This window comes from Amycolatopsis sp. NPDC049868 (genome assembly GCF_044461365.1).
GTDB lineage: Bacteria > Actinomycetota > Actinomycetes > Mycobacteriales > Pseudonocardiaceae > Amycolatopsis.
In genome coordinates this window covers 281,421-335,297 of sequence record NZ_JBITKV010000003.1, presented here as the reverse complement: position 1 = coordinate 335,297, position 53,877 = coordinate 281,421, and the positions used below count along the sequence as shown (strand labels likewise).

Genomic DNA, 53,877 nt, shown 5'->3' with positions numbered 1-53,877 from the left:
GTCGACGGTTGGTCGGCAGTGACCGGTACGGCGTTGCCCGGTGATCCGGCATTCGTGCCGTTGACCGTGGGCGTACCCATGGTCAGGTGACACGAACACCCGGTGTCGCCGCCGCTGCCGGAGCCCGGTGCCGGAGCAGGCGCCGGTGCGGGTGCGGCGGGGGCGAGGTAGGCGGTGCCAGTGGTGCCGGCCTGCTCCCCGTCCGCCGTGGTGCCGGTGACCGTGACCGTGACCGGAGCCACGGTGGTGTCCGCGGCCGGCGTGAACGGCCCGGTGCACATGGTGCTCTCACTGGCGGTCAGCGTGCTGTCGTAACAGGTCATCGCACCACTGGGGGTAGTGCCACTGACGTTGCTGACCGTGCTCGTGCCGGTGTTGGTGACCGGGACGGTCACCGTCGACGGCTCACCGGCGGGAACCGGCACGGCACCGGCCGCTGATCCGGCATTCGTGCCGTTGACCGTGGGTGTGCCCATGGTCAGGTGACACGAACACCCGGTGTCGCCGCTGTCCTCCGTCGGAGCCGACGTCTCCGGGCTTGTGGTTATCACAGTGGTGCCGGTTCCGGTGGTCGTCGCCTCTGCCGGTGCCGGCAGCGTCGTGACCTCGTCCGTGGCTCCGTTTCGCGCGGGTCCCCCGACGACTGACGAGGTGATCGCGGATACGGGACTGGACGAGCCGGATCGAGTGGTCGAGCCGGTGCTGGTCGTTGTCGCCGATGTGGTGGGTGTCGACGCGGATGCCGAGGTCGTGCCGGCCGATGCCGCGTGCCGCGGCTGCACGAGTCCCGACACCAGCGACGTCACGGTGCTCAGCGGAGCGATGCCCGCCGTTGTCTCGGTCGCCTGGTTACTGGGTTCAGGAGGCTCGGTGTCCCCCTCGGCGTGGGCCACGCCCACGCCGAGGAGCATCAAGCCACCTGCGAGTAACCCGGCCTGGATGGACCGTTTTACCCAGGTACGCATGAGAAACCTTTCCAAGTTCTGCTGGGGCCGATCAGTGATCTCGGCGGTGTCCGGTTGCTGTCAGCCGATGTCTGTCAGTGCGTGATCGCGCCCGTGACCGCGGACAGCGGCGACGTGGCGGACCCGGTCGACGTGGTCGATCCGGTCGTGGCCGGGTCGCAGGTGCACACACCGGTGGTGGTGTAGTTCAGCGAGAACCCGACGGTCGAGGTGTTGCCGGCGGCGTCCTTACCGGTGAAGGTGGCCTTCACCGACTTGGCGCCGGGAGTGGCGGTGAACTCGATCGTGCACTGGGTGCTGGCACCCGGGGCGAGCGTCGTGCTGCCACAGGTGACCCGGCCGTTCTGCGAGGTACCCCGCAGGTTGGTGATCGGCGCGGTGCCGGTGTTGGTCATCTGCACCTTGACGGTGGACTTGCTGCCGGCGGGCACGGTCGCGGTCGAGTTCGGGCCGATCACGGCGCCGTTGACCGAGGGCTTGCCGGTGATCGTCAGCTTGCCGGCGCCCGCGGGCGTACCGGTGTAGAAGATCCGGCAGCTCTTGCTCTGCTGGGTTCCGTTCGGACCCGACACGGTGAAGTTGAACTGCGCGGTATTCGAGCCCGGCCGCGCGGTCGTGGTGACCGTGCACCGCGCGGTGCTGCCCGGCGCCAACTGGCCCGAGCCGCAGTTCAACTTGCCGAGCGAGGTGTTGCCACCGAGCCCGGACACCGGGACGGTGCCGTTGTTGGTCACCGGAATCGTGATGGTGACCTGGCTACCCGACGCAACGTTCGGGCCGGGGGCGCTGCCCGCGGCCTTCCCGTTCACCAGCGGGGTACCGACGGAGATGCTCGCCGACGGCTGCGGAACCGGCTGCGGCTGCGGCTGCGGAACCGGAGTCGGCTGCGGCGTCGGCGTCGGCTGCGGCTGCGGCTGCGGCTGCGGCTGCGGCTGCGGCTGCGGCTGCGGCTGCGGCTGCGGCTGCGGCTGCGGCTGCGGGACCGGAACCGGAGTCGGCTGCGGCGTCGGCTGCGGCACCGGAACCGGGGTCGGCTGCGGCTGCGGGTTGCCCAGCAGTCCGGTCACCGGGCCCAAGATCCCACCGAGGGCCGGCAGACCGGGCAGTCCCGGAAGACCGGGCTGGGTCGGCGTACCGGGCTCGCTGGGGGTACCCGGCAGGGGCAGGCTCGGCAGACCCGGAAGAGGCAGCCCGGGAATGGGCGTACCGGGAGCAGGCGTGCCCGGAGCAGGCGTACCGGGAGCGGGCGTGCCGGTGTAGCGGATCGTCGTCACCGAGCTGACGGTCGAGCCGTCCGGCTTGGTACCGGTGACCGTCAGCTGCGCGCTCTGCGAACCCGTCTTCGCCGGGGCCGTGAACGTGAAGGTGACGGTGCCGCCCGGCGCGACCGAGGTCGCGGACGGGGTGACGGTGCCGCCCGGGAACGAGCCGCTCAGGTTGGTGATCGGCCCGGTGCCGGTGTTGGTGAAGGTGACCGAACCCGAGACCGGCGAACCGGCCGGGATGCTCGGGCCCTCACCCGAGATCGGCGTGCCGCCGATGGCCGGGACGCCCGGCCGCAGCGGAGTCGCGCCGGGAGCGCCCGGGGTGACCGGCGAACCGCCGAGAGCGCCTCCGATGATCGGCAGGCCGCCGGTCGGGAGGCCGCCGGTGAGGGTGTCACCACTCGATCCGGGCAGGCCCGGCAGGCCGAGCGACTGGAGCGTCTTGATGTTGTCGGTGATCTTCAGGACGTCCAGCATCGCGGCGGGATCGCCGCTGCTCATCTTGTCGAACGCGGTCTGCCACAGCAGCCGCATGGCGTCGAAGTTGTTGCCCGCGAAGGACAAGTACTCGTCCGGGGTGAACACCGTGTTCGGGCCGAGCCGGTTCATGATCTCGGCGACCTGCAGGGTGTTGTAGAGGTAGTCCGGTGCCAGCACCCTCGCCGGGTCGGGAACGCTCGGCATCCCCTTCTGAACGAAGTTGATCACCTTGTCCGGCGTCGGCAGCCGGGACATGTCGACGGCCATGGTCTTGGTGTCAATGGGCAAGCCCATGCCGCCGCACCCGGTCGCCATCGTGAGGTAGTCGGTGCCGTGGCCCCGCACGTGCGAGGGGTTGAAGATCGGGATCCAGCCCAGCGGCCCGCCGTAGGCGTCGACGACCGGCATCTGCGAGTTCCCGATCGCGCCACTGGCCATGGACAGGATCAGGTTCTTGTACGCCGGATCCGTGTGGTAGGTCAGGGCGTGGGAGTTGCTGCCGAGCAGCGGGATCCCGTCCTCGTTCTTCCACATGTGCTGCAGGAAGAAGTCGCACGCGTCGCCGCCGCCCTCATGGGTGGTGTCGCCGGTCGAGTGGCCACCGCCGGTCTGGTTCGGGTCGACGGACGTCTGCGTCGTCTCGCCGCCGAACAGGCCGCCGGTGAAGATGCCACCGCTGAGCACGTCACCGCTGAGGAACTTGCCGACGGTCGGGATCTGCGCCGTCGGGAGGTCCCCGGTGGCCGAAGTCGCCGAGGGGAACAGGCTGGTCGAGGGCTGGCTGGGTGCGCTGCTCGTTCCGGAAGCACTCACCGACGAGCCGGGCTGAGAGCTCGCGAACAGTGAGGTGGTGTCCGTTCCGGAAAGGCCGAGGCCATCCAGGCCCGGCAGGGAGGCAGCAGCGGTGTTCGTCACCAAGCCGACCAGCGCGAAGGTCGCGGTGACCGACACCGCGGCCGCGCGGGCCGAGCCCCGCAACCGGCGGGAATACCGATTCGCCGACGAAAGACCACACGAGGCCTTTCCGCCGGGGACACCGGCGCGATGACGCCGAGTCCAACGTGAGAATTTCATTTTCAACGCTCCAGTTCATGAGCGCCAGCCGATAAAATCGGCATGGCGGTTGACGTGTCTGCTGTGAAACGGGGTTCTGTTTACCGACAGCCCTGGACACCAGCCGTTTGATGGAGGTAGTGGCAGCGGGAGCTACTGGCTTGCGATATCAGCCCATGAATTCGCGAGCCGGCCGTCGAGCTTGCACCTCGACGGTCCTGCTGTCGCTACCGATCAAGGGATTCGCCGTGCGATTCACGCATTGGCGGCCGACACGTCAGTCGGGCGACACCGGAGGCTGCTGCGCGCGCTTGCGCAGCGGAGCGACGTCATCCGGGGTGGCACTCCAGCAGGCGAGCCGCTGGTCGTTGGCGGCCCTTCCGGGCAGCACGATCGCGCCGTGCGCGTGTCCACCGCCTGAGCCTGCTGACGAAGTGCCATTACCGGACCCGACGGCGCCGATGGGCGCTGCCGGGAAACCAAGGGGAAGCCGGTCGAGCGGGGGCTGCGAGCCGATGCCGGCCGGCGCCGCCGTCGCGGTCGGCCTAGGGAACGAGTCCGGGCCGCGCGATGCGTTCACGCAGAACGGGCAGTCGCCGCCGAGCCGGGTCACCGGGGTGGTCGCCGCCGGAACGGCCGGCAGGTCCATCGCTGGCGTGGTCCGCGGCGCCACGGGAAGTACCGGGGCCGTGTCGGCGGGCTGCAGGCGGGGCGCCGCCGAGCTCGTCGAGGGCGCCGCCAGCGTCGCCGTGACCGTGACCACGCCTGGGGCGGCGATGCGGGATTGCAAGCCGGTGCCGGACACGACCGGCGCGATCGCGGACACCGTGCCGGTGAGCGCGTTCGTGACCGGGTTGTCGAGCGTGCGGTTCACCGTGGTGACGGTCTCGCGCACCACCGTGTCGACGGTTCGGGTGAGCGAGGTGGTCACCGCGGTGGCCGCCTTCACCGACGAGCCGACCTGAGCGATCGCTGGAGCCAGGGTCGGCGCGGCGGAGCCGACCAACGCGGTGGTCTGCCCGACGGCCGCGTCCACAAGGGAGATCCGCGCGGCGGGTTCCGCCTCCTGAACGGTGACGGTCGCGAGTCCGCAGTTCTCCTCGCATCCGGTGTCTGCGGCAGCGGTCTCGAAAGCACTCACAGCGGCGAAGCCGGCGAGGACGAACGCACCGAGCAGGACAGCCCGGCAGACCATGACGAGGCATCTCGGCTCAGGTCCGGCAGGTCCGCGACGACCGCGTGAAACGGACGCCGTGCCCGTTCCACCGTCGGTCGTTCGCAGCCACACCATCGCACTCCACCATTTCCGGCTTACTCGAAGGTTTGCCCCAACAGCAGACAGTAAGGACCCGGCAGGCAATAGGGAACTGCCACTTACGGGACCGGCGGCCGCCACTCCTTACAGTCGCCCCTCTCTCGAACGAACCACTCTCCGTCGGAGCCGCAGCGCGGAAATTCGGCCTCATGTCCACGATCGGGTGAATCGAAAATGCGGAAGTCAACTGCTTGTCGAAATCCGAATCCGAGACCGCTTCGAATCAATGGTCACAGTTCGATAACTCGACATCGGGTGCACAGAATTTCGATCATTCCGCGTAAGAGAATGTGTCAACCGGCGTTCCAGGGACATGGAGGCCGTGTTCGATCCCCGAAACGAACGCGATCGCGATCGATCCCCGGAAATGACGGTCGCGGTGGCGATAGTGGTCTACGCCGACCGGCCGAGTACGCGCCACGGGATCGCGCGATCCCTGCGGGGCGCGCCGGGAATCGGGCGCGTCGAATGCGCGGCGACCGCCGAAGAACTCGTCCGCGGATACATCCGCTCGCCCGCTGACGTGGTGCTCGTCGCGGTCCGGCCGGACGAGCCGACCGGCCCCGCCGCCGCGGCGGCGTTGCTGTCGGTCGCCCCCGGCGCCTCGGTGATCATGTTCGGCTCGTTCAGCACGGCCTCCGCGGCGCCCAGCGCCATGGTGCCCGGCATCGGCGGATTCCTCCGGAAATACGAGGGCCTGTACCCGGAACCGGCCCTCGCCGCCGTGCCGCCCGACGCCGAACGCCCCCGCCTGTCCGAACGCGAACTCCAGATCCTCTGGGGCATGGCCCAGGGGAAACGGAACATCCAGATCGGCGCCGATCTCGCCCTCTCCGAAGACAGCGTCAAAACCCACTGCAAACGGATCTTCCGCAAGCTGGGCGTCCACGACCGGGCCGAAGCGGTCGCCATCGGCTTCCGCGCCGGTTTCCTTTCCTGACCGGCAGGCGTCTATCGGGCGCGCGGCGGTGGCCGGAGTGCCTCGGTGACGGCGCGGGCGACTCGGTGGGTGAGGTCGGGATCGGCGAGTTCGGGCAAGACCCGGTCCACCGGCGTGAGCGTGGCCAGTGCCTGCGCGCAGGCACGGTGCGCGTCGAGGTGCTCCAGCGGATCACCGGCCAGGCTGGCGATCGGCCCCTTCCGCAACGCCAGCAGCAAACCAGGCAGAGCCAGCAGATGCGCCACCGGATCGCCCGCGGTGAGCACCATCGAGGACGGATCCGTCTGGAAGGCGGGCCGCAGGCCGTTGGCCGCGCCGACCAGGTCGATCACGGCGTTCGCGTCCCGCGCGAAGCCGGAGAGCGGGAAGTCCAGCGCGTCGGCCTGGTTCCACGACGCGATGTCGCCGACGCCGACGGCCATCAGCAGCGGGACGAGTAACGGCGCCACCCCGGGACCGGCCACCACGACCCGGGCGTCGCCAGGGGCTATGTCGGCTCGGCGCACTGTCACCAGGACCGTGGCGGCCAAGGCGATGGCGAGTGTGTCCTGTTCGGTGATGACCGGGATCCGCCCGGAGGCGGCGAGGTTCCGCTGGGCGGCGCGAGCGCGGACGGGATCGGTGCGGGCGAGGAAGACCGCGGTGGCCGCGCCGGGCAGCGAGCGCAACGCGGTCGCCAGATCGCCGGCGTCACGGGCGGTGACCGCGACCGGGAACGGATTCAGCGAAGTGTGTCCCCGCAGCAGCCGCGCGTCGATGTCGAGTGCGGCCAGCACCGCTCCCGGGTCGGCCACGGATGCGTCGGGCAGCGCGCTGCCGTCGCCGACGATCGCCAGACCGCCCGCACCCTCGAAGCTCATTGCCCGAGAGCCGTCCGGTCCTCCGCGAGCGCTGTCCGAACTTCGGGCCGCACGAGCCCACTCGTGTCGATGTCATGCCGCGCGGCGAGGTCGAGCAACTCCCCGAGGCGCACGCGGTGCAGATATGCCTCGTACGGGTGCTTGGCCTGCGTCGCCGTGATCGTGGCGTCCTGCGCCTCCTCGATCCCACGCCTCAGCTCACTGGCGAACTGGCTTCCCATCGACACTCTCCCCGTCCTTGCAAGCTTCTTCAAGAAGCTACCATGTTGATAGTTGCGTAATTATGCAACTCTTCAGCGCTCCCGTGCCATGCCACGAAGGAGAGCGGGAAGTCCGGGGCGGTCGCGCTGCCGGGCCGGTGACTGAGTGAGCCCGGCGCGCGACCGCGGCTTCGGCTACCCCGCGCCGGCGTGGGGCGAGATCGGGCTTCGCAGGTCGTCGAGCAGCTCCAGCTGATCCGTGATCACACCGGTGAGGATCCGGCGCGCCACCGCCAGCAGCTCCGCAACATGCGGGCTGGTCAGCGCATAGATCACACTGGAGCCCTCCTTGCGGGTGGTCACCAGTCCGGCGCGACGCAGCACCGCCAGCTGCTGAGACAGGTTCGCCGGCTCGATCCCGACCTCCGGCAGCATCTCGGCCACCGCGTGCTCCCGCTCGGACAGCAGCTCCAGCACCCGGATCCGCGCCGGATGCCCCAGCGTTTTGAAGAACTCCGCCTTCAACTGGTACAGGGGCCTGCTCACGGCACTCCCTCCGGCAGCACATCACTAGGCGCGGCATTCAACAGTTGCTAACCTTAGCAAGTTAGAAAAGAGAGCGATATGTGCGATCAACGAGTAGTCGACGTGATGACCCGCCAGATCGTCACCATCGGCCTCGACACGGCCTTCCAGGAGATCGTGCGCACTCTGCTGGAGCACGCGCTCCCGGCGGTGGCGGTGATCGACCCGGCAGGCCGCCCGGTCGGCGTGGTCACCACGGCCGACGTGATCACCAAATGGGAGTTTCACGGCGGCGCGGACCTGCCACCCTTCCTCGGCAGCCTCCGCCGCTGGCCCCGCTGGCACAAGGCGAGCGCGCTCACCGCCGCGAAGCTGATGACGACCCCGGCCCCCGCCATTGCCGCGGACACACCCCTGCACACGGCCCTGCATCAGCTGGCCGACCACCAGCTCCCTCAGCTGTTCGTGGTGGACGATCAGGGCAGGCTCGCCGGCGTGCTCACCCACCACGACACCCTGCGCGCCTTCCACCGGACGGACGCCGCGATTCACGCCGACGTCGAACGGCGCGTTCCCGGCACCATCACCGTCAGCGTCGCCGATGGCGTCGTCACCCTCGATGGCACCCTGCGGCTGCGCAGCTTCACCGACCACTCCGTCCGCGAAGCCCGGCACGTGCCCGGCGTCATCGCGGTCCGCAACAACCTCGCCTATCTCGTGGACGACCTCACCTCGCACGGTCTCTGACCGGCACCGCCCGAGGTCCATCCATGGGCGGGCCTCGGGAGCTGTCGGATCCCCCAGACGTGGTCGCCAAGGATGAGGGTTCTGGTCCCTTCGAGACTTCAGCCATGGCACGGGCCGGGCACCGCCCGGCCCGTGCGTTCCGTCAGGCCAAGCGAACCTGGAAGACGGCGACCCGGGCGTCATGCCCGTCCACGCGCATGTCCACCGTCTTGGTGTCGATGAACTGCTCCTGGACGACGCCATTGCCCGCCAGCCAGTTGATGCGGTCGATCCCGGTGCCGAAGCACCGGCGCTCCGCGTCCAGGCTGGTGGCCTTGTAGTAGTTCGGGTTGTTGGTATCCGCGGTCCAGAAGACCAGGCGCCCGACGTTGTGGTGCGCGAGCACACGACTGGCGTGGATTCTCTTGTGCTCGTTCCACTCGTCGCGCAGGTCGGTGCGCTGGTCGCCGTTGTAGGCGTTCGCGATGTAGTGCGAGTTGATCAGCGCGAACTGGAGCGTCGGGTGGCTCTGGTGACGCACCACGACCTCGTTGATCCAGCGCGGCGGGGTCACCCCGGTGATGCCGCCGTGCACATACGTGGTCTTCGAGCTCGCCACTTCCCACGGCTGCGGGATCGAGATCGGGATCCGGAACGACGTGCTGTGCCGCAGGAACGCGTTGTTGTACAGGGGCCCGAAGTAGTGGTCGATCATCGCGGGCTCACCGGTGTCGCCCTCGTTGATCTCCTGCCAGCCGACCAAAGGCCGCACCAGGGAGTCACAGTTGCGGACGGCGTCGATCGCGGCCTCGCGCGCCCCGAGGTTGTCGCGGCCGATGTTGGCGGTGACGATCGGCAGCCGGATCCATCCCGTCGCGGCGGAAGCCGTGTCGGCACCGGCGACCAAGGCGCCGAGCGCGGCACCACCACCGAGAGCGAGCGCCTTGCGTCTGTTGAGCATTCCGGACACAGCAGATTCCCTTCTCGCACTGTCACAGCGGGACACATCCCGTCAAAGTGTCACAGAATGCGGCGCGATTGTGACCCCTGCGCACCAAAACTGCCGCTTGCCGGTCAGCGAGGTGAGCATGAGCCCGGCGATGGCACCGTGGTGCCGATCTTGACCGCCTTATGGGGCTACAGCGGGCTTTCCCTTTCTAGGGCGCCGTGATGGCGATGGCTTTTGTCCGGATCGCCACCGCCGCACATCACCGGAACAGCGCGGCAGCGTGTGATACGCCGGCTCGGGCAGCCGCTTCACCGAAGACGATGGTCGATGCCGAAGCGGACACGGCCCGAAAAGACTGACATCCCCGGCTGGCCGACGGGGATGTTGAGTGAGTGGGCCGCCTGGGGCTCGAACCCAGAACCTACGGATTAAAAGTCCGCAGCTCTACCAATTGAGCTAACGGCCCGTGCGGCCGAGTCTAGTAGACCGCCGTCGGCTACCAGGATGGCGGGGCCGCCGCCGGAGCGCCACGGAATTGTCGGGGGTCTCTGCCAAGGTCGTGGCCATGGACACGATCCCCGACGAGAACTACGCGGCGAGCTGGGAGGGCGACCGCCCGGAGCCGCCGCGCGTGGCGAGCGAGCGCGAGATCCTGACGTCCACGCTCGATTGGCATCGCCGCACCTTCGAGCTGAAGTGTCAGGGGCTGACGCCGGAGCAGATGGCCCTGCGGCCGATCGAGCCGTCGGGTTTGTCGCTGCACGGGCTGCTCAGGCACCTCACGGGCGTCGAGCGCTGGTGGTTCCGCCTGCAGTTCGCGGGCGAGGACGTCCCGTTGCTCTATTACTCCGACGAGTGGCCCGAGCAGGACTTCGAGGACCTCGGCGGCGACGTCGAGGCAGCGTGGGTGGCTTGGCGTGAGGAGTGCGCGCGGTCGCGGGAGATCGTGGCGGCCGCGTCGCTCGACGACACGGGCACGAGCCGTCGCGGCGGGGAGCCGTTCTCGTTGCGGTGGCTGCTGACCCGTCACGTCGCCGAGTACGCCCGCCACAACGGCCACGCCGACTTGCTTCGTGAGCGCATCGACGGGAGGACAGGCCACTGAAACCTTGAAATGCGATGCTGGGCCGATGAACGCCGATCCCGATTCCGGCCTCCTGTCCCCGGTCCGCGCAGGCACGCCCGCCGAGGCGGCGACGGGTGATCTCGCCTGGTTGCGGGCCCTGTTGGACACGGAGGCGGCGCTCGCCAGGGCGCAGGCCCGCACCGGGTTGATCCCGCGGGCCGCCGCGGCGGCGATCACCGAGGCGGCCGCGGCCGCCGACATCGACGTGGTCGCGTTGGCGAGGGCGGCCCGGGAGACGGCGAACCCGGTCGTGGGGCTGATCAAGGAGCTGACCGAGGCCGCCGGGACGGAGTACGTCCATCGCGGCTCCACCAGCCAGGACATCTTCGACACCGCGATGATGCTGGTCGCCGCGCGGACACGGGCGCTTCTCGTCGCGGATCTCGAGTCGGCGGCGGAGGCGCTGGCGGGTCTCGCCCGCGCGCATCGCGACACGACCATGGCCGGGCGCACCCTCACCGCGCACGCGGTGCCGACCACGTTCGGGCTCAAGGCGGCGGGCTGGCGTCAGCTGACGCTCGAAGCGCTCGACAGGCTGAACCGTGTCGTCCTGCCGGTCTCGCTCGGGGGCGCCGCGGGCACGAGGGCCGCGTACGCCGAGTACGCGCGCCTCGCCGAGCTGCCCGACGGCTATCCGCAGCGCCTCCAGACAGCCTTCGCCGAGGAAACCGGGCTCGCCGAGACCACGCTCCCTTGGCACACCCTCCGCACGCCGACGGCTGACCTCGCGGCCGCGCTCTCCTTCACCGCGGCCGCGCTCGGGAAGATCGCGGTCGACGTCCAGTTCCTGACGCGGACCGAGGTCGGGGAGGTCGCCGAGCCGGCGGGTGAGGGCCGTGGCGGGTCTTCGGCGATGCCGCACAAACGCAATCCGGTGCTCGCGACGCTGATCCGGTCGGCCGCGCTCCAGGTGCCGGTGCTGGCCACCGGCGTCACCCAGGCCCTGGTCTCCGAGGACGAACGATCCGCGGGGGCGTGGCACGCCGAGTGGCAGCTGCTGCGCGAGTGCCTGCGCCTGACCGGCGGCGCCGCGCACACGGCGGCCGAGCTCGCCCGGGGCCTGGTCGTGAACGACGAGCGCATGCGCGAGAACCTCGGCCTCACGCACGGCCAGATCGTCTCCGAACGGCTTTCGACCGTGCTCGCCCCGCTGCTCGGCAAGACGCGGGCCAAGGAGGTTCTCGGACAGGCGTCCAAGCTCGCCCTCGAACAGGACAAAGCCCTCGGCGAGGTTCTTTCCGGCCTGCCGGAGATAACCGGAGTGCTCCCCGCCGAATCCCTGGCCGACCTGCTGGATCCCGCGAACTACACCGGCTCGGCCGGGGTGCTCGTCGACGCCGCGCTGGAGGCCCGCGAAGAAAATCCGAAAACTCCTTGAACCGGTTCCGAACCGGCTCCGTGTAGGGGGTACAAGCTCACCGCGCCAAGCCGCGGAACCCCTACGAACAAGGAGAAATCCCATGCTTCGCAAGCGTTTCGTCGTCGCAGCGGCGTCCGCGGCCGTGGGCCTGGTGGCGCTGTCGGCCTGCTCCGGCGGCACCGAGGCAGCGGCCCCCGCCGTCGCTCCCGCCGCGGCGGTGGCCGGGGCGGGCGGGAACGCCCCCGCGGCCAAGGGTGAGACCAAGGTGGCCGTGGCCGAAGCCGGGAATCTCGGCCAGGTCCTCGTCGACAAAGACGGCTTCACCTTGTATCGCTTCGACAAGGACAGCGCGAAGCCGCCGAAGTCCAATTGCGACGGTGACTGCGCGAAGGCCTGGCCGCCGGTGCTCGCCGAGGGCGAAGTCCAGATCGAAGGCGTGGATCAGGCCCTGGTCGGCGAAGTGACCCGCGCCGACGGACGCAAGCAGGTCACCGTCGGCGGCTGGGCGCTTTATCGCTACGCCAAGGACACCAAGGCCGGCGAGGCGAAGGGGCAGGGCGTCGGCAGCACCTGGTTCGCCGCGAACGCCAAGGGCGGCAAGGCGGGCCAGGCGGCGAAGGAAGCTCCGGCCGAACAGAAAGACGGTGCCACGAAGCTCGTCGCGAGCAACGTCGACGGCATCGGACCGGCCATTGTGGACAAGGACGGCTTCACCCTTTACATGTTCACCAAGGACAAGAAGAACAAGCAGCCGACCTGCAACGGTGACTGCGCGAAGACCTGGCCGCCGGTGCTCGCCGAGGGCGACGTCCAGCTCGAAGGCATCGACCCGAAGCTGCTCGGCAAGGTGAAGCGCGCGGACGGCACCATGCAGGTCACCGTCGGCGGGTGGGCCGTCTACCGCTACGCCAAGGATGCCAACGCGGGTGAGGCCAACGGTCACGGCGTCGGTGGCACCTGGTTCGTCATCGAGCCCGCCGGCTGCAAGAGCACCGCGCCGGTGAAGGACAAGGCCGCGCAGAGCGGGAACGCCGCCCCCAACAAGGAGGAAGACGCTCCCGCCCAGGGCTCCGGCTACTGAGCTAGCGGGCGAGGCCCGGCGGTCGCTCTTCCCGAGCGACGGCCGGGCCTTTTTCATGCTTCGGCCGTCGCGAATCGTCCGGATGGGGTTCGACGACCGTGGCGCCGTCGGCCCGGTCCTCCTCTTCGTCCTCCGGCACCAGCACCTTGTGCCGCGCGGGCAGGAACGCGATCACCAGTCCGAGCGCGGCGAGGCCGAGATGCAGCCAGTTGTCCGGTCCGTTGAGGTTGAACGGGTTTCCGGCCTGTGAGACCGGGTTCGTCGAAACGGTCCCCGCGATCATGAGCCCCCAGACGAACAGCGCCCCGAAGGCGACGAACGTCAGGAAACCGAAGACCCGGGACCGCCCGGACCCGAAGGTCAGCAGCAGACCGATCGCGCCCAGCACCACGAAACCGAGGTTGTAGAGGGGATTCACCGAGAATCCCAGCACGGTCGCGTCGCTGCGGCCGGCGAAATCGGCGAACCCGGTCCTGGTGAAGCCCACGATCCCGAACACCAGGAAGGCCAGGCTCGACAGCCCGGCGAGGACCTGAGCGGGCTGGAGCCCCGCCGTCCGGATACGAGCGCGTTGTGCACGTGCCATTGCTCCGCCTCCCAGAGTTGGCGACCTGAATTCACGCTGGGCCCCGGATACCCCGGGGCTGTCCCGGGCAAACCGCCTCGTCCGAACGGCCTAACCGTGAACACGAACGAGTGACGCGGTCAACAAGGTCATGTGGGCAAGGTGAGCGGAGTCTTCCTTCTGGTGGGGCTGTGCCTGGGCGCCGTCGTCGCGATGGTGCTGATCCCGCCGTCGCGTTCCGGTCCGGCGGCGGTCGCGGACGCGGCGTCGAGGGTCACGGTGCCGACCGTCGACACCGGACCGGAGGAGCCGGTCGCGTCCCCGCCGCCCTCGTCTTCCGGGGCGCCGGGTCCACCACCGAAGTCCGTCGACATCCAGGCCCTCGCGGACCTCGTCCCCGGCGGACAGGTGAGCGTGGTCGTCCACGACCGCACCACCGGGAAGAACACCGTTTCCCTCAAGCCGGACCGTTCCTACACCTCGGCGTCACTCGTGAAGCTCCTCATCGCACTGGAGGCGCTCCAAGCGGGCACACCGCCGGGCACCGTGCAGCGGATGCTGTCGGCCAGCGACGACGACATCGCCAGCAGGCTGTGGACGGGCCTCGGCGGCCCCCTCATCGTCACCCGTTGGGCGAACAAGATCGGCCTCGCCGGTACGCGTCCGCCCGAAGACCCCGGTCGCTGGGGTGACACCCGGATCACCGCCGCGGACGTCGTGAAGATCTACCGCTACCTGCTGGATCAGGCGGGCGCCGGGACGCGGACGACGATCATGCGGGCGTTGAGCGGCGCGACGGAGAGCGGCTCCGACGGGGTCCGGCAGTACTTCGGCATCCCGGACGCCGTCGGTTCCCTTCCGTGGTCGGTCAAACAGGGCTGGGCGTGCTGCCGCGGCTCGCGGATCCTGCACAGCTCGGGCACGGTCGGCGAAGGCGACCGCTACCTCGTCGTCGTCCTGACCTCGCAGCCGGCGTCGACCACCTACGCCGGTGCCGGCCGACGGGTGACGGAGGTGGTCAAGGCACTGCTCCCCGCTATTGACGGCATGTAAACAAGGTGGGACAGTGGCGTCACGCCACTCTCTCGGGAGGTCGTCATGAGCACCGAAGCCCGCCTGCCCGCCGTGACCCCGCTCGGCCCGGATTCCGTCGCCTGGCAAGTGACCGGCGACCGGAGACTGCTGCTCGGCGCGGGGACGGCGTTGCTGCTGCAGGTCGCGCATCCGGTGGTCGGCGCCGGCGTCCACGACCATTCGAACTACACCCAAGATCCGTGGGGCCGTCTCGACCGGACCATCGATTCCTTGCTGAGCCAGGTTTTCGGCGGCCGGGAGGCGGCCGCGGAGGCCGAGCGGCTCCGCGAGATGCACAAGGCGATCAAGGGCGTCGACCATCACGGCGAGCGCTATCACGCGCTGAACCCCGAGGCGTATTGGTGGGTGCACGGCTCGACGTTCTGGACGATCGTCCGCATGCAGGAAGTCTTCATCCATCCCTTGTCCCGCGAGGAAAAGCGCCGGTTCTACGCGGAATGGCGACAACTCGGCCTGATGCTCGGCCTCCGCGAGCATCACATGCCGGAGGACCTCGAAGGGTTCCAGACCTACTTCGACGACGTCGTCGCGAACCGGCTCGAAGACAACCACACGGTCCGGGAACTGCTCCGCTCGATCACCATGCGGGACACGCCACCACCCCCGTGGTGGTTCCTGCCGGAAGCCCTGTGGCGCCCCGTCCGGCCGGCGGGCGGGAACGTGCTCACCCTGTGCGCGATCGGCTTGCTGCCGCAGGCTCTCCGCGAGCGCTTGAGTCTCAAGTGGACAGACGCCGACGAGCGCCGCCTCCGGCGCCTCGGAACGGTCGCGAGGGCGGCCGGTAACCGGATCCCCGACCGGCTTCGCTTGTATCCCAAGGCTTATCGAGCCAAGCGCGGCTAGCTATTCGACGACGTCCACCAGCGCGCCCTTGGCGCCGGTGTTGGGCAGGGGCCATGGCGTGACCCCGCCATTGGTGATGATCTTCTTGTCCTGCGGCGCGCACGGCGGCACGGTCCGCGCGCCGATCCACGCCAGCACGTCGGGCACCTGCGCCTTGAAGGTGTTCATGTTGTGCCCGGCGTCCGGGATCCGCCACGACGAGAGTGTCGCGGGCGCGCGGACGGCCGCCTGGATCTGGTCGATCGAGAAACTCTCGAAGCTCTCCTTGTCCCCCGCGATCGCGAGGATGTCGACGGGCGACGGATGCTTCTGCAGGTTCACCGTGATCGTGTTCGCGTCGACGATGTCCTGCCTGCCCTTGAACAGGTTTTCCGTCTCCGCGTCCACCGAAGCCTTGTAGTAGCCGCTGACGCTCGCCGCCTGGCCGTACCACTGCGGATGCCGGGTCACCAGGTTCATCGCGCAGTACCCGCCCGACGACCAGCCCGCCATCGTCCACGCCTTCCGCTGCGGGTTGGCGCCGAGTTTCTCGATCGCCCAGTCGCGGATGTCGGCGGTCAGGTAGGTGTCGTTGGCGGTCCCGTTGACCTCGTCGATGCATTCGGTGTCGTGGCCGACCTTCGGTTTCCCGGTCGGGTCCGGGATGATCACCAGGGTCGGCGGGAGCACGTGCTTCGCGATGGCCGCGTCGAGCCTGGCAGGCAGTTCGTAGGGACCGGTGACCACTTCCGGCCCGGACGGATAGTTCGGGATCCATTCGATGACCGGGAACTTGAGCGCCCGGAACGCGGGATCGTAGTACTGGGGCGGGAAGTACACCGAGACGTCGCGCGTGAGGCCGGTGCGCTTGCCGGTCACCGTCATGTGCACGACGGAACCCTTGCCCTCCTTGGCCCGCATCGCCCCGGCGTCGCGCAGTTTGTCGAGGTCCGAACCGTTCTGCCCGGCGACGGCGTCGACGCTCTCCCCCGAGTACACGCCGGTGCCGAACAGGGCGCCGACCGTCGGGAAGAACCCGCCGATCATGTTCCCGCCCATCCCGGTGCTGACCACGATCAGCACCACGGCGACGAGGATCGTGCTGCTGCGGCCGAGAACCTTGCGGCGCCAGCGTTCCCAGAGGAACGGGACGGCGATGATCGCGAGCAGCGTCAGCACCAGGACGATGACGAGGTTCAGTGTCGAATCGAGCCGGATGGCACTCAGTCCCAGTCCCATGGCGATCGTGTCCCTCTCCGGCCGCGGCACGCCCCCGCACCGCACTTCCCACATCTGGATCAAGAGACGTGCGACCACCGGAAAGTGTTGTCCAGGGTGACGCGTGTCACCCTGGACAGAACGGGCTCCGGACTACTCAGCTTTCGAGCGCGGTGCGCAGCACGCCGATCGCCTGCTTTATCGCGGCCTCCGCGGCGTGCGTTTCGCGCAACGTGTTGAGCATGACGAAGTCGTGGACGATTCCCTGGTACCGCACGGCCGTCACCGGCACACCGGCCTGACGCAGCTTCGCGGCGTACGCCTCGCCTTCGTCGCGCAGGACGTCGGCTTCGGCGGTGATCACCAGCGCGGGCGGGAGACCGGCCAGCTCGTCGAGGCTCGCCCGCAGCGGCGACGCGGTGATTTCCGCGCGCTGCGCCGGATCGGTCGTGTACTGGTCCCAGAACCACTTCATGCCGTCGAGGGCGAGGAAGTAGCCCTCGGCGAACCGCCGGTAGGACTCGGTTTCGAAGCTCGCGTCGGTGACCGGGTAGAAGAGCACCTGCTGGCGGAAGGTGACGTCGCCGCGCTGCTTGGCGAGCAAGGTGAGCGCCGCGGTCATGTTCCCGCCGACGGAGTCTCCGGCGATCGCGATCCTCGTGCCGTCGAGCCCGTTTTCGGCGCCGTGCTCGGCGACCCACTTCGCCACGGCGTAGCTCTGCTCGACGGCGACGGGGTAGCGCGCTTCCGGCGAGCGGTCGTACTCGGGGAAGACGACGGCCGCGCCCGCGCCGACGGCGAGCTCGCGGACCAGGCGCTCGTGGGTGTGGAAGTTCCCGAAGACCCAGCCGGCGCCGTGGATGTAGACGATCACGGGCAGCGGGCCGGTCACGCCCTGGGGCCGCACGATGCGGACCTCGACGCCGTCCACGTGCGTGGTCTCGACGTCCGCGATGGGCAGCTCGACGTCGCCGCCCTGGACCTCGTCGACGGCCTTGCGGCCTTCCTCCGGCGGCAGCTGGAAGAGGAACGGCGGCGTGGCGGTGGCCTCGACGAAGGCCTGCGCGGCCGGCTCCAGGGCCAGGTTGTGCGGGTTGGCGGTCATTTCTGCCTCCTGGGTTCGAAGTGACAAGTTGAAGATAGCCCACAACTCAGTTGTGCACAACTAAACTGCGCTCAAGGAGATCTAGCCCACTCAAGTGGCGATCCACGGCATGATCGGCGCACCATGGGGACGAGGAGGACCGATGCCCACGGACAACACCGGGTCGCTGTGCCTGGACGATCAGCTGTGCTTCGGGCTCTACGCGGCTTCGCGGGCCGTGACCGCGCTTTATCGCGTGGTGCTCGACGACCTGGGCCTGACCTATCCGCAGTATCTGGTGATGCTCGCGCTCTGGGAAGAGGACGAGCGGCTGGTCAAGGAACTCGGCACCGTGTTGAACCTCGACTCCGGCACCCTGTCGCCGCTGCTCAAACGACTGGAGAAGTCCGGACTGGTCCAGCGCGTCCGGCAGGCCGACGACGAGCGATCCGTGCGCATCAGCCTGACCGGGGACGGCGCCGGACTCAGGGAACGCGCGAGCGGGATCCCGAAGATCATCGGCGACGCGATGGGCCTCGACGCGGCCGGTCTCGCCCGCACCCGTGCGGAACTCGATCGCTTGACCGAATCCGTGAACGCCTACCGCGAGGCCTACGTCCCGGCCGGTTAGCATGGGATTTCCGGCGCGGACAAAGGGATGACGATGATCGATCACGACGCGGCGCTCAGGGCCGTCGAGAACAGCTTGGACCGGCCGTCCGCGGCCCGCGTTTACGACTACTTCATCGGCGGCGACACGCACTACGCCATCGACCGCAACTTCGCCGAGAAGGTGCGCGAGCGCCTGCCGCTCATCGGCGACTACTGCAAGACCAGCAGGCAGTTCCTCGGCCGGGCCGTCCGGCACTGCGCGGAACAGGGCGTCAAGCAGTTCGTCGACATCGGCTCCGGGCTGCCGACGGCGGGCAACGTGCACGAGGTCGCGGACGAGGCACGGCCGCAGGAGGACACGCACGTCCTCTACATCGACAACGAGCCGATCGCGCTCGCGCATTCGACACTGCTGCTCGCCGACACCGCCGACCCGGACCGCCACCACGCGATCGCGGCGGATCTGTTCGATCCCGAGGACCTCTGGGAGCGGGTGATGGACTCCGGCATCATCGACGTCCGCGAGCCGATCGCGCTGGTGGTCAACGCGGTCATGCACTTCATCAAGGACGAGCAGGACCCGGACAGGCTGCTGGACTTCTACCGCGACCGGCTCGCGCCGGGTTCGCTGCTGGTGCTTTCGCAGATGACCAACGAGAACCCGGCCAACGACGAGGAACGGCAGGCGCTGCTGGACATCCTCGAGTACTACGAGACCACGACGAACCCCGGTTTCCTGCGCACCATGGACGAGTTCCGGCGCTTCTTCGGCGGCTGGCCGCTACTGGAGCCGGGCCTGGTCTACGCGCCGGCGTGGCACCCGGACGAGAAGACGATCTTCGCCGCTTCGCCGTCGGAGTCCCGCGTCATCGGCGGGATCGCCCGCAAGCCGTAGCTTTTTCCCGTGAAGGCCCCCTTCACTCGGCTCAGCCGAGTGAAGGGGGCCTTCACGCGCTTGTGACCCACGTCGCCTTGCAGTGCAACTAGGTGCATATGAAACTAGGTGCATGGCATTGGAGCACGCGATCCTCGTCTCCCTGTCCGAGCGGTCCGGCTCGGGCTACGAGCTGACGCGCCGCTTCGAGAAGTCCATCGGACTGTGGTGGAGCGCCACCCACCAGCAGATCTACCGCGTCCTCAAGCGGATGGAGGACGCGGACTGGGTCACCGTCGACCAGGTCGCCCAGTCCGGGAAACCCGACAAGAAGGTGTACACCGTCGGTGACGCGGGACGGGCCGAACTGGCCCGCTGGCTCGCCGAACCCGATCCGTCGGCCACCGCCAGGGAGCTCGCCGTGAAGATCCGCGGCGCGGCGCTCGGCGATCCGGCCGCCGTCGCCGCCGAGGTCACCCGGCATCGCGACGCGCACGCGGCACAACTCGACGCGTACCTGCTGATCGAGAAGCGCGACTTCCCGAACCCCGACGTCCTCAGTGGACAGTCGTTGCATCAGTTCCTCGTACTGCGCGGAGGAATCCGTACCGAACAGGGCCATGTCGAGTGGCTCGAAGAAGTCCTCCAGGCATTCCACCACGATGCGTAAGGACCGGCGATGAGCCCGTACCCGAACCTGCTGTCCCCCCTCGATCTCGGCTTCACCACCCTGCGCAACAGGGTGATCATGGGCTCGATGCACACCGGCCTCGAGGACAAGGAAGCGCATTTCCCGCAACTGGCCGAGTACTACGCCGAACGCGCCCGCGGCGGCGTCGGGCTGATCGTCACCGGCGGCTTCGCGCCGAACCGGACCGGCTGGCTCCTGCCGCTGGCGTCGAAGCTCTCGACGCGCGCGGAAGCCAAGGCGCACAAGCGACTCACCGATCCGGTGCACGAGGCGGGCGGCAAGATCGCGCTGCAGATCCTGCACGCCGGCCGGTATTCCTACCATCCGCTGAGCGTTTCCGCGTCGGGTATCAAGGCGCCGATCAACCCGTTCAAACCGCGGGCCCTCTCGGGATACGGCGTGCTGCGCCAGATCCGCGCGTTCGCCGATTGTGCCTTCCTGGCCAAGGAAGCGGGCTACGACGGCGTCGAGATCATGGGCTCCGAGGGCTACTTCATCAATCAGTTCCTCGCCGAGCGGACCAACAAACGAACCGACAAATGGGGCGGCAACCCGGAAAACCGGCGCCGGATCGCCGTCGAGATCGTGCGCCGCACGCGGGAAGCGGTCGGCGAGGACTTCATCATCATCTACCGGCTGTCCATGTTGGACCTCGTCGAAGGCGGGCAGAGCTGGGAAGACGTCGTCGCGCTGGCCAAGGAGGTCGAAGAGGCGGGTGCGACGATCATCAACACCGGTATCGGCTGGCACGAGGCGCGGGTGCCGACGATCGTGACGTCCGTGCCGCGCGCGGCCTTCACCTGGGTGACCGGGAAACTCAAGCCGCACGTCGGGATCCCGGTGGTCACGTCGAACCGGATCAACATGCCCGAGGTCGCCGAGGAGGCGCTGGCCGGCGGCGACGCCGACCTGGTGTCGATGGCGCGGCCGTTCCTCGCCGACCCGGAGTGGATCCGGAAGGCCGAGACCGGGCGTGAGGACGAGATCAACACCTGCATCGCGTGCAACCAGGCCTGCCTCGACCATGCTTTCAAGCGGAAACTGGTGTCCTGCATGGTGAATCCGCGCGCGGGCCACGAGACCACGCTGACCCTGTCCCCGACGCGGAAGACCAAACGCGTCGCCGTCGTCGGCGCGGGTCCCGCCGGGCTCGCGGCCGCGACCGGCCTCGCCGAACGGGGGCACGCGGTCGAACTCTTCGAAGCCGACGACGAGATCGGCGGCCAGTTCGGGATCGCGCGCAAGATCCCGGGCAAGGAAGAGTTCGCGGAGACCATCCGGTACTACACGCGGCGGCTGGAAGTCACCGGTGTCAAGGTGCGCCTCGGTACTCGCGCCGCCGCCGCCGATCTGGTCGACGCCGGGTTCGACGAGGTCGTGCTCGCCACCGGCGTGACACCACGGGTGCCGTCGCTCCCCGGCATCGACCATCCCAAGGTTCTGTCCTATGTGGACGTCGTCCGGCACGGGAAACCCGTCGGCGGCAAGGTCGCCGTGATCGGCGCGGGCGGGATCGGCGTGGACGTCAGCGAATTCCTGACGCACACCACCTCCCCCGCGCTCGATCTGGAGGCGTGGATGGCCGAATGGGGCGTCACCGATCCCGAACGGGCCGCGGGCGGGCTGACCGAGCGGAAGGTCGAGCCGTCACCGCGACAGGTCTTCCTGTTGCAGCGCAAGAAGTCCGGTATCGGCGCGGGACTTGGCAAGACCAGCGGCTGGGTCCACCGGGCCGCGCTGAAGGCCAAACGCGTCGAGCAGCTCACCGGTGTCTCCTACGAGCGGATCGACGACGACGGGCTGCACATCACCGTCGGTGACAAGCCACGCGTGCTCGACGTCGACACCGTGGTCGTCTGCGCGGGCCAGGAGCCGGTGCGCGACCTCGTCGACGACCTGCGGGCGGCCGGACTGCCGGTGCACCTGATCGGCGGCGCCGACGTCGCGGCCGAACTGGACGCCAAACGGGCCATCGATCAGGGAACCCGCCTAGCCGCCGTTCTCTGAACGTCTGGTGGCGAACCCGCGTTCGCGATCGACGTCGACAGGGCGCTCCCTGATCAACCACCTCACGAAGCTGGCCAGGGCGCCCCGCCGCCGCGATAGCGAGGCCTTCGGCCAGGGCGGGTTCACGCGTCGTGTGCTTTGGACATGCGGCTCCAGCTCCGCCCACAAGCTCTGACGAGTGGCCAAGTAGATGGCAGGATGACCCTTGTGCGGGACGTATGCGTGATCGGGCTCGGGTTGATCGGTGGTTCGCTGCTGCGCGCGGCGCATTCGATCGGCCGCACCACGTTCGGGGCGACGACCTCCGAAGCTGACGCGGACGCCGCCAGCAGAGCGGGTTTCGACGTCACCACGCAGGTCGAAGCGGCGCTGAGCAAGGCGGCGGAGCGGGACGCGATGATCGTGCTCGCGGTGCCGCTGCCCGCGGTCGAAGAGGTGCTTCGGACCGTTTCGCGGGTCGCCGGGCACTGCGTGCTCACCGACGTGACCAGCGTGAAGGGCCCGGTGCTCGACTCGGTCCGGCGCCGCGCGCCGTACGCGAAGTTCGTCGGCGGGCATCCGATGGCCGGGACGGCGAACTCCGGCTGGAAGGCGAGCGATCCGGCGTTGTTCGGCGGCGCGGCGTGGGTACTGGGCGTCGAGTACGACACCGATCTGACGGCGTGGGCGGAGGTCGCCCAGCTCGTGCTGGACGTCGGCGCGCATGTCGTGCCGCTGCCCGCGGACTCGCACGACGAGACGGTCGCGCGGATCTCGCATCTGCCGCATATCTTCGCGGCCATCCTGGCCACGATCGGCGCGCAGGGCGGGCCGCTGGCGATGTCGCTGGCGGCCGGGTCCTATACGGACGGCACGCGGGTGGCCGGGTCGAGCCCGGCGCTGGTGCGGGCGATGACCGAGGGCAACCGGGACGCGCTGCTGCCGATCGTCGACGAGGCGCTCGGACGGCTGGGTGCCGCACGGGGTTCGCTGGCGTCGACCGGCGGTCTCGCGGTGACGGTCAACGCGGGCCACGAAGGCGCGCAAGCGTTTGCGGCCAGTAAGGACGCGGAACGCGCGGGGGTGCGGGTCAGCCTGACCGCCCCGGACGCGCGGGACGGCTTGATCGCCCTCGGCGAGCGCGGTGGCCGGATCACGGCCATCGAAGGCGACACCGCGATCGGCGAGGTCTCCTGACGCGTTTCGTCCTCTGGATGCGGTCCTTGCACACGCGAGTACCGCGTTCAGAGGACGAAACGCGGGAGGTGGTTACTGACCCTGCGGCGGGTTCTGGGGGTTGTCGGGGGTGTCGTCGAACTTGTTGATGAACCCCTTCGCCTTCTCGACACCCGAGTCGATCTGGGAGTCGTGACCGGAGAACTTCGACTTGGCGAAGTCGGCCGCCTTGTCCAGGCCGCCCTCGATCTTGTCGTTGTGCTCGCGGAGAGCGTCGGTGGCCTTGTTCTTCAATTCATCGAAGTTGATGCCCATGGCTTCATCGTCACACAAGGACCGGCGGACCCGCCTCGACGATCACCCGTCGTGGGGACGCTCAGAACGGCCGGTCGCCCGTGATGGCGACGCGTTCGGCCACCCGCGCGTACGGGTGGTAGTCGTTGACGGCGTAGTGCTGGGTGGCGCGGTTGTCCCAGAAGGCCACTGATCCCGGCCGCCAGCTGAAGCGCACCTGGAACTCCGGGATATGCGCGCGGCTGAACAGGTATCGCAGGAGCCTGTCGCTCTCGTCGCGGTCGATGCCGACGATATGCGTCGTGAAGGCCTGGTTCACGAAGAGGGTGCGGCGCCCGGTTTCCGGGTGCGTGCGGACGACCGGGTGCTCGACCGGCGGGAACGCGTCTTGGTGGCGCAGCAGGAGTTCCGGGTCGGAGAAGCGGTCGAAGCCGGGGATGAAGTCGTGCACCGCGGTCAACCCGTCGACGCGGTCGCGGATGTCGTCGGGCAGGTTGTCGTAGGCGGCGGCCATGTCGGCCCACATCGTGTCGCCGCCCACCGGCGGGACCTCGATCAGCCGCAGGACCGAACCGAGCGCCGGCGCGGGCCGGAACGTGACGTCCACGTGCCAGATGTTCTCGAACGCGGGCATGGTCACGGACCGGGCGAACCGCGTGGTGTCCTCGGTCTCCCCCTTCGGGATGAACGGGTTCGTCTCCAGTTCACCCCAGTTGGCGGCGAACGCGCGCTGGTGCGCCGAAGTGATGTCCTGATCGCGGAAGAACAGCACCTTCCACTCCAGCAGCGCGCGATTCAGCTCGGCGTGGAGCGCGGGCGTCAGCGGCCGGGCGAGATCGACGCCGCCGATCTCGGCGCCGATCACCCTTCCCAGCGGGCGTAGCGCGAAAAGCTCGTACGGGCGCTCCTCGACACCTTCCGGCAAGCGCCGCAGCACACGCGGCCCTTCGAGGATGCCGCCGTCGGGGACGGTCGCGGGGCGGAGACGGACACGGTCGGGCAGTTCGATGGACATGCGGGCTCCCTGGATTCACCGTCGGATGACTTGGCGAGACGAGGAGCTACGCGGGCGGAGAACCCAAACGTCCACGGCGCAGGAACAGCGCTACGACACCTTCACCCACCGAGCGGATCGGCGAGCACTCCCGGATGGTGGACACGTTCTCATGGTGGTGCCGGCCGGCGGCGGGGTCAACCTCGTCCACGGGCCGGGACGATCATCGTCTCCGCTCGGAAGGGAAGCTGCCCGACCACGCGTTCCGCTCCTCGCGTGGCCGCAACGCCTCGGCCAGCACCCACTGCGAATGCGTCGTGCCGCCCCGGCCGACCGGACCGAGCTGGAAGGTGACCCAGCCGACCCAGTGCCCCGTCGTCGTCGCCCGCCACATTCCCAGCAGTCCGGGGACGGTGGCGGTCAGATCCAGGCCGTCGGGCAGGCGGGTCTTCACCGCGCCGACGGGGTACACCAGCTTGAGATCGACCCAAACGGGCTGGTTGGGCCGGACCATGCGCAGGTGACGCGGCCCCGGCGGCAGCGTGTCACCAGTGTCGAGCATGCGTCGATTATGCGTGAAAACTCGAACATTAGTTCGAGATGATGCTCACCCATCCCCCGTCCGGGTGGGTGGTCAGAAGTTGATGTACCGCTCGAGCTTCAACGGCGTCGCCCGGCCTTCGAGGTGGACGTCGGCCGTGAGGTTGAACATCCCCCAGCCCGCCGTCCTCAGCTCGAAGTCCGTCTTCCGGTTCGTGACGATCCGGTTCGGCTCGTAGAACGTCGGGTGGAGGTGGTAGACGACCTTGGTGACGCGGTCGAGGCCGCGGTCGTCGTCTCCCACGAGGAAGACATGGATGCTGTGGTACTGGTAGTTGCCCCGGTCCAGCTGCCGCTCACGCCGGGCCGTGTGGGCGAGGTGGATCGTGTTGGCGCCGGTCGCGTCCGGCCGGGGTTCGGCGGACGCGGACGCCGCGTTCAGCACCGGCTGCGCGCCGGGCTCCGGTTCGGGGCCGGAGGGGGTCTGCGGCGAGGCGGGTCCGAGCCTGACCCCTGAGGCGCCGGCCTCGAAGGAAGCGCCCTGGCTCACCCGGCTGGTGATGGTGTCGGCGAGCCGGTGGAGCGAGGACCGGAACTTGATCACCAGGCCCACGATGAGCACCGGCCAGATCAGGCTTTGGAGCAGCGGTATCCAGTCCTTCATCGGCTCCCCAGGAAAGTCGGTCCGTCGGGACCAGGATGCCTCAGGCGCGGCGGTGGTACGGCAGGAATCGCCGGACCAGCCGCAGCGGCGCGCGTTCGACGAGGTCGGGACCGCGCACGGCGTCGAAGGCGGCGCCGATCTGGTCGACGACGCCGGCCAGTTGCTCGTCGTCGGGCATCGGCATCTCCGCCGGGTCCCGTTCCTCGCGGACGGCGGCCGCGAGTTCGGCGAGGGCCGCCGTCAGGAGCGCGACGTCGGCCTCGCCGGGGGCGGGGGCGCCGCGCCCGAGGGTGACGCCGACCTCGGTGACGGCGTCGGCGACGCGTTCGAGCCCGGCGATCACCGGCCACCAGGCGACGGCCTGCCGCCCGGCGGCGGAGGGTTCGACGACGACCTGCTGGAACGCGGTCCGCAGGTCGGCCAGCGCGCGGTAGGCGCGGCGGCGGGCGCGCGAGCGTTCCAACCGGGCCTCGCCGGACGGCGCGAGCACGAGTCCTTTGTCGACGTATTTCACCAAGCTGTCGAGGCTGTCGGCGAGCCGTCCGCCGACCTGTGGCCGTCGGCTGCCCGGCCAGAGCAGGTAGCCGAAGATCAGCACGATCGCGCAGCCGAGCACGGTGTCGACGAGCCTGGCGAGCACGACGTTCCAGCTTCCGGTGCTGGCGAGGTCCATCTGCAGGATGATCAGCGGTGTCACGAAGGCGCTGAGGATGCCGTAGTTGCGGACCTTGCCGACCGCGACGCCACCCGCGAACACGGCGATCAGCAGGACCAGCAGCCAGCCTTCGCCGCCCGCGGCGAGCACGGCCGCGCCGATGCCGACACCGATCACCGTGCCGATGCCGCGCAGCACGGCGCGGCCGAAGACCGAGCCGAAGTCCGGTTTGAGGACGATGCCGACGGTGAGCGTGATCCAGTAGGACCGTTCGAACGGGACGAGCAGCGCGACGACTTCGGCGATCGCGACGCACAGCGTGAGGCGGAGCGCGGCGAACCAGGTGAGCGGGCCGGAAACGAGCGAACCCGCCCAGCCGCGAAGGCGTTTGTGCCACGGCTGGACCTCGCGGCGTTTCCGGTTGTCGCCCTTGCCTATCCGGGCGAGCCCGGCATAGAGCGCGGCGAGGACCGGGTCGGCGTCTTCGGGCGCTTCGGGCGGCTCCGGGAGTTCCTGGTTCGCGAGGACGGCGGCCGAGGTCGCGATGAAGTGGTCGATCACGTCGTCCGGTGCGTGGCGGCCGGCGTTGACCATCGCGACCGACGCCTCGACGGCGGGTGTGCTGGCCGAGAGCAGGTTGAGCAGCTGACGGTAGGTGGCGTCGCGGCCGGACAGCCAGGATCGCGCGGTGAGCAGCCGGTCGTACGCGGTGTTCATCGCGGTCGTGAGCTGGTGCCGCGCGACGCGGGAGGTGGCTTCGTCGGTCGCGGAGAGCATCGCGGCGAGTTCGACGTAGACGTGCGCGACGGCGCCGCGTTCGGGGCTGGTGGCGCGGAAGGTCCAGGTGGCGAGCGCGATCAGCAGGCTCCAGGCGGCGCCGACGCAGAAGTAGCCGAGGAGGAGTTCGACGCGCAGGCCGGTGACGTGCTGGCCGGTGCCGAGCACGCAGAAGACGAACATCTGCAGCCCGGCGACCGACGCGTTGCTGCCCGCCGCGCTGATCAGCGCGGACACCGCGGCGACCCCGACGACGACCGGGATGGACGCGGCCGGGATGCCGCCGGTGATCAGCCCGGCGAAGTAGCCGAGACCCGCCGCCGCGGTGGCTCCACCGAGCCGCCGGGCGCGGTAGCGGTACGGGCCGGCGGATTCGGAAAGGACGGTCGGCAGGGCGCCGGTGGAGACGAGCGCGCCGACACCGATGTCGCCCAGTGCGTAGCCGACGGCGAGCGGGACGGCGAGGGCGAGGACGGCGCGGGCGACCATGTTCCACGGAATGGGAACCGGTGTGCTGCGGAGCAGCTGCACCAGCCAATGTGGTGCGGCGATCTCGCGGCGCGGCGTGCTCACGCCCCTATCTTTACTTATCCGTGGCGTTCGGAGCGGTTATCGTCGCCACATGGGCAAGACGTACTCCTTCGAGGTCAACCGGACGAGCAGCGCCTCGCCCGCTTCGCTGTTCGCGCTGGAGGCCGACGGTTCCCGGTGGTCGGAATGGGCGAAACCGGTGGTGTTCCACTCGCGCTGGGCGCGGGAGCCGGGCGCCGACGGCGTTGGCGCGGTGCGGGCCGTGGGCCTGTGGCCGGTGTATCTCCACGAAGAGACGCTGGAGTACGAACAGGACCGAAAGCACGTCTACGGCTTCGCGGGTCTCGCGCTGCTTAAGGACTATCGCGCCGAAGTCTCGTTCACGCCGAACGCTTCCGGCGGCACGGATCTGCGGTGGACCGGCCGGTTCACCGAACCGCTGCCCGGCACCGGCGCCGCCGTCCGCGCGGCCCTGCGGTCCGTGATCTCGATCCTGGCCACCCGCCTGGTGAAACACGCCGAACGCGCCTGACCCCACCCCCCGCCCTTCCCAAGGGGGGCGACCCCGAGTCCAGTCTACCGGGGCTGGGCGGCGGAAACGGGCGCTCGGCGGAGTTGTCCACAGGCGACGTTACTTGTGGACAACTCCTGTGGGTAAGTGAAGGACGCCATAGCCGCATTGGACGCGGCGAAGGGAGCTTTCGCCACATAGGACGCGGCGAAGGACGCCTTGCCGCACGAGACGCGGTGAAACTTCAGCCCGCGCCAAGACACAAGAAGGGGCGCCGCAGCGGATCGGCGGCGGTCGCTTCCGCGAGCGCCAAAGCGGGCGCCGTCCCCGAAGCCAGCCGCCGGTGCAGGTCGGCCATCGCGGCGGCGGCCGCCTTGTCGCCGACCCGCGCGATCGCGCCGATGACCGTCCGCGAGCCGCTGGCGAGCAACGTCCCGGCGAAGCCGAGCGCCTCCTCGCCGGGCCGGATATGACTCATCGCGAGTTCGCACGCGGCCAGCACCACCCGTTCCGGCGGCTTCGCGAGCCGGGCGGTTTCGTGCGCGTACAACGGGCCGTCGACCAGCTCCAGCCGCGAGAACAACGCGTTCGCCGGTTCGTGCGCGCCGTGCGCGACCAGATGCGCCATTCCGGAACCGTCCAAAGCGGACAGGACGGTGTCGCTGGTCGCGTCCTTCCCGTCGACGAGCCGGGCCTGCGGGTACACGGCCCGCAGGTTCCGCACCTCGCCCACCGAGCCCGGCACCCCCGGCCCGCCGGCGAGCAGCACCGGGCCGGAGTTCCGCCGCCCGGACGCGGTCACCCAGGCGGTCGCCGACGGCGCGATCGACACCGGATGTCCGTGCAGTGAAGGCAAAGCGCCCCAAGGCAACGCGTACAGCGAACCGATCGGCACGATGATCAGCTCACGGTTCTCCAGCGTTTTCGCCAGCGACGCGGAGATCAGCCGGTCCAGTTTGTCCGCCCGGCGCCGCGCGGAACCGGTGACGACCTCGACCAGCGGCGCGGGCAGGTTGTCCGGGGCCAGCGCGTCGAGGTCCGCGTGCAACTGCCGCGCGGTCTCGACGATCTCACCGAGCGGCCCCAGCTTCAGGAGCCGGAACCGGCCGCGGTCCACGACCACCGCGTACAAGGTGTCGCGATACCCCATCAGGCTGACCAGCACGCGGTCACCGAGCCGCTCGACCACCTCTTCGGGTGCCGAGACGGGCCGCGGGCGACCCCACTTGCTGGTGTACCAGCCGAGCCTCGTCGCCTCCCGTTGCAACCGGTCGTAGCGCTCCTCGAGTTCCCCGACCGGTTCACCGGACAGCCGTCGCGCCTGGATCGTCCCCTGCACGTGCCGCATTTCGTTGATGTGCCGGGCGAGCGCGGGATCCTCGATGACCGGGAGCGGCTCGTAGCGGTACACCTGCGCGCGCGTGCGTTCCAGCCACGCGAACAGGCTCTTCGCCCCGGCGCCGCTGCGCCTCGCCTTCTTGAGCACCAGCGTCAGCGCGAGTTTGCCCAGCTCCTCGCCGTGCGCCGCCGTCCCGCAGACGAGGTCGAGCCCGCCCATGCGGTCGCGGATCTGCCCGAGTTCCGCCAGCCCGGCCCGTGCCTGCGCGAGCGCCGACCGCGGCCGGTGGGACGCCACGGCGAGTTCGGCGCGGCACAATCGCAGCTGCATCCGGTGGTCGATCGGCGTGGTCTGCCGCGGTTTCGGTACCTGCGCCAGGAGTTCCTGCGCGGCGACCGTCTCCCCGCGACGGATCAGCAGCCGCACCGCGAACATCCTGGCCGCGCCCGCTTCGTCGCGCAGACCGAGACCCGCCAACCGGATGGCGAGGTCGGCCAGCCGCTCCGGCAGTTTCGCGGACGGCTTCTTCTCCCGGTCCGCCAAGACCTTCACCGCGTCCACGCGAAGCCTGGTCAACTCGGCGATCTCGGCCCACCGGCCGTTGCCACGCCGCAGGAAGCTCCGCCGTGCGGATGTCGCGAGCTTCTTCGCGAGAACGTGGTCACCCTCCAGGATGGCGGCCCCGGCCCGCGCGACCTCGGCTTCCGCGACGAGATGGTGGGCGCCGTTGCCCCGGAGTTCGGGAATCGCCTCGTCGAGGTGTCGCGCCGCCTCTTCGCCGAGCCCGGCGGTGAGCAGGGCCTTCGCCTGGTCGAGCCGAACGAGCGGCAGCGAACCGGGCCCGTCGGTGACGAAGATCGAGGCCGCCTGCTCGTAGTGCCGGAGCGCTTCGGGGATGTCGCCGAGCAACTGGGCGTGATCACCCAGGTTGTGCCGGATCTTCCCTTCGAGACGGCGATGGCCGTACGTGACCGCGATGTCCAGCGCGCCGCTCAGATCCTTGTAGGCACCGTCGGGATTGGTCATCTGGAGATGCAGCCACGCCCGGTTCATCATGTTCCGGGTCAGGAGCAGGCTGTGGTCCTCCGCCTCGTCGGCGAGGCTGGGCAGCACCGCGTCGTAGAGCGCGAGCGCCTCCTCCAGCCTTCCGATCCGCATCAGGACGACGGCGCGCTGCAGGACGACGGTGAACCGCAGCAGCCGCCGGGTTTCGCCTTCCGGAAGCGAAAGCCGCACTCGCTCCGCCTCGTCCAGCCGAGCGAATCCGTCCTCTTGGGACAGGACCTCGGCCTCGGCCGCGGCGAGGCTGATCAGCACCCTGACCCGGATCTCCAGCCGTTCCGGCCCCGCGGCGGTCAGCGGCCCGAGGCACGACAAAGCGCGCTGCAACAACCTGATCGCGGCGCCCGGGCCGTGGTCGGCGGCGGCGGCCATCGCCTGACGATGGAGGTCCGCGGCCTCGGCTACGGGATCGACGACAGGAAGCTGCGCGGGCACACGCACTATGGGAGCACACCCGCGCCGCATAACGGAACAGCCGTCCGGTTACAGCACCACTGTCGGGGTCACGACCGTCCGGCGACAGGTGACGTCGCCGAGGTGGATCACGATCTGGGTGGTGCCCTGGGGGACGTTGTCCAGCACGAACCGGCCTCCTTCGTCGGCGGTGGTGGAACTCGTGCCGTGCTCGGCGACGCGAACCTCCACTCCGTACTCGCCGGCGGGCACGAGCCAGCCGTCGATCCGGTGTTTCTTGCCGATCTTGGTGAGGTTGATCATCACGGTCAGATCGCTGACGGTGAAGGTGATCGTGCCGGTGTCGCTGCCGCGAACGCCCGCCGTGGCGTCCATCCGCTCCCAGCGGGCGACCTCCACGTCGAGGTTCTCGAGCGCGAGCGCGAACTGAACCCGCTGCACCAGGTCTCCCGGTGGCGGGTCCAGTTCGTCCATGAAACGCCCGATATCGGCGAGCAAGGCCTCATCGCCCGGGGAGGTCATCTCCCCCGGCGTCCCGAGGTCGTTCATCGGCTTCCCCCTTCGTGGGCCAGCAGGTCGCGCATCGATTCGAGGCAACGGCCCCTGGTCGGGCCGACACTTCCGCGCGGCATGCGGAGTGCTTCGGCGACCAGTTGGTATTCGGCGCGCCCGGCGAGCACGGTCAGCCGAAGAAGCTGCTGACAGCGGTGCGGCAGGCGGAGGAAGGCGCGCCAGACCCGGCGATCCCGGTCGGCGCGGACGGCTTCCTCTTCGGGGGCCGGATGGGTGCTCTCCATGCTTTCGGCCAGCTCGTCGGTCAGTGGGACGGGCTGAGCGCGGCGGCCGAAGGGATGCTGGGCCTCGCGCCTGGTGGTGGTGATCAACCAGGCGGCGAGTGCCTTGGGGTCACGGAGTTTGTCGAGCTGGCTGAACAGGGCGAGCCACACCGTTTGGACCACGTCCTCGGCGGTCAGGCGATCGAGCCCGTTCGCGCGCGCGACATGCCACACGAGCGGGGTCAGCTCGTGCACAAGTCTGTCCATCGCCTGGCGGTCACCAGCCCGCGCCGCGCGCATGCAGGCGGCATGCAGGTCGGCACCGGTCAGTCCTTCCCATGGCGGGTCTACCTCGGTCGTTTGCACGTCGGTCACCGTATCTGCCCCACTTCGGACGTGTCTTCGTGTCGGCGCTGGCAGTATCGCGGGCCCTTCGGGGAGAAGGAGCGTGCAAGAGGCTCTGGGATACATCAAGTCACTAACTTTTTTGTCGAGTTTCGGTCGTCCCCCTCGGTGTGGGCGGAGGACAAAGGCACCGGCCGGCGCGAGTAGGTGTGGACTGCGCACCGGCCGGCCCTTTTTCCCTCCCCCCGGGCCCGCTCCCCAACGGGCCCGCGTCCGGGCGTCCCCCTCCCCCGAAGGAGCACCCGGAGGTGATGCCCGGCGGCCCCCTCGGCCTCCGGACATCACCTGTCTGTGTTGGTTCAGTTCACCGTCGGGTTGGTGCCGTTCGGCTCCCAGTTGCCGTCCGGGCTGGTGCCGGGACGGGGCGGGACCGGCGCCGTGATCGGTTTCGGCTTCGGGGTCGTCTCTTCGAGGTCTTCGGTGGCCGTGGCCTCGTCGTCGACGGGCGCGGTGTTGGTCTCGGTCGTCATCGGGTGTCCCTCATTTCCTCGACTGCTCCATAGGACGCAACGAGGCTGCCACCAGATACACGCAGAGCCAGCTTTTTCACGGAAATTTCTTAATCTGTGGCAGGCGGGTGACCTGATCAGCGCTTTTCCCCCGGAAAAGTGTCGCTGAGTAGCTGACGGCTCACGTCCGCGAGTTGTCCGGCCCAGCGCCGATAACCCTCTGGACCGGGGTGGAAACGGTCTTCGGCGAAGGTCGCGGGGTCCAGCATCGCGGCCGGCATCGGGACGTGGACGACGCCGGGCAGCAGGGCCAGCCGGGCGGCCGCCGCGTCGAGGACGGCCGACCGCGCGCCGAGGACGTCCCGCAGCGGACGCGGCAGCGAGGGGAACCGGCCCATCGGCGGCACGCCCGCCAGCACCACCGGCACCCGCCCCACGCGACGTCGCACCGCGACGATCAGGTCGAGCAGGTCACGCCGGTAGCGCGTGGCCGAACGCAGTTCGATCGTGTCGTTGACGCCGAGCGCGATCACGACCAGGTCGGCGGGTTCGAGCAGCGGCAGCAGGTCCTCGCGCACCACGCGGGCGTTGGCGCCGGTCCGGCCGATCGCCTGCCAGGCGACCGCGCGGCCGCCCCGCGCGAGTTCGTCCGCGAGCCGTCCGGTCAGCGCCTCGGCGTGTGTCGCCGCGCCGACCCCGTCCACAGTGGACTCGCCGAGCACCGCGAGCCGCAGCGGGCCGCCGTCGCCGGCCACCAGGCCGGTGACCGGGCCCGCGGCACCGGGCAACCTGGGCGTCGTACGGCGCACCCGGACGGCTTGCGCGAGAAGGATCGGGGCGAGCACCACCGCACGGCTGATCACGCCAGGACCTTACTGCCGCGTTTCGTCCTCTGAACGCGATCGTTGCGCACGCAACAACCGCATCGAGAGGACTGGATGCGGAAGTCAGCCGTGGGCGATCGAGACCGTCTGGCGGACGAGCGAGTCGTCCGCGGCCGCGCGGAGCAGGTAATCGGCGACGTCGGCGCGGTTGATGCTGTAGCTCCCGCGGACGTTGCCGTCGGTGCGGGCGGCGATCTCGCCGGTGTGCGGCCCGTTCAGCAGGCGCGGCGGGCGCACGATCGTCCAGTCGAGATCGCTTGCGCGCACGATCCGCTCGGCGGCGATCATGTCCGTGAACGCGCGCCGGAGGATCCTGCCCAGGATCGGCTTGACGACGTTCCTGGTGAAGAAGGCGTCGCCGTCGACGAACGGGCCGCTGGCGCTCACCAGCAACAGCCGCCGGACACCCGCCGAGCCGAGCGCGGCGACGGCGGCGTGGGCCCCGTCGGTGACGATGGTCGTCGGGTTGCGGTCGCGGGAGCCGAGGGCGGAGATCACCACGTCGCGCCCGGACACCGCCTCCGTCAGCGCGCCGTGCTCGGACAACTGCGCGACGACCACCTCCAGCAGGTCGCCCTCGGCGGTCAGCCGGGACGGGTCGCGGACGACCGCCGTGACGTGGTGGCCCGCGGCCAGCGCCTGCTTGACGACTTCGGAACCGACCCCGCCCGTGGCACCGAGAACAGTGAGCTTCATGGTCACGCCTTCCTGGGTTAGTGAACACTCACCCACTATGGTGAGTGTTCACTAACCACTTGTCGAGCGAACGCTGAGAAGCCCTCAGGAGCGAACATGGGAAGCCGCGAGGAGATCGTCGCCGCGGCGGCGAAGGTGATGCGCGAGCAGGGCTACGCGCATGCCACGACGAAGGCCATCGCGCAGGCGGCGGGCTATTCCGAGGCGTTGCTGTACAAGCACTTCAAGGACAAGACCGAGATCTTCACGAGCGTGCTCACCGAGCGGCTGCCCGCGCTCGGGACGACCTTGGCCGAGCTGACGGCGTCCGCGGCGGACACTCCGCTCGCGGAGAACCTCGTCCGCCTGGCGCGGGTCGCGCTGTCGTTCTACCTGGAGAGCTTCCCGATCGCGGTGTCGCTGTTCTCCTCACGGGAGCTGCTCGCGACCCATCGGGAACGGGTCATGAGCAGGGAACGCGGGCCGGACGTCCCGCTCGTGCGCGTCGCCGGGTACCTGAAGGAAGAGGCCCGGCTCGGCAGGATCCGCGAGGACGCGGACCTGGACGCGGCGGCGTCGCTGCTGCTCGGGGCATGTTTCCAGTACGCGTTCCTGGCGTCCTTCGAGGACCGCGAGCCGTCTCCGGGAGAGCTGGACGAGTGGGCGGAACGGCTCGCGGCGACACTGGTGGTCGCGGTGACCTCGTGAGTGTCCAGGACGGATGTGGCGGCTGTTGATCGCAAGTACATGAAGGCCCCCTTCCTTGCGCCTAGGTACAGGAAGGGGGCCTTCATGTACTTCAAGCGAGCAAGAGGGGGTGTCGCGAGTGGCTCACTTGCCCTTTTCGGCCTGCATCTCGTGCCACTTCGCGTACATGTCGTTGAGCTCCTTGATCATGAAGCTCAGGAAGTCGCGCATCTCGGCGACCCGTACACCCGCCGGGGTGTCCGCCCCCAGCGCCGAAACGCCCTCGTCGGCCGCGTCGCGCCACATGGTGATCATGCGGTCGCGTTTCATGAAGGTGGCGTACCAGAGGTCGTCGAAGAGCCGGTAGTGGTCGCGGCGTGAGCCGGGCTCGCGTTCCTTGGCGACCAGCCCAATCTGCTCCAGGTACCGCACGGCCCCCGAGATCGCGGCGGGGCTCACCGAGAGCTGGTCGGCCAGCTCGGCCGCGGTGAGGCGGCCGGCGTCGGTGGTCATCAACGCGGCGAACACCCTGGCGGGCATCCGCTGCATCCCGATCTGGGAAAGCGTGAGGCCCAGGTGCTCCACGTAACGGCGGACGGCGTCCTCGTCTCTCTGCGTGCTCGAAGCACTCTCAGGCGTCGTCGTCATGAGCACATCCTCTCTCACATCCCCCAGAGTGATCACACCGTCCATACGTTTTCTTAACTTCACAACTTCATGAAATCACTGTACCTTCAGCTTCATGGAAAACGCCATCTCCATCTCCGGCCTCCACAAATCCTTCGGCCGGACCAAGGCCTTGGACGGCCTTGACCTGCGGGTACCCGCTGGGGAGGTGCACGGCTTCCTCGGCCCGAACGGCGCGGGGAAGTCGACCACCGTCCGGGTCCTGCTCGGTCTGCTCCACGCGGACTCGGGGGACGTCCGCCTGCTCGGCGGCGACCCCTGGAAGGACGCGGCGAGCCTGCACCGGCGCCTCGCCTACGTCCCCGGCGACGTGAACCTCTGGCCCAACCTCTCCGGCGGCGAGGTGATCGATCTGCTGGGGCGGCTGCGGGGCGGGCTCGATCAGCGCCGCCGCAAGGACCTCGTCGAACGCTTCGACCTCGACCCCAAGAAGAAGGGGCGCACCTACTCCAAGGGCAACCGGCAGAAGGTCGCGATCGTGGCCGCGCTGGCCTCGCGCGTGGACCTGCTGATCCTCGACGAGCCGACTTCCGGCCTCGACCCGCTGATGGAGGCCACCTTCCAGTACGCGATCCAGGAGGAGCGCGAGCAGGGCCGCACGGTACTGCTGTCGAGCCACATCCTGGCCGAGGTCGAGGCGCTCTGCGACAAGGTCAGCATCATCCGCAACGGGCGCACCGTCGAGACCGGCACGCTGGCCGAGCTCCGGCATCTCACCAGGACGTCGATTTCGGCCGAACTCGCCGGCCCGCCGAACGGGCTGACCGAACTCCGGAACATCCACGACCTCAAGGTCGAGGGCAACCGGGTCCGCTTCGACGTCGAAACCCGCTCCCTCGACGACGCGCTGCGGCAGCTCACCCAGGTCGGCGTCCGCAGCCTGACCAGCCAGCCGCCGACGCTGGAGGAACTGTTCCTCCGCCACTACACGGCCGAAGCGAGCGCGAAATGACCGCGACGCTGGACCGCCCGGCGATCGTTTCCGGGCCCACGCACGAACTGGTCGGCACCTGGCAACTGACCAGGCTGGCCCTGCGGCGGGACAGGATCGTCCTGCCGATCTGGATCGTCCTGCTCGGGATCATGCCCTCGACGTCGGCGGGCACGTTCGAAACGCTGTACCCGACGGCCGTCGAACGCGCCGGGCTCACCGCGAGCATGGGCGCGAACCCGTCGCTTTCGCTGATCTACGGCCCGGCCTTCGACCTGTCGACCGCGGGCGGGTTCACCGCGTGGCGGCTCGGCGGCTTCCTCGCCCTGGTCATCGGGCTGATGGCGGTCTTCACCGTCACCCGGCACACCAGGGCCGAGGAGGACTCGGGCCGCGCGGAACTGCTGGCCTCCGCGGTGGTCGGCCGGTACGCCCCGCTGACCGCGGGCGTGCTGGTGTCCGCCGGGGCGAGTGTCCTCATCGGACTCGTCGAGACCGGGCTGATGATCGGCGCGAAGCTGCCCGCCGAGGGCTCGCTCGCGTTCGGCGCCGCCACCGCGGTGACCGGGCTGGTCTTCACGGCGATCGCGGCGGTCGCCGTCCAGGTGGCCGAGTACTCGAGGACGGCCAACGGGATCGGCGCCACCGCCGTCGGGGTCGCGTTCCTGCTGCGCGCGGTCGGGGACTCGACCTCGGACGCGGCCTGGGTCTCCTGGCTGTCCCCGATCGGGTGGGCGCAGCGGATCCGGCCGTTCGCCGACGAGCGGTGGTGGGTCATCCTGTTGCCACTGGCCGCCACCGTGGTCGTCGGCGCCGCCGGGTACGCGCTGCTCCCGCGGCGCGACGTCGGCACCGGCATCGTCCCGCCGCGTCCCGGGCCCGCCGAAGCGGCGGCGTCGCTGCGCAGCCCGTTCGCGCTGGCGTGGCGGCTGCACCGGGGTCCGTTGATCGGCTGGCTGATCGGCACGGCGGTATGCGCCGCGGTGTTCGGCTCGGTGGCCAGCGGGATCGGTGACGTCGTCGGGCAGAGCGAGCAGGCGAAGGAGATCTTCCAGCGCCTCGGCGGCACGGACGGGCTGATCGACGCCTTCATGGCGGCGATGACCGGCCTGTTCGCGATGGTCATCGCGCTCTACGGGGTGCAGGCCGCGTTGCGGCTCCGCGCCGAGGAGACCGCGGTGCGGGTCGAGCCGCTGCTCGCGACGGGTGTGGGCAGGCTGCGGCTGCTGGGGAGCCACCTCGTGTTCGCGTTCGGCGGCACGGCGCTGATGACGGTCGTCAGCGGTGTCCTCCTGGGACTGTCGAACGGGATGCGGGCCGGCGGTGTCGGCGACGCGGTCGGGGACATGGTGGTCGCGTCGCTGGCGCAGCTTCCGGCGGTGTGGGTGATCACCGGGCTCGCCGTGACACTCTTCGGCCTGACGCCGAAGTTCACGACGGCGGCGTGGGCGATCGCCGGGCTGGCGTTGCTGCTCAGCCTGTTCGGCCCGGTGCTGAACCTGCCGCAGGCGGTCGTGGACGCCTCACCGTTCTCGCACGTTCCGAAGCTGCCCGCCGCGGAGTTCACCGCGACACCGCTGGTCTGGCTGACCGGGGTCGCCGCGGTCGCGCTCGTGGCCGGGCTCATGGGCTGGCGGCGTCGCGACGTCGGCTAGCCACAGGGGATGACCGTGGAGGCCGTTCATCGGGGGCGGCCTTCACGGTCCTCAGTCACTCCGGAACCCCGTAGTCGTACTGGGCGGAAGCACCGTCGAGGTGGGTGAAGGGGTCACGGTCCTGGTCACCGTGCGCGGCGCCGGCGTGCTGGTGCGCGTGACGACGAGCGGCTCCGGGACACTCCCCGGCACGGTCACCGTGACCGGTCCGACCGAACGGGAGGTCGACGTCGGGGCCGGGGTCGTGCCGACTTCGTAGACGCGGCGCTGTGGCTCACGGCCGGCCACCAGGAGGGCGGCGACGAGCAGCCCGGTCGCGAGACCCGCGATGGCCGCGACCGTGACGGAACCGGTGGTGGGACCCTGACTCGACATCCGGCACCCCCTCGCCATGCGAAGCGCAGGTACGAGGACTTCTCGCGTTGATCTTACGTTTTGTTACGTAGCGTGCGCAAACCGTCGACAATGATCCGCACGAGATGGCGTTCTTCGAGCGAATACCGTTCCGTGGTCAGGCAACCGGCGATCAGGGCGCGCAGGTCGTCGCCGTCGATGTCCTCGCGGACCGCGCCAGCGGCCTGTGCCCGCGTCAGCAGCGCCCGCGTCGCCGAACGGAACTCGTCGCCCGCGCTCGCTTTGAAACCCAGCCCGGTCGTTTCGGCGAGCGCGTCGCAGAGGGCCCGGTTGCGGGACGCCTGCTGGACGACGCGTTTGAAGAAGTCGAAGAAGGCTTCACCGGGGTCTTCGGCGGTCAGCAGCTCGCGGGCTTCCCGCGCGAACTGCTCCAGACGCTCCACGACGACAGCCTGGAAAAGTGCTTCCTTGCTGGGGAAATGCCGGTAGACGGTGCCCGCGCCGACACCGGCGATCCGGGCGATCTCGTCGAGGGGGACGGCGAGGCCGTCGACGGCGAAAGCCTCTTCGGCGGCCGCGAGCACCTTCGCTCGGTTACGGCGCGCGTCGGCGCGCAGCACGGGCTTGTCCACTGTTCCCCCTCCTCAACCGGGTCCGGCGTTCCGATTCAACGCCGCCGTCGACGAGGGCATTCCTCATTGCACCGCGGTCTGCGTCCCGTCCGGCGTGAGCAGCCCCTGGACCGTGGTGAAGAGGTACTCCCAGACGCCGGGGATCAGCACCACCGCGGCGACCGCGAACACCGGGAAGATCAGCCGGTTCTCCACCTTCTTGCCGGTGCGGAACCGCAGCGGCTTCGGCGGCCGGATCTCGTACCAGGTCTCGCCCGCGATCGGGATCGGGAACAGGAACGGGCAGCCGGACTCGGTCAGCGCGTCCCCGAGGCAGTGCACGAAACACCCGGCCGCGACGGCGATGCCGAGCCAGCCGGAGATCTCCGCGAGCTGCGCCGCCTTGTCCGGCGGGGCGGTCCACACCCACCAGCCGACGGCGGCGCCGCTGACCGGCAGGAGCCAGTCGCCGAGCGCGCCTTCCGCGAGCAGCAGGCCGAGGACCACGACACCGAACACGGCCCACGGCCCGCCCTCGGCGGTACCCCAGGAGGTCAGGAAGCCGAGGCCGACGGCGAACAGGACGGTGTGCGAGAGATGGCGGTGCTTACCGGTGACCTTCTCGTCCCGAGGCCCCTTGGTCAGCGCGTAGAGACCCGCCGAAACGCGGCGAAGGAGCCATGAGATCGCGCCGGTGAACCAGCCGAGCAGCTTCGACGCGCGAGCGCCCGGATGGTCGAGGTCGGGAAGGAGGGCGAAGCCTGCCGTGGTCGCGGCGAAGACGACCGCTTGGTGCACCGTGCCCGCTCCGACGGCGGGCGCGAGCGCGAGGCCCGCGCACCAGCCCGTCAGGGCATGCGTCCGCCCCATCATCTTGCTGCCCCCAGGTGTCGCGGATCACGAGCCCACGACCGTAGCGGGGGATCAGGCGGGGGGCTCCTCCGACACGCTGAGGTGCTCGGCGACGCCGGTGAGCTCGATCACGCGGCTCACCTGCGGGCTGGGCACCAGTTCGAGCTCGACCGCCTTCTCGGCGGCCTGGCGCTGCGCCTGGAGCACCACGTTCAGCGCCGAGGAATCGAAGAAGGTCACGCCGGTCAGGTCGGCGACCACCCGGCCCGACGGTTTGTCCGTGATCAGGGCCACGAGGGTCTCCTGAAGCTGCGGGCTCGTCAGCAGGTCGAGCTCACCGGTGACCACCACACGCGGTTCAGACGCGTCGGCGTCCAGCGTGATGCTGAAACCAGGCGGCGTGGTGTTCTGGTCCGCTGCGGGCATGCACATTCTCCTCATCAGGTGAGAACCGACGCTCAGCGCCGGAACGCGCCTGTGGTCTCAAGCGACGGCCGCGCCCAGTCCGGACACGGACACACGCTCTTCTTCGGCGGGTAGGCGTGGCTGTCCCCGCAACGACAGTCCCAACCCTAACCCAGTACGGACGGGGCGCCACGATCGCCGTCGTGCGCGTCGCCGACCGGTGCCCGGGCCGCGCTCAATGCGCGGTCAAGGCCTTGCGCCCGGCGCGGCGCTCACGAAGGAACAGTTCGCGGCGCTCGATCTCGCCAAGGCCACCCCAGATGCCGTACGGCTCCTGCACCGCGAGCGCGTGCTTGCGGCACTGCGCCAGCACGGGGCAGGTGTGGCAGATCGCCTTGGCCCGCGATTCGCGCCGCTCACGGGCGGAACCGCGTTCGTTGTCCGTGTGGAAGAACAAACTGCTGTCCGCACCTCGGCACGACCCACGGAGCTGCCAGTCCCACTCTTCCGCCACCACGTTCGGCAGCCGGCTCACGTCAGCCATGTCGGTCCCCGCCTTCCAAGGAGATCGTTTGTCGCGGGTTACATGCCCGCCCCCTGCACGGCTCAAACGTGGGTTTGGTTTGCTCACACCAAGGGCATCTGACGGAGCGGCAGCGCAGCTCGAGAGAGGAACACACGTGGTGGACAACACCCCGCCCGGCGGGGAGGGCGCTCAACTCATCGAGGTACGCACGGCCGCGGTACCGCACGTGGTACCGACTCTCCGGACGATCGTCGCGGATATCGCGATGCGGCAGGACTTCGATCTGGACGCCGTCGAAGATCTCCGGATGGCGGTGGACGAGGCCTGCTCCATGCTGCTCCCCTCGGCCGCCGATGGCCACCTGACCTGCGTCTTCTCGTGGAAGGACGGGCGGATCGAGGTGACCGTCTCGGTGCTTTCGGACTCCCCGGAACCCGGCGACGAGACCGGTCTGTCCTGGCAGCTGCTCACCGCGCTCGCGACGTCCGCGCGGCGGAGTGTCACCCCGGCCGACGGCGGCTACCTGTCCAGGGTGGAACTCATCCGGGAGAGCGAGGCGGCCCGGCCGTGACCGAACCCGTCGAGCAAGACGGCGCGGATGTCCCGGTCCTGTTCGAGCGTATGTGCGCGCTGCCCCCGAACGCCCCCGAACGCGAGGCGCTGCGGGACGAGCTGGTGCGCGCGCACCTCGAACTCGCGCGCAATCTGGCGCGCAAGTTCCGCAACCGGGACGAGTCGATGGAGGATCTGGTCCAGATCGCCACGATCGGGCTGATCCACGCGGTCGACCGATTCGACCCGGGTCAGGGCAGCGACTTCCTGGCCTTCGCGGTCCCCACCATCTCCGGCGAGTTACGGCACCACTTCCGCGACAACAGCTGGTCGGTCCGGGTGCCGCGGCGGCTCAAGGAGCTGAACGCGAACATCTCGGCCGCGCGTGAGGAGCTGACCGTCCGGCTCTCGCGCGCGCCGAAGCCCAGTGAGATCGCCACGCATCTCGGCGTCCCGATCGACGAGGTCTATGAGGGCCTCCGGGCCGGTCAGGGCCGGTACGGGGCCTCGCTGGACAACCTCCTGGAGAACTCGGCGCACACCCGCTTCGGCGAGGCGGACGCCAATCTGAGCCAGGCGGAGCTGCGCGAGGCGCTGCGGCCGATGCTGGAACGGCTGCCCGATCGCGAACGCAAGATCGTCGCGCTGCGGTTCGGGTCCGGGATGAGCCAGTCGGATATCGCGCGCCGTGTCGGCGTTTCCCAGATGCAGGTGTCGAGGCTGCTGGCCGCCACGCTCAAGAAACTGCGTGAAGGACTGACCGAGACGGAACTCACGGACGGAACCTGATTCGACCCCGGCCCTTGTGGGTACCAGGGACTCGAACAGCGGATCTGGAGTCTCTCGTGAGGGGAGGTGCGGAACCATGACGATGTCCAAGACGCGATCGGAGGGCTCGTTGCCGGTGGTCTCCCTGCCCCTGCCGGTCGATGTGACGGCCCCCGCCGTCGCGCGACAGGCCGTGCGGGCGACTCTCGGGAGCCTCGGCCTCGACGGCCCGGCCGTCGACGACGTCCTCCTGGCCACCTCCGAGCTGGTCACGAACGCCTTCGAGCACGGTGAGAAGCCGGACAGGCTTGAGGTCGAATACTCCGACGGAAGGCTCACCCTGCGGGTCTTCGACTCCGGGACGAAGCGCCCGAGGCTGAAGGAACCGTCGCCGATGGCGGCGCGCAGCCGCGGCCTCCAGCTGGTGCACGCGTTGTCCGACGACTGGGGACACGAGCTCTGCTCGGGCGGGAAGTACGTCTGGGCCGTGTTCAGTCTTGCCCGAGCCGACGCTTCAGCTTGAGCGCGGCGTCCGTTTCGGCGATGCGCTCCCGGAGCGATTTCCGCTCCAAGGCTTCGACGGCGGCGACCAGCACCTCTCTGAGCGGGTACGGCAGTTCGGCTTCCAGCTGTGCGGCGGCGGCGCTGGTCGCCGCCCACTCCGCTTCGAGCGTCGGCATCAGACGGCGCGTCTTCTCGGTCAGCGAGACGATCCTCTGCCGGGCGTCGGCCCCCGGCCGGAGCGAGACGAGGTCCTGACGCGCCATCTGCGCGATGGTCTGGCTGGCCGCGGAATGGGTGACACCGACTTCGGCGGCGAGATCGCGGATCGGCAGCGGGCCGTGCGCGACGATCGCGCGGACGAACGGCGTGAACCGCGGCCGGTAGTCACCCAGCCCGATGTCCTCGAAGAACGCGGAGACGTCCGCCTCGGTCACGTCGAGGACGTGCCTGAGCAGAGTGCCCATCCCTCGTTCGCGCGGCGGCCTCCCCACCAGCGGATCATAACGACATAATCCTGGGATGACGCCCGAAGAGCTGCTGACGACCACCCGGACCGTCCGCAAACGACTGGACCTGACCCGGCCGGTGCCTCTCGAACTGGTCAAACACGCCTTGCAGGTCGCGCTGCAGGCGCCGAGCGGGTCGAACACACAGCGCTGGCACTGGCTCGTGATCACCGATCCCGGACAGCGGGCCGAGCTCGGGAAGCTCTACCAGCGGGCGTGCCGCGAGTACCTGGATTCCCCTCGGGCGGCGGGGAAGTTGTTCGCGGACGACCCACAGCGATCGAAGGTGCAGAAGCGCGTCGGCTCCAGCGTCGAATACCTGGCCGACAAGATGGGCGAAGTGCCCGTGCACGTCATCCCGTGCCTGGAGACGGACAGCGCGGAACTGCCGGCCGGGAACCAGGCCGGGCTGTGGGGGAACCTGCTGCCGGCGGTGTGGAGCTACATGCTCGCGGCGCGGGCGGTCACGCTCGGCACCGCGTGGACGACGCTGCACCTCGCGTACGAGAAGGAGGCCGCGGAGATCCTCGGCCTGCCGGAGAACGTGCACCAGGCCGCGCTCATCCCGACGGCGTTCTACACCGGCGACACCTTCAAGCCCGCCGAGCGTCAGCCGCTCGAAGACGTCATGCGGCTGGACCGCTGGTGAGATAGGACTCCAGGCGGTCCGCCAGTTCCTTGGGGTGGCTCAAGGGCACCGCGTGGGAGCCGTCGATCTCGTCGGGCGCGAAACCGAGCCTGTCCTGGACGACCCGGCGTTGGAACTCAGGCGTGAAGAAGCGGTCTTCGCGCGCGATGAGCACCTTCGTCGGGACGTCCGGCCACTTGTCGAGCGGCCACGGTTGTCCCCATTCGGCGCTGACCTGGTTCCGGCCGTGCGAGCCCGCCTCCGCGACGATGTCCGCGGGGACGCCGTTGTAGAACTTCTCCTCGTCGGTGAGACCGGTGGCGTCCTCGAAACCCGTGGCGCCCCACCAATCCCCCGGCGACTCGCCCGGTTTCGGGACCATCGGGGTCAGCATCACGAGCAGCCGCGGCGAAAGCTTCGCGGCCACCAGCGGCGCGGTGAAACCGCCATAGGAATGGCCGAGCAGGACCAGATCCCCGCGGTCGCCGATCGCGTTCACGACGGCTTCGACGTGTTCTTCGAAGCCCGCCTTCTCGTCGTCGATCGGCAGGTTCACCGCGACGACGTCGTGCCCGCGTCCGGTCAGTTCCGCCTCGAGGAGGTGGAAGTCCCAGGCGCTGCCGCCACCGCCGTGGATCAGTACGAAGGTCGTCATGGCCTCAGCCAACCCGAAGCCGGGGCGATCAGCAACGACCGAGCATGTCGCTGAGCGCGCTCTTCTCCGCGGTCGTGATCGTGAGGCCGTAGTAGTGCTTCACGGTGATCCAGTCGGTGGCGTAGGTGCACCAGAACGAGACGAGCGGCGGCTTCCACTGGTCCGGCGCCTTGTCGCTCTTCTCCTGGTTGACGTTGTCGGTGACGGCGAACAGCTGCGGCCGGGTCAGGTCGTTCGCGAACTGGCGCCGCTTCTCGTCGGTCCACGACTTCGCGCCGCTGACCCAGCTCTGCGCGAGCGGCACCATGTGGTCGATGTCGACGTCGGTCGGCTTGGTCCAGGTCTCGCCGTCGTAGATGCTCGTCCAGCTGCCGGAGGTCGGGGCGCAGTCGGAACCGGCCTTGACGTCCTTGCCGTCGCGTTTGAGCACGAACTCGCGGGTGTTGCAGTTGTTCCCCTGGTTGTCCCAGTGCGGGTACTTCTTGCGGTCGTAGCCGTCCATCGAACCGCGCGGGGCGACGGTGAGTTCGTCCAGCTGCTTGCGCGCGTCGGCCGCGCTCGCGGGGTTCGCGGGCTTCGGCTGCAACGCGTCGCCCTTGCCGCTCACGAACCAGAACACCGCGAGCACGACGGCGGCGAGGGTGATCAGCAGGAGCAACCGCTGAGCCGTGGTCATCTGGCTGGTACGCGTGGCCACCGCGCGGTTCCTCTCGACGGGGGATGGGGAGCGCCAAGTATCGCCGCGCGATGCGGGGAAACCGGGTGCGACACGACGATGACGCCCGGTAGTTGTTGTCACATCGGGGCCCTGAGCAGCGACTACCCCAGGAAACGCTGCCGGAAGGAGCGGGCTTGTGGGCGCCGGAAAACGTAAGTGGAACACCCGGATCGACGACTATCTGAACCGGAAGGCCGCGGAACGCGGGCACGTGATCGCCATGGCACGTATGGGATCCACCGCGCTGGAGCGCGGCGATCTCGACGAGGCGGAGACGTGGTTCCGCAAGGCCGCCGAGGGCGGGGACAGGGTCGCGATGGGCAATCTGGCGCATCTCCTGAACGAGCGCGGCGTACCGGAACAGGCCGAACGCTGGTACCGCGAAGCGGCGACCGCCGGTGATTCGCATGCCATGTCGCATCTGGGGAATCTCTGCGCGAAGAGAGGGGATCGGGAGGCCGCCGAGGACTGGTGGCGGCGCGCCGCCGCCGAGGGCCGGGTCGAGGCGATGGCGGAGCTCGCGCGGTCAAGGCACCGCGGCGGCGATCTCGAGGAGGCCGAGCGCTGGGCGGGTGAGGCCGCCGAGGCGGGCAACGTCGAAGGCATGATCACGCTCGGCGCCGTGCTGTGCGACACCGGCCGGACGTCCGAAGCGGATCCCTGGTGGCGCAAGGCGAGCGAAGGGGCCGACGCGGCTTCGCTGATCAAGCTCGGCCACCAGGCCCAGCAACGGGGCGACCTCGCGCGCGCCGAAAGCTGCTTTCACGCGGCCGCGGCCGCCGGTGCCCCCGACGCCGCCGTCCGCCTCGGTCTGGTGCTGCACCGCCGCGGCGACCTCGACGCCGCCGAACGCTGGTATCTCAAGGCCGCCAAACGAGGCGACGCCGCCGCGATGACGAACCTGGGCGTGCTGGCCAATGACCGGAACGATCCCGGCGAGGCCACCGCCTGGTACCGGAAGGCCGCGGAACTCGGCAGTGTTCCCGCGTACACCAACCTCGGCAGGCTGGCCGCCGACCACGGCAACTTCCAGGAGGCGGAGCACTGGTTCCGCGCGGCCGCCGACACCGGCGACCAGGCGGGGCTACGGGATCTGGAGGAGCTGTACCGCAACCGGCAGCGGTATTAGGCCTGCCAGTTCCGCATCGCGGCGAACCCCTCGCGCAGCCGCTGGAGCTTGCGGCTGCGGTACGGGTCCTCGCCGTCGTCGAGCCGCCACCGCTCCTCGACGCCGGCGCGGAACACCGCGAGCCCCTCGAAACCGAGGCCCGTGGTGAAGTCCGCGATGTTCACGTCGACCCGGCCGGAACCGTCGAGATCCAGCCGTAGCAACCACTCCGCGAGTTCCTTGGGCTCCGGCGGCGAATCGGCGCAGGCCTCCGCGTACAACGCGAGCGCGCCCGACACCTCGGAGGCGAGCGCGCCGAAGGAATCCTCGACGAAGTCCAGTGCCTCCACCACCAGCTCGATGACGCGGCACAGCAGCGGCCCGTCCATGAGTTCCCTGGCGGTGGCGAGCACCTCGCGCACCTTCTCGGTGTACGCGACCGTGCCCTGGAAACCGACGAAACCACGCAACCGCAACGTTCCCTCGACGTGCCGGCGCAACGCGTCGAGGTCGCCGCGGCCCGCCTTGAGCGAGAGCTTGCGGAACAGGACCGGGTCCTCGTTCGCGTGCCCGACGAGGAGTTCGACCAGCTCGGCGCGGTCCAGTGTCTCGACGTAGCCGCGGATGTCGGTCGCGCCGCCGTCCGCGACTCCTTCGAGGACCAGCAGCCCGACGGCCACGCAATGCTTGCAGAAGAAGCCGTCCGCCGCGTGCGGGCAGGAGCACTCGCCGACCAGCTCGCCGTCGACGTTGCGCAACCGGACCGTGTACCGGTCGGTGCCGCTGACCACCGCCGTCACCCCGCCCGCGACGTCGTCCAGCGTCTCGACCGACTCCAGGTACTTGGCGCCGCGCGCGAAGGAGACGTCGCCGGCCTGCCTGCGGAGTTCGTCCTCGCTGAACCACGTCACCGGCCTATTCTGCGCCTTGGCCCGGAGGACCGAGGAACAACCCACCGCTCGCGTCGAGGACCTGCCCGGTCACCCACCGGGCGTCGTCGGAGACGAGGAACGCGACGACGTCCGCGATGTCTTCCGCGGCGCCGAGCCTTCGGTGCGCGGTGAGCGTCGTGATGGCGGCCTCCAGCTCCGGCGTGAAGACCTGGCCGTTGTCCGCGGTCCTGGTGGCGCCCGGCGCGACGACGTTGACCGTGATGCCGCGGGGTCCGAGCTGGTGGGCGAGGGTGCGGCTCATCGTCTCGAGCGCGCCCTTGGTCATCGCGAAGGAGGTCTGCGCCGGGTTGGCCATCCTGGTGGCGACCGACGAGACGTTGACGATGCGGCCGCCGTCGTTCAGCGGGGCCCGTTGGATGAGGAAGTACGGCGCTTTCACGTTCACCGCCATCAGGTGGTCGAAGCCTTCGGGCGTGTCGGTCTCGATCGGCCCTCCCGGTGCGGCCGCCGCGTTGTTGACCAGGATGTCCAGGCTGTCGATGCCCTCCAGGGCCTTGTCGACTCCGTCCATGGTCGACAAGTCGCCCTGCTTGCTTGAGCGCTTGATCGTTCGTATGCCGTCTTTCTCGAGCCGCCGCGCGATCGCCGCCCCGATCCCCCGCGACGCTCCGGTCACCAATGCCGTCTTCATTGCGCACCCCCAGATGTTAGTGACTAACACTTTGATAGTGTCTACCACGTGAGCCTCCGAGACCGCCAGCGCGCCGAAACCCGGCTTCTGGTGCAAACGCACGCCATCCGCCTCTTCACCGACGTCGGCTACGACGCGACCACGGTCGCCGACGTCGCCGCGGCCGCCGGCGTCTCGGCGATGACGGTCTACCGGCACTTCCCGACGAAGGAGGACCTGGTCCTCTACGACGAGTACGACCCCGTGACCGCTTCGGCCGTCGCTGCCGCGCCTCCTGGACCCTTGCCCGCGCGGATCGGACACGCGCTCTCGGAGACGGCCGCTCACGGGTCTTCTTCGGAGAAGGCGTTCCTGCTGGCGCGGCTACGGCTGATGATCTCGGTGCCGGCGCTGCGGGCGCGGCATCTGGACAGCCAGTACGCAACTGCCGATGCGATCGTGGCCGCTGTCTGTGGCCCTTCGCCTTCGCCGGACGAAGAGTTTCGGGTGCGGGCTACGGCGATGGCGTGTCTTGGTGCCGCTCACGTCGCGCTGCTTCGGTGGGCGGAGACGGACGGAGAGGGGGACCTGGCGGGGTTGATCCGAGAGACGCTGACCAGCGTCTTTAAGGACTAGCTGGCTAGCCAGCCACTGAATACCCGGGTCAACTCACCCTTGAGGTGTTCAGGTGCGCAGTAAATAAGCGGACCTGCCAACGTGCGCCCCACTCCTACTCTCGGCACCGCCTCAATCGGAGCTACAACGAACGCCTCGCCTTCGTCGATGAGCAAGGTCCTGGCCTCAACCAGGTAAGCGAGCGCCTGGTCATACGCGCTCCGCAAGTACTTGCCTTCATCGCTGTACTTGCACTCGATGACCACAGCGCGCTTGTTCGCATGGTCTACCAGGAACAGGTCAGCCCCCCGGACGTTGCCACGGCGGGCCAACCCGCGAGTCGCCTCAACATAGGGTTCGGTTTTCTTCGCAGTACTCCAGATTTCCCCGGCTTCGAACCACAGATCCCAAGCGGCGGCGCCGGGAGCTTCCACACGGAACGCAGGCCCGCGCGAACGTCCAGCCAGCGGACGACGGCTGATCGTCCTGCACTTGAGGCTCCGCAGGACGCCGAGCATCGTTCCCAGGACGCAAAGATGGAAAAGCCGCCACCTGAGGGCGTCGTCGGGCGCCAGCAGTTCAGCGGCAAGCCGCGCCAGGTCACCGGATTCTTCCCGCCTGAGGAGGTCAGCCAAATCTCCGACCACTCGCCAAAGTGGTCCAGCACGTCGAATCCCTTCGACCATCAACAAGTCTGGCGGCTCGGCCTCCACACCTTGCAGTTCCGGCCTCGCTGCCAGGTCATCCAGCGTCGCCAGTTGGCCCCGCACCCCCTTGCCGATCTTTGGCCGCATCTCCTTGGCATGCAGGTGGACCCCGAGGAGACGTTCGACAGTCCACCGCAAGCTGCTTAGCAGCTCATCGTCCACCCCACGATGACGAACTCGCCCCGAGAACTCAGTAGGTGGCCACCCCTGCCGACGAGTGTTGGCCCAGTTGATGGCGCCGCGCGGAGATCGACCACGCACAGTCTCCGCTTGGGTAGCCACCGGCAAGACACTCAACCAGTCCTGCAGGTTCTCAGGCAATTGCTCGATGAGTGGTCGACACTGCTCGAAGAGAATGACGTGGGCCCGACGCTCGACATCGTCCTTTGTCCACTCGAAGTCATCTTCGCTGAGCACCGCAGCCAGACCTGCATACAGCTCGCCCTTGCCAGACCAGCTACGGAAAAGCTCTACGAGACCGTCCTCTGGGAAGGACAGCTTCTTCTTCATCGAAGGGCCTTCAGGTGGTCCAACAGCCAAGCCCATTGCTCGCCAAGCACCTCTTCAGCTCCTAGCACCTCACCCAACCTGCTGAGGGTGTTTCCGTCATAGCCGGACAGCCAGGACCCCATACCAGCCAGGTAGCCCTCGGCAACCAACTGCGTGAGGTCAGGGCTAGGTTCGGCCGACAACCCGGCAGCTACGTAGTCCGAGACGTCGAGAAGAGCTGCCGGCCCCATCGGATCTAGAAGATCACTCTGTGCAGAGTAAATCCGCTCCAGGATGACGCGCAGTTGACCTGCTTGCGGCTCAGGGGGCTTGGAGGCGCTAAGCCTGTTTGTCAGCGCTGTCGAGAATTGGGCAGCCGAAGGCGCCGACACCGGGACATGGCCGAACCGTCGACCGAGGGCCTGTCCAAACCGGAACACGCGCTGCGCATCGACAGCGTTGTAGGTGCCGATGAGCCGCCAGTCAGTCCCCGCCACATAGTAGATCGGCTCGTTAGACGGACTTCTCGATCGGAGACGTTCTTCACCGACTACAACACTTCTAGGACCTGAGCCCCAAGTCAGGATTATTGGGCTCGACTTCGGATCCGCGCTGACTCGACCAACCATGACTTCCTTGCCGGAGAGCCAGGTGAGCAATCCGCCGAAGATCCGATCCAGATCAGCCCGGTTTGCTTCGTCAAGGACCAGCCACTGGTCCTGCGCGATGGCTTCCAGCACATGGCCAGGGCTGAACCGCAGTCGCCCCTGGTCGTCGACCGTGTCGCCACCGACGAGATCTCGGGTAGTCCATGACTCGTCCGGAGTCACAATGAGCGGATCGTGGATTAGTCCCATCCCGAAGGACTTGGGATTCTTGCCAATATCGTCAATGAGCTCACCGACCAAATGCGTCTTTCCGGTGCCAGGCGGCCCCACTAGCATGACGGACTTACTTGACCGCACAGACAACCGAAGCATCCGAATTATTCGATCATCGATGACCAGCTTATGCACACGAGCGCGAATCTTTAGAGCCTTCACTACAACGCTTTCTAGCGGCATCCCAAAGAACGTGGCCAGCACCCCGGCGGAGGTAATCTCCGCGCCCTCTTGTACGCCAACCCACTTAACATTCCACCCAGATTTGTCTTTTCCAAGAAGAAGAGCCGCGGGAGTCTCATTTGACCGCAGGTAGTCGCGAAGCTCGGCGACCGCCCTGTCCGTGTCATCCAGAGGAACGACCACCGCCACGACCTCGGCGTTGTCAACCCGCGTCGATCGCCTCAGCTGACCAGCCATCTCCGCGGCCCTGCTGATTTGAATTGCTGCAACACGAGTCACCCGGATGCCCGCGACGCTACCCAAGTAGTACTCGAGGCGCGAAAACTTCGTCCCGCTGGGCGAGTCAAGGTCGACCTGATCCAGGCCGTCTCGGAGCACCGTCTCAGGGGTCCATTCCTCCGTCTCAGTCATGAGACCGAAGGTACCGGCGCGCGGTCAGCACGGCCCCGCGCCACGCACAGTGACAGGCCAGCGACCGAGCTCCCGAAAGCGGACACGCTTCGCGCTACTAGTTGCGCGTACGCAAGCTTCGCGCCACTACACTCGGTCGTCTGCGTCATACGGAGGGGTGATTGTGGACGAGAGCGGCCTGCACGAGCAGCTTCGTAATCTTCAGACCGAACGGATCGGGGAGCCGCATGCGCTCCACAAGCCCTTGTTGTTGCTCTGGCTCTTCGGCCGGTACCTCGATGAACGTTCCCCCACGACAACCTTCGAGGCCGCAGAAGGTCCCCTCAACCACCTGATCGATCGGTTCAGCTTGCGGAAGGTGCCCGCCTCACAGCCCTTCTGGGAGCTCAAGCGGACGCTGTGGACTCCGACAACAGAAGTCGGGTCCCCCATCGCCGAGACTCCCCGCTCACCGAAGTGGTTGCGAGACAACGGAGCACAAGGCAGCCTCACGAGCGAAGTAGTTAACGTGCTCGACGAACCACGTGGCATCTTCACTGCAGCCGACGTGCTTTACGAGTACTTCGCCCCCAACGTCGTCGACGCCCTCCGCAGTGCGGTCCGACTTGTCCCACCAGTGTTTCTCCGCACTGCCGCCCTGAAGCGCGAGACACCGACTGCGACCACGAAGCTACCTCAGACACGGCGAACCAAGGGCCGCGAAGTTTCCATCGATTTTGAACGGTCTGTCCGCAACGCAGTCTTTGAATGGCTCGAAGACCTGACTACTCAGAACGGTGGCCCGATCCCGTTTGCGCAAATGACCAACTTCATCTTCGAGGGCACGCGTATCCCGATCCTCAACCCCCAGTCCGGCATTCACAAGCCAGCAAAACTCGGCAGCGCGCTATCAATCAAAACGGTCTACAGGCGACCAACTGAAGAGCGCCCTTACGAAGACGAAGTAGACGGGAGTGGCCGAATTCTTCGCTACAAGTATCGAGGCGAGGACCCTCTCCACTCCGACAACGTCTCACTCCGGAACGCGATGGAGCGTAAGCTTCCGCTTTTCTGGCTTAAGGGAGTCGACCCCAACGCGCACTACGAAGCACACTTTCCCCTGTGGTTGACCGCAGAGCGACCAGACCAGCACCTCTTCGAGGTGTCGTTCGAAGGACCGCCGAAGGACTAGCCACCCACGCTCTGGTCGTTGCACAACAAAGGCGTTGCTTCGCAGCGAGTCTTGAGTCATAGTTAGAGCACTCGACCAACCTCAGGAGCAGCCATGATGAACATGCACGAGCGAAAGGCGCAGCGTCGGCATTCGGCCGTCGCGCCCATCGCCGTATGTCCGTCGCCCTGTTCCTGGCGACGTTCATGCCGGGCTGACCAGCGGATTCTGGTCACCGAAGGCTCCCCATCATGACGCCATAGCGCGTGTGATGCCAGGGAGCCGCCCATCAGGAAACTGATCCGGGCGGCTTCTCTTTTTGCTGCGCAAAGCAATTCCCTATCGGCGAGCTTGGGAAGCGGAACGGCCTCCAAAACCGTATCCAGGGGGTTCGACTCCTCCCGCCGGTGCTCGACGCTGCCTATTCAGCGCGAACCTTGAGAATTGAAGACTTTTCCCAAAGCTCGTCCCCGTCGCCGAAAGAGGCAGCCAGGACGAGCGCCGGTGGAGGCGTGCACTCGTCTCCACCTCACCCCTGTAGCTCAGGTGGACAGAGCGCCGCACTACGAATGCGGAGGTCCCAGGTTCGAGTCCTGGCAGGGGTACTGGTCGGCGTATCGGAGGGGATACGCCGATCGACGGATGCGAGGGGCGCTGGCGACCCCGTCTGATTTGGGATCAGGAGTCACCGCGTTCGACTCGCGGGCGTCCGACCAAGCAGCACAGCAAGGAGGATTGGCCGAGTCCGGTAAGGCAACCGTCCCGAAAACGGTAGTCGGCGTGAGAGCGTCGCGCAGGTTCGAATCCTGCATCCTCCGCAAGCCCTCGTGGTCCAACGGATACGACGCCGGCGTCCGAAGCCGGGAACGCAGGTTCGACTCCTGCCGAGGGCACGATGACCGAAACTTGGCCCACTTCACGACGGTCGTGCGGCGGCCTGCAAAGCCGTTGGACTCCGGGTTCGACTCCCGGGTGGGTCTCTAGTTCTCTGCCGGGCGAATCGGGTGCACACGCGGCACCAGAGTTCCACCTCCGCAAGTTCGTGCGCTATCTTCGGACATACGTTCGAACGGGAGGTTCTGTGTCCCTGGATGAGCTTACGAGCAGCGAGGCCGTGGTCGAGGCGTTGCGGCAGTGCGACGTAGTCGACCTTGACGCTTCCGTGCCCGGATTCGGCCCCACTCGGGACTACGTCCTCGAGTTCGACGGCAAGTACTACCACCCCGGGCAAATCGCTAGCGTTGCTTACGGCGTCCAGCATCCAGACCGCGGCGCACTCCCGGCCGCCGAGTTCAACAGGACGACCGTCGAAGTCGCAGAACACTTGGAGCGACTGGACTTCACGATCACCACGACCGTCAAGTTGCGCCCGCCCAAGGTCGGAGACGAGCACCCCCACCGAACCGCCATCTACAACGTCTACGGCGGCAACAAGTTTGCGGGGATCGTCAGGTTTCCTCGCGAGACTGTCGTCAACGCGTTCTCCGATGAGAAGGGGCCCTACTCGGACGAGCCGCCAAACCTAGTGGCTCCATTCGAGTATCGCGGTGAAGGACAGACTGGCAAGCAACGACTGGACGCACCGGGCAACAAGATGCTCGAGGAAGCCCGTCGGGGACGTCGTGCAGTGCGGTACTGGTATCGCCCGTTGGGTGGTGTCTTCAGGTTCGTCACGTGGGTGGCTGTCCTCAACCGAGCACAGGTGTGGTCTCCGGACAGAAACGGAAAGTTACGCCTTGAGTACACGTTCCAGATGATGGCGGTCCCGAGCCCCGATGTGGACACTTGGTCGT

General features: G+C 68.6%; 59 protein-coding genes and 6 tRNA genes (2 of these 65 running past the window's edge). 30 read left to right on the top strand and 35 right to left on the bottom strand.

The features are described 5' to 3' along the window. On the bottom strand, window positions 1-476 hold the 5' portion of the coding sequence (locus ACIBTM_RS15085; RefSeq protein WP_395877077.1) for a hypothetical protein. Its footprint begins 688 nt before the window's first position; 476 of the gene's 1,164 nt are visible here — the first part of the coding sequence; the start codon lies at window positions 474-476; the stop codon falls past the left edge of the window. Between the two features lie 22 nt (window positions 477-498). On the opposite strand from ACIBTM_RS15085, the gene ACIBTM_RS15080 reads away from it, so the two are divergent. Next, window positions 499-1,050, top strand: a complete 552-nt coding sequence (locus tag ACIBTM_RS15080; RefSeq protein WP_395877076.1) for a hypothetical protein — start codon at window positions 499-501, stop codon at window positions 1,048-1,050. Here ACIBTM_RS15080 and ACIBTM_RS15075 read toward each other — a convergent pair. Beyond that, a complete protein-coding gene (locus tag ACIBTM_RS15075) occupies window positions 1,040-3,784 on the bottom strand; it encodes a hypothetical protein (protein ID WP_395877075.1) in 2,745 nt (914 codons plus the stop codon). The two genes, ACIBTM_RS15080 and ACIBTM_RS15075, sit on opposite strands and share 11 nt — an antisense overlap. Before the next feature lie 256 nt (window positions 3,785-4,040). Further along, window positions 4,041-4,958 carry a hypothetical protein gene (locus ACIBTM_RS15070; protein ID WP_395877074.1) on the bottom strand — a complete coding sequence of 306 codons (918 nt, stop codon included), beginning with the start codon at window positions 4,956-4,958 and terminating at the stop codon, window positions 4,041-4,043. A 487-nt stretch (window positions 4,959-5,445) separates the two neighbouring features. On the opposite strand from ACIBTM_RS15070, the gene ACIBTM_RS15065 reads away from it, so the two are divergent. Next, on the top strand, window positions 5,446-6,018 hold the full coding sequence (locus ACIBTM_RS15065; protein WP_395877073.1) for a response regulator transcription factor: 573 nt from the start codon (window positions 5,446-5,448) through the stop codon (window positions 6,016-6,018). An 11-nt stretch (window positions 6,019-6,029) separates the two neighbouring features. On the opposite strand, the gene ACIBTM_RS15060 is transcribed toward ACIBTM_RS15065, so the two are convergent. The 3 genes from ACIBTM_RS15060 to ACIBTM_RS15050 all read right to left on the bottom strand — a co-directional run bounded on the left by ACIBTM_RS15060 (window position 6,030) and on the right by ACIBTM_RS15050 (window position 7,624). After that, window positions 6,030-6,878 (bottom strand): hypothetical protein, encoded by an 849-nt coding sequence (locus ACIBTM_RS15060; protein ID WP_395877072.1) that lies wholly within the window; start codon window positions 6,876-6,878, stop codon window positions 6,030-6,032. Next, the gene (locus ACIBTM_RS15055) at window positions 6,875-7,099 is read right to left on the bottom strand and encodes a hypothetical protein (protein WP_395877071.1); all 225 of its coding nucleotides are present in this window, start codon (window positions 7,097-7,099) and stop codon (window positions 6,875-6,877) included. Before ACIBTM_RS15055 ends, ACIBTM_RS15060 begins: the two co-directional genes overlap by 4 nt. A 174-nt stretch (window positions 7,100-7,273) precedes the next feature. Continuing rightward, window positions 7,274-7,624: an ArsR/SmtB family transcription factor gene (locus ACIBTM_RS15050; RefSeq protein WP_395877070.1), complete on the bottom strand. Its 351-nt coding sequence runs from the start codon at window positions 7,622-7,624 to the stop codon at window positions 7,274-7,276. 105 nt (window positions 7,625-7,729) lie between these two features. Between ACIBTM_RS15050 and ACIBTM_RS15045 the strand changes: the two genes are divergently transcribed. Beyond that, window positions 7,730-8,350 carry a CBS domain-containing protein gene (locus ACIBTM_RS15045; RefSeq protein WP_395877069.1) on the top strand — a complete coding sequence of 207 codons (621 nt, stop codon included), beginning with the start codon at window positions 7,730-7,732 and terminating at the stop codon, window positions 8,348-8,350. Window positions 8,351-8,492: 142 nt separating this feature from the next. Here ACIBTM_RS15045 and ACIBTM_RS15040 read toward each other — a convergent pair whose 3' ends face one another. Both ACIBTM_RS15040 and ACIBTM_RS15035 read right to left on the bottom strand, forming a co-directional pair. Further along, complete coding sequence (locus tag ACIBTM_RS15040) at window positions 8,493-9,290, bottom strand: hypothetical protein (RefSeq protein WP_395877068.1); 798 nt, start codon at window positions 9,288-9,290, stop codon at window positions 8,493-8,495. A 381-nt stretch (window positions 9,291-9,671) separates the two neighbouring features. After that, window positions 9,672-9,744: transfer RNA gene (locus tag ACIBTM_RS15035), tRNA-Lys, on the bottom strand. A 99-nt stretch (window positions 9,745-9,843) separates the two neighbouring features. Here ACIBTM_RS15035 and ACIBTM_RS15030 point away from each other — a divergent pair. The 3 genes from ACIBTM_RS15030 (at window position 9,844) to ACIBTM_RS15020 (ending at window position 12,845) form a co-directional block, all read left to right on the top strand. Further along, the gene (locus ACIBTM_RS15030; protein WP_395877067.1) at window positions 9,844-10,383 is read left to right on the top strand and encodes a DinB family protein; all 540 of its coding nucleotides are present in this window, start codon (window positions 9,844-9,846) and stop codon (window positions 10,381-10,383) included. Between the two features lie 25 nt (window positions 10,384-10,408). Next, complete coding sequence (locus ACIBTM_RS15025) at window positions 10,409-11,782, top strand: adenylosuccinate lyase family protein (RefSeq protein WP_395877066.1); 1,374 nt, start codon at window positions 10,409-10,411, stop codon at window positions 11,780-11,782. Window positions 11,783-11,864: 82 nt separating this feature from the next. Further along, window positions 11,865-12,845, top strand: coding sequence for an SCO0930 family lipoprotein (locus ACIBTM_RS15020; RefSeq protein WP_395877065.1), 981 nt, complete (start codon window positions 11,865-11,867; stop codon window positions 12,843-12,845). A gap of 1 nt (window position 12,846) precedes the next feature. Here the strand turns inward: ACIBTM_RS15020 and ACIBTM_RS15015 are convergent, their stop codons facing one another. After that, window positions 12,847-13,431: a DUF4383 domain-containing protein gene (locus ACIBTM_RS15015; RefSeq protein WP_395877064.1), complete on the bottom strand. Its 585-nt coding sequence runs from the start codon at window positions 13,429-13,431 to the stop codon at window positions 12,847-12,849. 132 nt (window positions 13,432-13,563) lie between these two features. Between ACIBTM_RS15015 and ACIBTM_RS15010 the strand changes: the two genes are divergently transcribed. Further along, entirely contained in the window at window positions 13,564-14,463 is a 900-nt protein-coding gene (locus tag ACIBTM_RS15010) for a hypothetical protein (RefSeq protein ID WP_395877063.1), read from the top strand. A 45-nt stretch (window positions 14,464-14,508) separates the two neighbouring features. Continuing rightward, complete coding sequence (locus ACIBTM_RS15005; RefSeq protein WP_395877062.1) at window positions 14,509-15,348, top strand: oxygenase MpaB family protein; 840 nt, start codon at window positions 14,509-14,511, stop codon at window positions 15,346-15,348. Here ACIBTM_RS15005 and ACIBTM_RS15000 read toward each other — a convergent pair whose 3' ends face one another. Both ACIBTM_RS15000 and ACIBTM_RS14995 read right to left on the bottom strand, forming a co-directional pair. Next, window positions 15,349-16,566, bottom strand: coding sequence for an alpha/beta hydrolase (locus ACIBTM_RS15000; protein WP_395877061.1), 1,218 nt, complete (start codon window positions 16,564-16,566; stop codon window positions 15,349-15,351). A gap of 136 nt (window positions 16,567-16,702) precedes the next feature. Then, window positions 16,703-17,650, bottom strand: coding sequence for an alpha/beta hydrolase (locus ACIBTM_RS14995; RefSeq protein ID WP_395877060.1), 948 nt, complete (start codon window positions 17,648-17,650; stop codon window positions 16,703-16,705). A 142-nt stretch (window positions 17,651-17,792) separates the two neighbouring features. Here ACIBTM_RS14995 and ACIBTM_RS14990 point away from each other — a divergent pair, with 142 nt between their 5' ends. The 5 genes from ACIBTM_RS14990 (at window position 17,793) to ACIBTM_RS14970 (ending at window position 22,989) form a co-directional block, all read left to right on the top strand. Continuing rightward, entirely contained in the window at window positions 17,793-18,260 is a 468-nt protein-coding gene (locus ACIBTM_RS14990) for a MarR family winged helix-turn-helix transcriptional regulator (protein ID WP_240596101.1), read from the top strand. A 27-nt stretch (window positions 18,261-18,287) separates the two neighbouring features. After that, the gene (locus ACIBTM_RS14985; protein WP_395877059.1) at window positions 18,288-19,136 is read left to right on the top strand and encodes an SAM-dependent methyltransferase; all 849 of its coding nucleotides are present in this window, start codon (window positions 18,288-18,290) and stop codon (window positions 19,134-19,136) included. Window positions 19,137-19,248: 112 nt separating this feature from the next. After that, the gene (locus ACIBTM_RS14980; protein WP_395877058.1) at window positions 19,249-19,785 is read left to right on the top strand and encodes a PadR family transcriptional regulator; all 537 of its coding nucleotides are present in this window, start codon (window positions 19,249-19,251) and stop codon (window positions 19,783-19,785) included. Window positions 19,786-19,794: 9 nt separating this feature from the next. Continuing rightward, a complete protein-coding gene (locus ACIBTM_RS14975) occupies window positions 19,795-21,813 on the top strand; it encodes an FAD-dependent oxidoreductase (protein ID WP_395877057.1) in 2,019 nt (672 codons plus the stop codon). Window positions 21,814-22,011: 198 nt separating this feature from the next. Further along, window positions 22,012-22,989, top strand: a complete 978-nt coding sequence (locus ACIBTM_RS14970) for a prephenate dehydrogenase (RefSeq protein WP_395877056.1) — start codon at window positions 22,012-22,014, stop codon at window positions 22,987-22,989. Window positions 22,990-23,061: 72 nt separating this feature from the next. Here the strand turns inward: ACIBTM_RS14970 and ACIBTM_RS14965 are convergent, their stop codons facing one another. The 5 genes from ACIBTM_RS14965 to ACIBTM_RS14945 form a co-directional block, all read right to left on the bottom strand. After that, window positions 23,062-23,283: an antitoxin gene (locus ACIBTM_RS14965; RefSeq protein WP_395877055.1), complete on the bottom strand. Its 222-nt coding sequence runs from the start codon at window positions 23,281-23,283 to the stop codon at window positions 23,062-23,064. A 61-nt stretch (window positions 23,284-23,344) separates the two neighbouring features. Then, on the bottom strand, window positions 23,345-24,277 hold the full coding sequence (locus ACIBTM_RS14960) for a TauD/TfdA dioxygenase family protein (RefSeq protein ID WP_395877054.1): 933 nt from the start codon (window positions 24,275-24,277) through the stop codon (window positions 23,345-23,347). 202 nt (window positions 24,278-24,479) lie between these two features. Then, on the bottom strand, window positions 24,480-24,818 hold the full coding sequence (locus tag ACIBTM_RS14955) for a hypothetical protein (RefSeq protein WP_395877053.1): 339 nt from the start codon (window positions 24,816-24,818) through the stop codon (window positions 24,480-24,482). 72 nt (window positions 24,819-24,890) lie between these two features. Next, window positions 24,891-25,460: a pYEATS domain-containing protein gene (locus tag ACIBTM_RS14950; protein WP_395877052.1), complete on the bottom strand. Its 570-nt coding sequence runs from the start codon at window positions 25,458-25,460 to the stop codon at window positions 24,891-24,893. Between the two features lie 40 nt (window positions 25,461-25,500). After that, window positions 25,501-27,465, bottom strand: coding sequence for an FUSC family protein (locus tag ACIBTM_RS14945; protein WP_395877051.1), 1,965 nt, complete (start codon window positions 27,463-27,465; stop codon window positions 25,501-25,503). A 49-nt stretch (window positions 27,466-27,514) separates the two neighbouring features. Between ACIBTM_RS14945 and ACIBTM_RS14940 the strand changes: the two genes are divergently transcribed. Further along, the gene (locus ACIBTM_RS14940) at window positions 27,515-27,955 is read left to right on the top strand and encodes an SRPBCC family protein (RefSeq protein WP_395877050.1); all 441 of its coding nucleotides are present in this window, start codon (window positions 27,515-27,517) and stop codon (window positions 27,953-27,955) included. A 223-nt stretch (window positions 27,956-28,178) separates the two neighbouring features. Here ACIBTM_RS14940 and ACIBTM_RS14935 read toward each other — a convergent pair whose 3' ends face one another. The 6 genes from ACIBTM_RS14935 to ACIBTM_RS14910 all read right to left on the bottom strand — a co-directional run bounded on the left by ACIBTM_RS14935 (window position 28,179) and on the right by ACIBTM_RS14910 (window position 33,959). Then, the gene (locus tag ACIBTM_RS14935) at window positions 28,179-30,707 is read right to left on the bottom strand and encodes a CHAT domain-containing protein (protein WP_395878069.1); all 2,529 of its coding nucleotides are present in this window, start codon (window positions 30,705-30,707) and stop codon (window positions 28,179-28,181) included. 111 nt (window positions 30,708-30,818) lie between these two features. Beyond that, window positions 30,819-31,298 carry a hypothetical protein gene (locus ACIBTM_RS14930; protein WP_007030725.1) on the bottom strand — a complete coding sequence of 160 codons (480 nt, stop codon included), beginning with the start codon at window positions 31,296-31,298 and terminating at the stop codon, window positions 30,819-30,821. After that, a complete protein-coding gene (locus ACIBTM_RS14925) occupies window positions 31,295-31,900 on the bottom strand; it encodes an RNA polymerase sigma factor (protein WP_101611873.1) in 606 nt (201 codons plus the stop codon). The genes ACIBTM_RS14930 and ACIBTM_RS14925 overlap by 4 nt, the downstream gene beginning before the upstream one ends. A gap of 329 nt (window positions 31,901-32,229) precedes the next feature. After that, a complete protein-coding gene (locus tag ACIBTM_RS14920) occupies window positions 32,230-32,400 on the bottom strand; it encodes a hypothetical protein (protein WP_199749879.1) in 171 nt (56 codons plus the stop codon). A 116-nt stretch (window positions 32,401-32,516) separates the two neighbouring features. Further along, entirely contained in the window at window positions 32,517-33,242 is a 726-nt protein-coding gene (locus ACIBTM_RS14915) for an SGNH/GDSL hydrolase family protein (protein WP_395877049.1), read from the bottom strand. 84 nt (window positions 33,243-33,326) lie between these two features. Continuing rightward, complete coding sequence (locus tag ACIBTM_RS14910; protein WP_395877048.1) at window positions 33,327-33,959, bottom strand: NAD(P)-dependent oxidoreductase; 633 nt, start codon at window positions 33,957-33,959, stop codon at window positions 33,327-33,329. Between the two features lie 96 nt (window positions 33,960-34,055). Here ACIBTM_RS14910 and ACIBTM_RS14905 point away from each other — a divergent pair, with 96 nt between their 5' ends. After that, complete coding sequence (locus tag ACIBTM_RS14905; protein WP_395877047.1) at window positions 34,056-34,646, top strand: TetR/AcrR family transcriptional regulator; 591 nt, start codon at window positions 34,056-34,058, stop codon at window positions 34,644-34,646. 123 nt (window positions 34,647-34,769) lie between these two features. Here the strand turns inward: ACIBTM_RS14905 and ACIBTM_RS14900 are convergent, their stop codons facing one another. Continuing rightward, a complete protein-coding gene (locus ACIBTM_RS14900) occupies window positions 34,770-35,273 on the bottom strand; it encodes a GbsR/MarR family transcriptional regulator (protein WP_395877046.1) in 504 nt (167 codons plus the stop codon). Between the two features lie 94 nt (window positions 35,274-35,367). On the opposite strand from ACIBTM_RS14900, the gene ACIBTM_RS14895 reads away from it, so the two are divergent. Both ACIBTM_RS14895 and ACIBTM_RS14890 read left to right on the top strand, forming a co-directional pair. Beyond that, window positions 35,368-36,264: an ATP-binding cassette domain-containing protein gene (locus ACIBTM_RS14895; RefSeq protein WP_395877045.1), complete on the top strand. Its 897-nt coding sequence runs from the start codon at window positions 35,368-35,370 to the stop codon at window positions 36,262-36,264. After that, entirely contained in the window at window positions 36,261-37,898 is a 1,638-nt protein-coding gene (locus tag ACIBTM_RS14890; protein WP_395877044.1) for an ABC transporter permease, read from the top strand. The genes ACIBTM_RS14895 and ACIBTM_RS14890 overlap by 4 nt, the downstream gene beginning before the upstream one ends. A 51-nt stretch (window positions 37,899-37,949) precedes the next feature. Here ACIBTM_RS14890 and ACIBTM_RS14885 read toward each other — a convergent pair whose 3' ends face one another. From ACIBTM_RS14885 to ACIBTM_RS14865, 5 genes are all read right to left on the bottom strand, one after another. Further along, the gene (locus ACIBTM_RS14885) at window positions 37,950-38,273 is read right to left on the bottom strand and encodes a hypothetical protein (protein WP_395877043.1); all 324 of its coding nucleotides are present in this window, start codon (window positions 38,271-38,273) and stop codon (window positions 37,950-37,952) included. A gap of 53 nt (window positions 38,274-38,326) precedes the next feature. After that, entirely contained in the window at window positions 38,327-38,884 is a 558-nt protein-coding gene (locus tag ACIBTM_RS14880; protein WP_395877042.1) for a TetR/AcrR family transcriptional regulator, read from the bottom strand. Between the two features lie 63 nt (window positions 38,885-38,947). Further along, on the bottom strand, window positions 38,948-39,733 hold the full coding sequence (locus tag ACIBTM_RS14875; protein ID WP_395877041.1) for a metal-dependent hydrolase: 786 nt from the start codon (window positions 39,731-39,733) through the stop codon (window positions 38,948-38,950). Window positions 39,734-39,787: 54 nt separating this feature from the next. Beyond that, window positions 39,788-40,141 (bottom strand): STAS domain-containing protein, encoded by a 354-nt coding sequence (locus ACIBTM_RS14870; RefSeq protein ID WP_395877040.1) that lies wholly within the window; start codon window positions 40,139-40,141, stop codon window positions 39,788-39,790. A gap of 214 nt (window positions 40,142-40,355) precedes the next feature. Beyond that, entirely contained in the window at window positions 40,356-40,664 is a 309-nt protein-coding gene (locus ACIBTM_RS14865) for a WhiB family transcriptional regulator (protein WP_016330769.1), read from the bottom strand. A 136-nt stretch (window positions 40,665-40,800) separates the two neighbouring features. Between ACIBTM_RS14865 and ACIBTM_RS14860 the strand changes: the two genes are divergently transcribed. From ACIBTM_RS14860 to ACIBTM_RS14850, 3 genes are all read left to right on the top strand, one after another. Continuing rightward, the gene (locus ACIBTM_RS14860; protein WP_395877039.1) at window positions 40,801-41,217 is read left to right on the top strand and encodes an anti-sigma factor; all 417 of its coding nucleotides are present in this window, start codon (window positions 40,801-40,803) and stop codon (window positions 41,215-41,217) included. Further along, on the top strand, window positions 41,214-41,987 hold the full coding sequence (locus ACIBTM_RS14855) for a SigB/SigF/SigG family RNA polymerase sigma factor (protein ID WP_395877038.1): 774 nt from the start codon (window positions 41,214-41,216) through the stop codon (window positions 41,985-41,987). The genes ACIBTM_RS14860 and ACIBTM_RS14855 overlap by 4 nt, the downstream gene beginning before the upstream one ends. A gap of 76 nt (window positions 41,988-42,063) precedes the next feature. Continuing rightward, entirely contained in the window at window positions 42,064-42,489 is a 426-nt protein-coding gene (locus ACIBTM_RS14850; protein ID WP_395877037.1) for an ATP-binding protein, read from the top strand. Here the strand turns inward: ACIBTM_RS14850 and ACIBTM_RS14845 are convergent. Further along, a complete protein-coding gene (locus ACIBTM_RS14845) occupies window positions 42,458-42,934 on the bottom strand; it encodes a MarR family transcriptional regulator (protein WP_395878068.1) in 477 nt (158 codons plus the stop codon). The genes ACIBTM_RS14850 and ACIBTM_RS14845 overlap by 32 nt on opposite strands. Before the next feature lie 55 nt (window positions 42,935-42,989). Here ACIBTM_RS14845 and ACIBTM_RS14840 point away from each other — a divergent pair, with 55 nt between their 5' ends. Further along, complete coding sequence (locus tag ACIBTM_RS14840; RefSeq protein ID WP_395877036.1) at window positions 42,990-43,625, top strand: nitroreductase family protein; 636 nt, start codon at window positions 42,990-42,992, stop codon at window positions 43,623-43,625. On the opposite strand, the gene ACIBTM_RS14835 is transcribed toward ACIBTM_RS14840, so the two are convergent. Together ACIBTM_RS14835 and ACIBTM_RS14830 are read right to left on the bottom strand one after the other, a co-directional pair. Beyond that, window positions 43,603-44,259: an alpha/beta hydrolase gene (locus ACIBTM_RS14835; RefSeq protein ID WP_395877035.1), complete on the bottom strand. Its 657-nt coding sequence runs from the start codon at window positions 44,257-44,259 to the stop codon at window positions 43,603-43,605. The genes ACIBTM_RS14840 and ACIBTM_RS14835 overlap by 23 nt on opposite strands. A gap of 28 nt (window positions 44,260-44,287) precedes the next feature. Then, entirely contained in the window at window positions 44,288-44,956 is a 669-nt protein-coding gene (locus tag ACIBTM_RS14830; RefSeq protein WP_038507695.1) for an HNH endonuclease family protein, read from the bottom strand. 157 nt (window positions 44,957-45,113) lie between these two features. On the opposite strand from ACIBTM_RS14830, the gene ACIBTM_RS14825 reads away from it, so the two are divergent. Further along, the gene (locus ACIBTM_RS14825) at window positions 45,114-46,106 is read left to right on the top strand and encodes a tetratricopeptide repeat protein (protein ID WP_395877034.1); all 993 of its coding nucleotides are present in this window, start codon (window positions 45,114-45,116) and stop codon (window positions 46,104-46,106) included. On the opposite strand, the gene ACIBTM_RS14820 is transcribed toward ACIBTM_RS14825, so the two are convergent. After that, entirely contained in the window at window positions 46,103-46,996 is an 894-nt protein-coding gene (locus ACIBTM_RS14820; RefSeq protein WP_395877032.1) for an SWIM zinc finger domain-containing protein, read from the bottom strand. The genes ACIBTM_RS14825 and ACIBTM_RS14820 overlap by 4 nt on opposite strands. A 4-nt stretch (window positions 46,997-47,000) precedes the next feature. Further along, on the bottom strand, window positions 47,001-47,669 hold the full coding sequence (locus tag ACIBTM_RS14815) for an SDR family oxidoreductase (RefSeq protein WP_395877031.1): 669 nt from the start codon (window positions 47,667-47,669) through the stop codon (window positions 47,001-47,003). A 48-nt stretch (window positions 47,670-47,717) separates the two neighbouring features. On the opposite strand from ACIBTM_RS14815, the gene ACIBTM_RS14810 reads away from it, so the two are divergent. Beyond that, window positions 47,718-48,284: a TetR/AcrR family transcriptional regulator gene (locus ACIBTM_RS14810; RefSeq protein WP_395877030.1), complete on the top strand. Its 567-nt coding sequence runs from the start codon at window positions 47,718-47,720 to the stop codon at window positions 48,282-48,284. On the opposite strand, the gene ACIBTM_RS14805 is transcribed toward ACIBTM_RS14810, so the two are convergent. Then, the gene (locus ACIBTM_RS14805) at window positions 48,281-49,480 is read right to left on the bottom strand and encodes a hypothetical protein (protein WP_395877029.1); all 1,200 of its coding nucleotides are present in this window, start codon (window positions 49,478-49,480) and stop codon (window positions 48,281-48,283) included. The two genes, ACIBTM_RS14810 and ACIBTM_RS14805, sit on opposite strands and share 4 nt — an antisense overlap. Next, the gene (locus ACIBTM_RS14800) at window positions 49,477-50,934 is read right to left on the bottom strand and encodes an AAA family ATPase (protein WP_395877028.1); all 1,458 of its coding nucleotides are present in this window, start codon (window positions 50,932-50,934) and stop codon (window positions 49,477-49,479) included. The genes ACIBTM_RS14805 and ACIBTM_RS14800 overlap by 4 nt, the downstream gene beginning before the upstream one ends. Window positions 50,935-51,097: 163 nt before the next feature. Here ACIBTM_RS14800 and ACIBTM_RS14795 point away from each other — a divergent pair, with 163 nt between their 5' ends. The 7 genes from ACIBTM_RS14795 to ACIBTM_RS14765 all read left to right on the top strand — a co-directional run. Beyond that, entirely contained in the window at window positions 51,098-52,105 is a 1,008-nt protein-coding gene (locus ACIBTM_RS14795; RefSeq protein WP_395877027.1) for a hypothetical protein, read from the top strand. Window positions 52,106-52,615: 510 nt separating this feature from the next. Continuing rightward, window positions 52,616-52,689: transfer RNA gene (locus tag ACIBTM_RS14790), tRNA-Arg, on the top strand. A gap of 34 nt (window positions 52,690-52,723) precedes the next feature. Then, window positions 52,724-52,800, top strand: a tRNA-Pro gene (locus tag ACIBTM_RS14785). A 13-nt stretch (window positions 52,801-52,813) separates the two neighbouring features. After that, window positions 52,814-52,902, top strand: a tRNA-Ser gene (locus ACIBTM_RS14780). Between the two features lie 3 nt (window positions 52,903-52,905). After that, window positions 52,906-52,977 (top strand) — tRNA-Arg (locus ACIBTM_RS14775). Between the two features lie 15 nt (window positions 52,978-52,992). Further along, a tRNA-Cys gene (locus tag ACIBTM_RS14770) sits at window positions 52,993-53,064 on the top strand. Window positions 53,065-53,165: 101 nt separating this feature from the next. Next, window positions 53,166-53,877: the 5' portion of an HNH endonuclease gene (locus ACIBTM_RS14765; protein WP_395877026.1), read on the top strand. Its footprint extends 458 nt past the window's final position; only the first 712 of its 1,170 coding nucleotides appear in the window; the start codon lies at window positions 53,166-53,168; its stop codon lies off the right edge, out of view.

Coding starts and splice junctions, on each gene's coding strand:
- ACIBTM_RS14845 (WP_395878068.1), bottom strand. CDS start 42,934: ATGGGCACTCTGCTCAGGCACGTCCTCGACGTGACCGAGGCGGACGTC.
- ACIBTM_RS14805 (WP_395877029.1), bottom strand. CDS start 49,480: ATGAAGAAGAAGCTGTCCTTCCCAGAGGACGGTCTCGTAGAGCTTTTC.
- ACIBTM_RS14935 (WP_395878069.1), bottom strand. CDS start 30,707: ATGGCCGCCGCCGCCGACCACGGCCCGGGCGCCGCGATCAGGTTGTTG.
- ACIBTM_RS14960 (WP_395877054.1), bottom strand. CDS start 24,277: ATGTCCATCGAACTGCCCGACCGTGTCCGTCTCCGCCCCGCGACCGTC.
- ACIBTM_RS14900 (WP_395877046.1), bottom strand. CDS start 35,273: ATGACGACGACGCCTGAGAGTGCTTCGAGCACGCAGAGAGACGAGGAC.
- ACIBTM_RS14835 (WP_395877035.1), bottom strand. CDS start 44,259: ATGACGACCTTCGTACTGATCCACGGCGGTGGCGGCAGCGCCTGGGAC.
- ACIBTM_RS14985 (WP_395877059.1), top strand. CDS start 18,288: ATGACGATGATCGATCACGACGCGGCGCTCAGGGCCGTCGAGAACAGC.
- ACIBTM_RS14875 (WP_395877041.1), bottom strand. CDS start 39,733: ATGGGGCGGACGCATGCCCTGACGGGCTGGTGCGCGGGCCTCGCGCTC.
- ACIBTM_RS15000 (WP_395877061.1), bottom strand. CDS start 16,566: ATGGGACTGGGACTGAGTGCCATCCGGCTCGATTCGACACTGAACCTC.
- ACIBTM_RS15005 (WP_395877062.1), top strand. CDS start 14,509: ATGAGCACCGAAGCCCGCCTGCCCGCCGTGACCCCGCTCGGCCCGGAT.
- ACIBTM_RS15075 (WP_395877075.1), bottom strand. CDS start 3,784: ATGAAATTCTCACGTTGGACTCGGCGTCATCGCGCCGGTGTCCCCGGC.
- ACIBTM_RS14885 (WP_395877043.1), bottom strand. CDS start 38,273: ATGTCGAGTCAGGGTCCCACCACCGGTTCCGTCACGGTCGCGGCCATC.
- ACIBTM_RS15015 (WP_395877064.1), bottom strand. CDS start 13,431: ATGGCACGTGCACAACGCGCTCGTATCCGGACGGCGGGGCTCCAGCCC.
- ACIBTM_RS14940 (WP_395877050.1), top strand. CDS start 27,515: ATGGGCAAGACGTACTCCTTCGAGGTCAACCGGACGAGCAGCGCCTCG.
- ACIBTM_RS14865 (WP_016330769.1), bottom strand. CDS start 40,664: ATGGCTGACGTGAGCCGGCTGCCGAACGTGGTGGCGGAAGAGTGGGAC.
- ACIBTM_RS15025 (WP_395877066.1), top strand. CDS start 10,409: ATGAACGCCGATCCCGATTCCGGCCTCCTGTCCCCGGTCCGCGCAGGC.
- ACIBTM_RS15070 (WP_395877074.1), bottom strand. CDS start 4,958: ATGGTCTGCCGGGCTGTCCTGCTCGGTGCGTTCGTCCTCGCCGGCTTC.
- ACIBTM_RS14980 (WP_395877058.1), top strand. CDS start 19,249: ATGGCATTGGAGCACGCGATCCTCGTCTCCCTGTCCGAGCGGTCCGGC.
- ACIBTM_RS14950 (WP_395877052.1), bottom strand. CDS start 25,460: ATGAAGGACTGGATACCGCTGCTCCAAAGCCTGATCTGGCCGGTGCTC.
- ACIBTM_RS15045 (WP_395877069.1), top strand. CDS start 7,730: ATGACCCGCCAGATCGTCACCATCGGCCTCGACACGGCCTTCCAGGAG.
- ACIBTM_RS14840 (WP_395877036.1), top strand. CDS start 42,990: ATGACGCCCGAAGAGCTGCTGACGACCACCCGGACCGTCCGCAAACGA.
- ACIBTM_RS14815 (WP_395877031.1), bottom strand. CDS start 47,669: ATGAAGACGGCATTGGTGACCGGAGCGTCGCGGGGGATCGGGGCGGCG.
- ACIBTM_RS14975 (WP_395877057.1), top strand. CDS start 19,795: ATGAGCCCGTACCCGAACCTGCTGTCCCCCCTCGATCTCGGCTTCACC.
- ACIBTM_RS15020 (WP_395877065.1), top strand. CDS start 11,865: ATGCTTCGCAAGCGTTTCGTCGTCGCAGCGGCGTCCGCGGCCGTGGGC.
- ACIBTM_RS15040 (WP_395877068.1), bottom strand. CDS start 9,290: ATGCTCAACAGACGCAAGGCGCTCGCTCTCGGTGGTGGTGCCGCGCTC.
- ACIBTM_RS14920 (WP_199749879.1), bottom strand. CDS start 32,400: ATGACGACCGAGACCAACACCGCGCCCGTCGACGACGAGGCCACGGCC.
- ACIBTM_RS14850 (WP_395877037.1), top strand. CDS start 42,064: ATGACGATGTCCAAGACGCGATCGGAGGGCTCGTTGCCGGTGGTCTCC.
- ACIBTM_RS14800 (WP_395877028.1), bottom strand. CDS start 50,934: ATGACTGAGACGGAGGAATGGACCCCTGAGACGGTGCTCCGAGACGGC.
- ACIBTM_RS15030 (WP_395877067.1), top strand. CDS start 9,844: ATGGACACGATCCCCGACGAGAACTACGCGGCGAGCTGGGAGGGCGAC.
- ACIBTM_RS15055 (WP_395877071.1), bottom strand. CDS start 7,099: ATGGGAAGCCAGTTCGCCAGTGAGCTGAGGCGTGGGATCGAGGAGGCG.
- ACIBTM_RS14905 (WP_395877047.1), top strand. CDS start 34,056: ATGGGAAGCCGCGAGGAGATCGTCGCCGCGGCGGCGAAGGTGATGCGC.
- ACIBTM_RS14965 (WP_395877055.1), bottom strand. CDS start 23,283: ATGGGCATCAACTTCGATGAATTGAAGAACAAGGCCACCGACGCTCTC.
- ACIBTM_RS15060 (WP_395877072.1), bottom strand. CDS start 6,878: ATGAGCTTCGAGGGTGCGGGCGGTCTGGCGATCGTCGGCGACGGCAGC.
- ACIBTM_RS15065 (WP_395877073.1), top strand. CDS start 5,446: ATGACGGTCGCGGTGGCGATAGTGGTCTACGCCGACCGGCCGAGTACG.
- ACIBTM_RS14955 (WP_395877053.1), bottom strand. CDS start 24,818: ATGCTCGACACTGGTGACACGCTGCCGCCGGGGCCGCGTCACCTGCGC.
- ACIBTM_RS14995 (WP_395877060.1), bottom strand. CDS start 17,650: ATGACCGCCAACCCGCACAACCTGGCCCTGGAGCCGGCCGCGCAGGCC.
- ACIBTM_RS14910 (WP_395877048.1), bottom strand. CDS start 33,959: ATGAAGCTCACTGTTCTCGGTGCCACGGGCGGGGTCGGTTCCGAAGTC.
- ACIBTM_RS14890 (WP_395877044.1), top strand. CDS start 36,261: ATGACCGCGACGCTGGACCGCCCGGCGATCGTTTCCGGGCCCACGCAC.
- ACIBTM_RS14895 (WP_395877045.1), top strand. CDS start 35,368: ATGGAAAACGCCATCTCCATCTCCGGCCTCCACAAATCCTTCGGCCGG.
- ACIBTM_RS14970 (WP_395877056.1), top strand. CDS start 22,012: ATGACCCTTGTGCGGGACGTATGCGTGATCGGGCTCGGGTTGATCGGT.
- ACIBTM_RS14990 (WP_240596101.1), top strand. CDS start 17,793: ATGCCCACGGACAACACCGGGTCGCTGTGCCTGGACGATCAGCTGTGC.
- ACIBTM_RS14870 (WP_395877040.1), bottom strand. CDS start 40,141: ATGCCCGCAGCGGACCAGAACACCACGCCGCCTGGTTTCAGCATCACG.
- ACIBTM_RS14930 (WP_007030725.1), bottom strand. CDS start 31,298: ATGAACGACCTCGGGACGCCGGGGGAGATGACCTCCCCGGGCGATGAG.